Source organism: Camelimonas sp. FR25, assembly GCF_059740505.1.
Window position 1 is genome coordinate 57,672 of sequence record NZ_JCAWFG010000095.1, and the last position, 43,767, is coordinate 101,438.

The window sequence follows — 43,767 nt, forward strand, 5'->3', positions numbered from 1 at the left end:
AGCGGCGCGGCGGAGGGCGGCTCGGCGCCGGACAAGGCGGCCAGCGCCTGCTCAAGCTCGTCGAGGCCCGCCGCCGCCTCCCGGAGCCGCTTCAGGGTGCTCTGGAATTCCGCGCCGGATATGCCCCGGGTCAGCTCGGCAAAAGCGTCTTGCGTCAACACGCCAGCGTCGCGCCGCGCTTCGCGCTGTTCCGCATCGTTACAGCGCGCCAGTTCCTGGGTTTGCAGATAGGCCCAATAAGTCACGGCTTTCGCACCCCTGGCCAATGGCACATTGCGCAGCGCCGGGGCGAGCAGGCCTTCGTGATCGCCGCCCAACAGCGCCGCGAAAGCCGCCATGCGCGCGCAATATCCATCATCCTCCCGCTGCGGAAACAGCGCGTCGCCATAGCCGCGCGCCAGCCCGGCGGCCACGGCCAGCGTCGCGACAAGGCCGTCCAGACCGTGGAGGTGCAGGCTGGCCTCCATCATCCAGGCGGCCACCTCCAGATCCTTGCCGACCGAGGTGAGAATGGCGCCGCCGTCCGCCAGCACGGCGCGCCACGCCTCATCCGGGCAGCTGGCGTCATCGCCGTAAGCCTGGGCCCGGGTGCGGCCGCGCGCGGTTGCGCGGGCTTGCTTCATGGCGAAGTAAGGCGCAGCTGGCGACGTATCGCTGCGGGGGTCGCGGCCTGCCGCCGTCGCGCCAGGGATCGGCGCCAGCAGGCGGGCGAGCGCCGCGTCGGTCTTCATATCGGCGTCAGTCATGATACGGGAAGGCCAGACCGGAGCCGGCGCATGCAAGCATTATGAAAATGTCAGCAATTCCGGTCATGAACCTGATCATCGATAGTCTCTGATACATCTCAAAACACGTGCGGCTGATCAGCATTGGTTTGGCTTCTTCTGTCAATTCTGGCGGAATTCTGTGCGCTAATCCCAAGATTGTCCGGGCAGGTGAAGCCGGCGAAGGCCCCGGGCGCGAAAGGATGGGAGGATGGGGCCGCATCCAGGCGCAGCGTGGCCGTGCGGTCGCCAGCCTTGAGGTCAAACACCAGGGCGGCGTCGCCTTCCGGACGCAGGCGCCCGGCGTCCAGCATGCGAAACAGCCCCCAGGGTGACCGCCATGCCTGGCCAGTCGCCGCGCTCAGGAAGGAGCCGGCGAATTGCGCCGCAACCCCAGGCGCGGTCCCTGGCCAGCTCGCGGTCGCTGGCGGCGCCGCCGCGTCGCTGAAACGTGCGACCGTTCCGTTGACGTTGAGCAGCAATGCCGGGGTCCCGGAGGCCAGCTGGCGCCAGGAAATGGTGAAGTCGGCGGCTGGCGCGGTGGCGCCGGGGGCAAACAGCATGGCGCGGAGCTGGGCCGCCCGGTTCAGGCAGGCGCGCGCTGCCGGGGTGATGGCGAGCGCCGCGCCTTCGGGGGCAGCGCCAGTCAGGCGCTGCTCGAACGTGTCGAACACGCCGCCAGGCCCCAGCACCCGCGACAGATCATCCAGCCGGACTTCGATACGCGCCGCCCGATCAAACGGATAGCGCCCGGCGATGGCGCTGCGCCAGGCAGGCGCCACCCTGTCGCGCCACTCCTGGGCGAGGCTGCGCCTGATATCGGCTTGCTGGCGCTGGCTGGCGCCGGCGGCCAGCGTGCGGATGGAGCGGGCAAGTCTGGCGGGCGCGTTCGCCGCCGCGAGGTTCAGCTGCTCCAGCGCCTGATTGAGCGTTGGATCAGGCGCTGCCGCGGCGCCCGCCTGGCCAGCCGTCGCGCCGCCGGACCGGCTGGCCAGCACATCGCGCAGGCGGCTTGTCGCTTGCAGCAAATGCTCAAGCGGCGAGCCAGCGCCGTGGCTGAACTGCCGCACGACGTCGAAATGGCTGGCGATGGCGGCGGCGGTGCGACGCGCCATCTCGAGGCGCCACACGTCTTGCGGCGCATGCTTGCCGTCGCCTGCAACCGGCGCGGCGCCCTTGAGATCCGTATCCGGTCGGGTCTCCCGCGCCACCGCTTCGAACACCATGCGCAGTGGCGATGGCGGGCCGAGCAGCCCGTCGACCACGGCGTTCATGGCGCGCGGCCCTGGCGCGGGTGCAAGCGCCAGCTGGCCGAGAACCCCCTGCCATATAGCGATGTACTGTCGCGCATACAGGTCGCTGATCTGGTCGGCCAGCTGGCGTGCGTCGTCGTCCACGCAGGCCGGGCAGGGTTGATCCGCCAGCAACTGCAGGCGCAGCGCGAGCGTGTGGGCGACACGCGGGACCAGGGTCTGCACGACCATGGGGAAGGCCGCAGCCGTGAACAGACCAGGCGCACCCTCCGCCAGGGCGGAGGTGTGCTCCAGACCCAGCGCCTGGGCGGCGAGGTTGAGCGTCAGCGCCGCTGGCCGCCATGGCGACAGTGCTTCCGCTTCCGGCTGTTGCGCCAGCAAGGCGACGCCATGCGCGGGCTGCAGCTGTGGCGTGAGCCGGGCGCGCAGGCCGGTGATGAGATGAGGGTCGGCTGGAAGGGGCGCCGGGGCGGCGCCGATCAGCGCCGCAAGGTAAGCAGGCAGCGGGGCGCAGGCGGCGTTGGCGCGCGCCGGGTCTGTGGTTGCGGCGCATAACGTTCCGATCAGGCTCACACCGTCGGCGTCGATCCAGGGCCGTGGCGCCGCCAGCCCGCGATAGGTCTGGACGCCGCGGAAGATCTCCTGTGGCGATCTGGCCGGGTGGCTGAGCCAGATCGCAAGGGCCTGCATCAGACGCGGATACAGCACGTCGCGCAGGATCGCCTTGCGCTGGGAGCCGAGGGCGGCGTGCACCCGCCGCGACGTTGCCATGCCGCTGCGTTCATACAGGCTGAAGCGTCTCTCCCGCTGCGTGTAGGCGCTGGCTGCAGGTCGCAGCGCTTCCAGGGCCAATACCGCCTGCGCCAGACCCGGCGCCGCGGCGGGCGTGGCGAGGACCGCGCCAGCCTTCGCGACGCCGTCGGCGGTGTGGCGCGATAGCTGAACAATGTCGGCGACGGCCTTGAGCCATACCCCGACGCCGGCGAGACTGGCGACAAGCAGCCCGCCAGCCATTAGCCAGGCGAGATGGCGGCGTGGCGGCGCATGATGGAGCCCCGCCCGCGCATCTGGCAGGGCAAGCTGGCGCAGCAAGGGGCGGAGGAAGCCTCGCGCCGCCGGGCTGGACTGCGCCGTGGCCTGGCGGACGTTGGCAGCGGTGAGCGTCGTGGTGAAGCTGATGGACCGCAGGGCAAGCCGCGACGTCGGCCCGCTCTCTGACGTGTCGGTCAGCGCCTGGGCGAGGTCGAGCAGCCCCTGTCGATGTTGCGCCAGCAGAGCGGGAAACATGAAGCCGGCGACGCGCTGCTCAGGCGAAACTGCCGCGTCGAGGCAGGCGAGGCTGCGCCACGCCTGCCATTGCAGGAACACGTCGCAGCGGGCGGTGAGCACCGGCTGGGGCGCGCCGGCCAGATCAAGCGGCAGGGTGACGCCATAAATGGCGTCGTCCGAGAGAAGGTCCCCGTCGCCACTGGCGGCCAGCCAGTCGTCAAAGCCGCCCAGCCGTTCAATCCCGGTGACGACGATATGGATGGGCATGGCGCTGCGGCGCTCACCCAGCAAAGCTTCCAGCGCTGCACGCCAGCGTCCGGCGACCTTGCTGTCGGCGGTGACAGCGGCCAGATCCGCTTCGTCCAGCACGAAGAACGCGCTGGCCACAGCGCGACGCCACGTTCGGTCGCGCAGCACGCGCTTGCAGGCGCTCCAGACCCCCGGGGCCGGGCCATGCCAACCGGCGCCCGCGCCCTCGACAAACAGCGCGCTGTCGGTGACGTGGCAGCTCAGCCCCGCGCCCATCTCGACAGCGCCGCCGTGGACGGGGAGCAGCCCACTGGCTGCGGCAAAGCCGCCATCGCCAGTTATCGCTGGCCCGGTGGCCACAAACACCGGCACTGGCAAACCGGCGGCTGGCGGTCGCCAGCGCCGGTCGCGCGCCGTGGCTGCAAGCCGCCGCGCCTGGCGCATCGCCGCCGTCAGCTGGCGGCGGCTCTGTTGGTCGCTGGGTGCGGCGGCGTCTGTCGCGCGCGTCACGAAGCGCCAGATCATGGCGGCGGCGCCGCCGCCGAGGGCGAGCACGGCGGTTGCAGCGCCGAGATGCAGCAGCGCCCGGGGCGTGTCCTGGGCTGCGGCGGCATAGGCCCAGCCCGAGCCGAGCGTCGCTGCGGCGGCGGCAAACGCCGCCACCGGGCCCGCGATCCTGCCTGCCAGACCAGCAGGCTTTGCGGCTACTGTAGCAGCGTTTGTGGGGGCGGTGGTTGCGGCGGCGTCAGTCATCTTCTGTCACCGTGATCTCCACCAGCCGGTTGGCGCGCCGCCCGGCGGCGGTGGCGTTGTCAGCCACCGCCTGGGTCGCGCCAGCTCCTGTGGCCGAAACACGCCAGCTGGCGGCGCTGGCGCGCAGCACATCCGCGACCACCTCGGCGCGCTGTCTCGACAGCGCCAGATTGTCGGGGCCTTGCCGATGGCGGGGTTGCTGCGCATCGGTGTGACCGACCACGCTGACCGCGCCACGGCGCCCAACAAGGGCCGCGGCGATGTGGGTGATGGCGCGGCGATAGGCCCGGGCCAGCACGCTCGACGCCGAGGCGAATACCTCCTGGCGGGTGGTGATCCGCGTCACACGCCCCTGGGCGTTCACCTCCAGTAGCCCGGCGCCGATCTGCGGCGCCAGCGCGGCGGCGAGGGGCTGGCGCGGCGCCGTCGCTGGCGCAGCCGCAATCGCTGGGGCGGCCAGCGTTGGCCGCAGGGCGGCGACGGGGAGCGGTCGCTGCAGCTGGTGGAGCACGGGGGCGAGGTTCTGGCGCAGCGCCAGATCGATGGCGAGCGGCGCGCCACAGGCCAGGACACAGGCGATCGCTGCGACGCCTGGCAGCAGCGCCGCGCCTTTCGCCGGACGTCGCCTGCGTGGTTATGGCCAAGGCGGCGCCGCGCCGCCGGGCGCGGGCCCCCGGACCTGCATGACGATTGCGCGGGCGCGCCTCACGTAACTGGCGTGCAGCGCCGGTCCATCGGGCGCCAGCCGGCAACGCCCCCGGAAGCCTGACTGCAGGCACAGATGGTACAGCTCTATCTCACGGGCATGTCGCTCGCCTGCGAGCAGCATTTGCTCAAGTAGGGTGAAGAAGCGCTCGCCGCCCCACGCATCGCCGAACATCACCGTGACCATGCTGCGCTGGCCCCAATTGCTCTGGCGGCCCCATTTGGTGTCGAGCACGGCGTCGTCAGCGGTCGCAGCCAGACCATAGGCGGCGCACTGGATGCAGGACGCGGTCTCGCCGCTGTCAGTCAGGGTGGCGATGAAGGCATGCAGCGCCGCGCTGATCGCGCCATGGGCGTGTTCGACATCGCAATGGGGCGTCCGGCGCGCCTTATCGATCAGAATGAGCGTTGGCGCCGCCGCCGCCAGCAGCGGATTGTGGGCAAACACGCAGGCGGCGGCCTCGGCGAGGCGGAGCGGCGGCGCGGCCATGGCCGCAAGAGGCTGGCGGATCGCAAAGCCGCTGACGCCAGTACAAGCGTGAAGCATCGCGTTCATGCCGGCGTCTCCGGAAGGGGCGGCGATATGCGGCGAGCATCCGTCTGACCCGGCTGACGGAGCGCCCACAATTCCATGCACAGCTCCGGGAAGTGTCCCGACAGGTGCAGGCCAATGGCGCCGCAGGCGGCGACGCCGGCCCAGATCGGGCTGCTGGTGTCGATCTCGAAGAAGACGGCGCCGGGGCGCAATGGCGCGCGCGGCGGGGGGCCGTCGAGCAGGCGCACCCGGGCGCCGGGCAATTGCGCATTGACCAGCTGCGACAGTTGCGACGCCGGGCCTATTTTCACCAGCGCCGGAAACATCTGGGCCGTCGCCGCCTGAGGCTGGGCTGCCCGCACGGCGAGGATGAACCGCGCCGTGGACCACAGGGTGGGTTCGCCCAGGGCACCTGTGCGCATGCCATAATTTTGATCGATCAGGGCGATCTGTACGGCGCTGTCGGCTGCCGTTGCGCCGGGCGTCCGCCTGAGCGCGGCGAGCACTGGCGCGAAACAGGCGGCGAGGTCATCGTGCCGGTAGGCCGGGAAGGGCGGGGGTGGTTGATCTGGCGGGGCGAAAACCTCCAGCGCCCCGGCGAGGCGGACCAGCTCAGCGTAGAGTCGTTCCGGGTGTAGGGCGGGCAGGGCGGCGAGGTGGTCGAGCAGACGGGCGGCGGCGTTGAGGGTTTGCGCCAGCAGCAGATCAGAGGCCGTGCTGGCGTCAGCGCCCTCGACCTGCCCGGTGCGCAGGGTTTTGGCGTGGCGGCGCAGCAGGCCGCGAACCTCATCGAGCAGCCCGGCCAGGGTTCGGGACGCGGCGACGCACAGCAGCGGCGGAATGAACGCCGTGTCAAGGCGAACACCGCCATCGGGCCCGATGTCGCGAATGCGCGCCACGGCGAGGTGGACGAAACCGTGCAGGTCCGCGTCGCCAGCCCGCAAGCTCAGGCGCGGCGCGGCGATCTGGATGTCGGCGGCGGCGGCGGTCCGGCTGGTGGCGTCGCGCAGCGCCGCCGTGGCGCAGACAAAGCGGGTCTGCGCCGCCATATCTTCGGCCACGGCGAAGTCCACGCCATCCGCCTGCTGCACCGGCACGCACAGATAGATGGTTGCGTTGGCGAGGCTGGGCGCTGGTTGCAGCGGCTGCAACGGCCCGACATCCTCCGGTATCTGGATTGGGGCGCCGTCCGGAAGCACGCCGTCGGCTTCGGCCAGGGGGATCTTGCCGAGCGCCAGTAGCGCTATGTCGAGCCGCAGACGGCGCCAGCCCCAGCCCCACGGGGTGATATCCGCCACGCGCTGGCGCAGCTGACGCTCGGCGTGCCGGTCCGCCTGCTGGAAATGCTGCGAGCGCAGGAACATGCCGTCACTCCACACCACCTTGCCGTGGGCGCTCATGCGACAGTTCCCGGGTTTAAGCGCGCATCGGCGGGCGCCACGTCCTCTGGCGGCGTCGACGCAGCAGCCTGGAGGCTGGGCAACAGCAGGTCACGCACCGCCTCGATGCGCAGCGTCGCGCCTGCGGGGTCGGCAGGGTCGAGATGCGCGAGCGCCGCCCGCACCGTGTCCTGGCCGTGGGCTGGCAGGAGCGCCGCGGCGAGCTGGGTCAGAACCAGACCGGCGGCGGCGAGCGGGGCAGCAGCATCTGTGCTGGCGGCGGCGCCTGCTATCACCGCGTCAGTCCACATGGGCGTTGCCGCCGGGCCGCTCGACACAGCCGGCTCGTAAGGTCCAGACGCGTCTGGCGCCGGGTCTGGCCAGCCAGAGAAGGGCATTGCGCCTGGCGCGAACATCGGCGCCATGACGCCATGGGGCTGGGTTGAGGCGACCACCGGCGCGCAGTGCGCGGCCCGCGACGGCGCGGCGGCAAGCGGCTCACCCCATGGCGGCGCGTTGGTCGGTTGCGGCGTCACTGGCATGGCCCATTCCGGCGGCCACAACACGGCGCCGGGCTCCGCCATTGGCGGCGACCTATGGCGAGGAGCCGCCTGTCGGCCTGGCTGAGGCGCAGGTCCTGTCAGACAGGCGTGCAGGCTCCACGCGCCAAGATGCGCCACATCGCCGTCGGCGATGGCATGGGCGCAGCCTGTGGCGAGCGGCGCGTGCCGGTCATTGATCCGCACCCCGCCGGACGTGAAGCTGACCAGAATGAAGCCGCCATCGCGCGGGCAGATGACGCAATGGCACGGCGCGAGCCGCAGCCCTGGTCCTGCGGGGATCTCCCAGTCATTGCCTGGCGCGCCGCCAATCCACAATGGCGCGTCACAAATGGTCGCTGTGGCGATGACCCGGCCGCCGTAACCTTGTGCGCGGCTTTCGGCCGTCAGTCGCAACTGCGGCGCTGATCCGGACGGTTCTCCCGCCGACACCTCCGTCCATGACGCAACAGCGCCACGACCGACGTCGCCGCCTTTGTTCATCATCGCCCCTGCTCGCCGGGCGCGCGCTATAAGGCCTGGCATCAGTTGATCCGCACCAGGCCGCCGCGCAAGGTTAGCGTGGCGGCGCCAGACAGGCTGGCGGTTGGGGCGGAGACGGTGACATCCTGTGCGCCCTGAAGGGTGATGGCGTTGGCGGTGATGCTGACGCCGTCGCGGGAGATCACCAGCGCATTGCCGCCCACGCTGAGCGTGATTTCTGTTGCGGCGGTCAGCGTCACCGCGCCCTGGTCGCAGCGCATGGAGATATCGCCCTTGCCAAGGCAGATCTGGTAATCGCCCTGTTCGACGCTCAGGCGCGCGTCCTTGTCACGAACCACCGTGGCCAGGCTGGCGCCGACGCTGACCATGCGGTCACCCGCCACACGCAGGATGTCGTTGGCGCCAATATCGCGCTCGCAATCCCGTTGGGCGCGCAGCACGACTCTCTCGGCGTCACGGGTGTCATCCACATAGAAGGCGCTGTGATCTTCGGCGCCGCCGCCGGGGGTAGAGCGGCTGCGAAAGCCGGTGATGGCCTTGCCTTCTGGCGGCGGCCACGGCAAAGCGTTCTGGCCGTTGGGCGCGGTGGCGGTGACCATGGGCCGATCCGGGTCGCCGTCGACAAAGCTGACGATCGCCTCGGCGCCGACGCGCGGCAGCGCCTGGCCGCCCCACTGCCCGTGGCTCATGGTCTGGGCGACGCGCACCCAGCAGGAGCTGTGATCGTCGCCGGCGCCCAGGCGATCCCAGGGAAATTGCAGCCGCACCCGGCCATAGTGGTCGCAGAACACCTCTTCCCCTTCCGGGCCGACCACGCGGGCGGTCTGGACGCCGGCGATCACCGGCTTTGGCAGCGGCGCGGCGCGACAGGGCCGGTCGGCGGGCATGCAGGTGAATTCGTTGCGGTATTCAGCCTGCGCAGATTGCGCCTGATCGCGCTCACGGTCCTGCGCCACGTGGCGCAGATGGGTGACAACGAACGCCGGCTCATCGTCATCGGCATCGGCCAGCAGGAAGCGGCCGCCAGGAAGCAGCCCTACGCAATTCGACTGGCCATGAGCAGTCACGCCTGCGCACTCGAGCGCTTCCATGCGTCGCCGGGCCGACGCTTCACCCTCGGCCTTGTCGGGGTGGCCGCCAGGAAAGGCGTAGATCTCGAGGCTCTGGTCCGGGTTGGCGCTGGGCGCCGCCGCGCAGCTCGCCGTCAGATCGCTCTGCGGCGTCTCGAAATTGTAGTCGCCCAACGTGGCGCGGCCTGTCGACAGGCGATGGTGCAACCGCCAGTCATCGACCCCCGTGAGGCCAGATGCGCTGGCGCGCCGCTGGAGCGGACTATCGGGGCAGTCGGCATAGCCGGCCGGCGCATCGGCCAGCACCAGAGTATGGTCAGACGTTGTGTGTTCGAAATAGAAGAAAACGCCAGCGTCGAACCAGATGCGGCGCAGGAAGTCGTAATCGGTTTCATTATACTGGACGCAATAGGGACGCGCAGTGCGCGCTGCGTCGCTGACAACGCTGCGGAACGGGCCGCCGCCGCGCTGCGCCAGCAGCGCTTCGGTGATCTGGATGACGTCTTCGTTCTGAAACACCCGGCAATCAGCGGCGCGGCTGAGCAGCCACAGCGATGGGCGCAGGGTCAGCGTGTAGCCATAGCGGCCCCACCCGTCAGCTGCGCCGCGCGCCATATCGGTGACGACGCCGTGCAGGACACGCGCGCTCGTGCTCCGGCCGTTCAGCGTCACTGCAAGAGGCTGGCCGAGCATATCTGCGGCCGCCAGCCGCTGCGTCGACACCGCCTCAACCGTGAAGCTGAACAGGTCATTGATCATCTCCTCGCCGCACAGGGCGAGCGCGTGCAGCACGCCGTCGCCTAGCGGCGACGTCAGCGTCAGCAATGGCGGGTTGTTGTTTGCAGACACGACGGGGCTTCCTGCTCGGCGCCAGACAGGGGGTCCGCCATGGCGGACCGTGAGGCCCGCCGATGGCGGGGCAGCCGCCTCAGGTGGAGGTGGTGGTCGACAAATCGTAGGAGACCGTCACAGGCGTGCCCGCCTTGTTGTCGTGCCCGAGCGGGGTAAACTTGAATTCCAGCTTGGTGAAGCTGATAGACAGGGATTCGGTGGGCCGCTCACCGCCTGTCGATACGTTATAGGAGGAGATCAGCGCATCGCTCAGCGTATAGGTGCAGTAAGACACGGCTGAATCGGCATGGGTCGTGACGTCGATGGTGACCTCAACGCCCTTTTTGCCGCTGCATGCTTCGGTGAACAGCTTGGTTGAGGCGCAATCCATGGCCTTGACCAGCTGGACCTGCGAGATGTGCGTGCGGCCGGACACGGGGTTGTGCGTCGACCCGGCGAGCGCGACAACATCGCGGCCCGTGCCCCAGTTGAGCTGGATGACGTCAATCCAGTCCTTGTGCTTGTCGTGGGTAGCTTCGCCGTTGACGTCGCCATACTTCATGTAAATCGCCATCGTCGTCCCTGTCCTCGCGCTGGGTTGCTGCAGGATTGCGGACCGTAAATTCTCGGCAATTCTACGCAATCACCAAATCTGGATGGTGTATATAGACGTCGCGGCTGTATAGATGGCCGCTTGTACGTAAAAGTACAGATGGATGACGCGAAATGCCGGGCGATGGGGGCGGTGTTGCGCGACGGATCGGGGCAGATGGTCGCCGCGTCGCGCGCCAGAAGTCCGGTTTGTCGCGATCTCGTCGATCGCCCCACACCGCGGGGCGCCGGTGGCGGTCCGCCTGAACAGCCGGTGTCTGGGTCGGATTTTGCGACGCTGAGCCTTAAGGCAGGACAGCGTCCCGACGGATCTGTCCGCTAACGCAGATGTCGCGGGGCTTGCGGCGCTGGTTGCGACGGTTGAAGCTGGGTCGCCAAAGGAGACGCAGATGGCGATCGGAGACAGGGGGCGGCGTGGCGTGGCGAGAGGCCTGACGATTGTAGCGATCGCCTGTGCGGCCACGGCGTCCGCCGCCAGCGCGCGCGAGGAGCCGGTGTGGGATCTGGCCAGCCAGCGCGGCGCCAGCCGGGATTTTAACGCCGCGCCGCCCAATGCGCGCGGCCAGACGCCAGCCTTTGCTGGCCAGACCCGGGCGCCATTGATCGCAGATGACCAGCGGTTGCAGGCGAAGGTCATCGCCAGGGGACTGGCGCATCCGTGGGGCATGGCTGAACTGCCGGATGGGTCGTGGCTGGTCAGCGAGCGGGAAGGTGGTTTGCGGCGCATTATGATGAAGCCGGACCGCGCCAGCGGCATGGCGTCGCCGCCAATAAAGGGCCTGCCGCCGGTCGATGCGCGCGGCCAGGGCGGCCTGCTCGATGTCGCGGTGCGCGATGACTTCGCCGCCACGCGACGGGTGTGGTGGAGCTATGCCGAGCCGCGGGGCGACGGCATGAACGCCACCGCCGTCGCCACCGGCGTGTTGTCGCCAGACTACAGCGCCCTCCGTGAGGTGAAGGTGATCTTCCGCCAGCAGCCGGCGTGGCGCTCGACGCTGCACTTTGGCTCCCGCCTCGTGTTCGATCGTAGCGGCGCGCTGTTCGTCACCACGGGCGAGCGCTCCCACAGCGCGCCGCGTAAACTGGCGCAGGATTTGAGAACCAGCCTCGGCAAGGTGCTGCGCATCACGCCCGAGGGCGGGGCCGCGCCGGGCAATCCGGCGATCGGCGGTGGGCTGCCGGAGATATGGTCATATGGTCATCGCAATGTGCAGGCGGCGACGCTGGGACCAGATGGCCGGCTGTGGACCGTCGAGCACGGCCCGCGCGGCGGCGATGAGCTGAACCAGCCGCAGCCTGGCAAGAACTATGGCTGGCCGATCATCAGCTATGGCCAGGAATATAGCGGCGCGGCGCTAGGCGAGGGCCTGACCGCCAAAGCTGGCATGGAGCAGCCGGTATATTACTGGGACCCGGTGATCGCCCCAAGCGGCATGGCGTTTTATGACGGCGCGCTGTTTCCGCAGTGGCGCGGCAGCCTGCTGGTCGGCGCCCTGCGCGGTGAGGCGCTGGTGCGGCTGACGCTGGGCGGCGACCGCGTCACTGGCGAGGCCCGATATCTCAGCGGCATCGGTCGGGTGCGCGATGTCGCCGTGGCGCGCGATGGCGCGGTGATGCTGCTGACCGACGCTGATGATGGGGCGCTGATCCGCGTCACGCCCGCCCCCTGAGCTGTGGGTCCGCGCCGCCGCGAGGGTTCAGCGGCGGCGGCAGGCGCGCCCTGACCGTTGCAGCCGCGCCCATTCTCGCTCTATGACGCAGCAGGAGCGCGCGGAATCAGGCTTTCGCCGCGCCAGCACGCATGCAGCGCAGTTCCTCCCGCCAGGCCGGGGGGCCAGACGCGGCCCAGAGGAAACGTACAATGTCGCACTACACCGAAGAACAGAACCTGTTCCGCCAGTCCTATCGCAAATTCCTGGAAGCCGAGATCGCCCCAAATATGGAGCGCTGGCGCCAGAATGGCATCGTTGACCGCGAGGCCTTCACCAAGGCCGGCGAGCAGGGCTTCCTGATGATCTGGCCGGAAGAGAAATACGGCGGTCTGGGCGACAGCGACTTCCGCTATGAGCAGATCATCATCGAAGAGACCACGCGGGCGGGCGTCGGCGAGTGGTTCAACACCCTGCACAGCCGCCTCGTCGGCACCTATTTCGAGCGCTTCGGCACCGAGGAGCAGAAAGAGCGCTTCCTGCCGAAATGCGCGACGGGCGAAACCATCCTTGGCATCGCCATGACCGAGGCAGGCGCAGGCTCTGACCTTGCCGGCATGCGCACCACGGCGGTCGACGCTGGCGACCATTACGTGCTCAATGGTTCGAAGACCTTCATCTCCAACGGCATCAACGCCGACGTGATCATCACCGCCGCCAAGCTGGGCACGGCGACCGAGCGTCATTCGATGGTCCTGCTGATCCTCGAGCGCGGCATGGAAGGTTTCGAGCGCGGCCGCAACCTGAAGAAGATGGGCATGCCGGCCCAGGACACCGCCGAGCTGTTCTTCAATGACGTGAAGGTGCCGAAGGCCAATGTGCTCGGCGTGCCGGGCCGTGGCTTCTACCAGCTGATGGAAGGCCTCGCTGAGGAGCGCCTGATCGCCGCCGTCGGCAACGCCGCCAACGCCCGCCGCGCCTTCGATCTGACCCGCGCCTATTGCCTCGATCGCAAGATCTTCGGCAAGAGCCTCGCCGACCAGCAGAACACCCAGTTCCGCATGGCCGAGATGGACGCCGAAATCGACCTGGTGCAGGTCTATGTCAACCATTGCGTCACGGCGCTGAACGACGGCCGCCTCAACGCCAATATGGCCGCCAAGGCCAAGATGATCGCCAGCGAAGTTGAGTGGAAAATGCTCGACCTCGGCGTGCAGCTGCACGGCGGCCACGGCTATATGGATGAGTTCCCGATCAGCCGCATGTTCACCGACGCCCGCATCAACCGCATCCTCGCCGGCAGCTCGGAAGTGATGCGCCTGATCATTGGCCGCGACGTGTTCTCGGACAAGTATCAGAGCATGCTGGACTGACACTGGCTGCGGTGACGACGTGCACGCCCGGTTCATTGCGGATCGGGTCGGGCGCCCGTCTTATACCAGGATGCGAAGATGCTGACGCATCCGCATCCAGACATGCTCAGGCGCTGCAAGGGCTTAACCAGAACCCGATGAGTCATACTCATCGGGTTCTGGTATTATGCCAGATGTAGCCGACGTCGGACGCCAAATGGTGTCCGTCGGTCGCTTTGGCGATGGCGAAACCAGATAGTCGGGGCGTCGGATCAGGCCGGGAGCGGCGCCGACTCCCTGGCTTCATTCATTCTCCGTCCGTCCCTGCGGATAAGAGATGATCGACAGATAGCGGATGGGCAGGGTGACCAGTTCGATGGGGCCGTGCGGGGCGTCGGCGTCGAAGAACAGGCTGTCGCCGGGTTGCATGTGGAAGGCGTCGTCGCCGTGGCGGTAGACCACTTCGCCCTCCAGCATGTAGAGAAACTCCATGCCCCCGTGCTGGAAGGTCGGGAACACGTCTGACTCGCCGGTGAGGTTGATCAGATAAGGCTCGACGGTGACGCCGCTGGTGTTGCCGCCGATGTGGCCGAGCAGGCTGTACTGGTGGCCGGCGCGGGTGCCGCGTCGCTCAAGTTCCACGCCTTCGCCCGCCTTGACGAACACTGCGGCGCGCTTTTCCTCATAGCCCCGGAACAGGGTGGTGATCGGCACGCCCAGCGCCCGCGACAGCGCCTGCAGGGTGGTCAATGACGCGGAGATGTTGCCGTTTTCAATTTTCGACAGCATGCCGACTGACAGGCCGGTGTTGGCCGACAGTTCCGCCACAGTAATACCGAGCTTGCGCCGCAGCGCGCGCACCTCATGGCCGATGGCTGTTTCGAGATTGTTGGCCTTGGGCTCGCGCACGGCGTGCGGGTTCTGCTTCAGGCGGGCGATGGCCTCGGCGTTGCTCTCGCTCTTGTCTGGCACGGGAGGCTCCTCGGATACGGAATGCGGCGGCGCTATGCCATCGGGGCCGCATGATCCTGCACAGGTCGCCTCGACATCGCCTGGCGCCGCTTGCATGACATCTGATGGATGCCATGGGCAGAAAATGCGTTCAAGGAATAATTATTTCGTATGGAGAAATTTGCGGCGTGTCGGTCGGGTCGTCATTCCCGGGGGGAACGCACCGGGTTGATACCGTGCAGCCTTGCCGTTGCGAGGGCAGGAGCGGGCGCGCCATCGGGCCAAACCCGGAGCTGCCAGAGCGGCAGGCTATCGGCGCCTAATTTGCTGGCGAGGCCAATTCATCGGGGTGCAGCCAGATAGCTCGTGATAAAAGCTATATTACTTGTCTATCAAACTGTAGCCTTTCCTTTTCCGCAATTGAACTCCTGCGCCGCCAGACCGGCATTGTCCGACCGTCGCTCATGTTTTGCCGGTGCGGCGCCCGCATGCGCGCATCGTCTGCTGGGCGTCATGGCGCATATATTTGCGGCGCCTGCTGACTGTTCAGCAGGCGCCGCAGTTTTATTTGACGTTGTTCCATGGCGTCAGCTCCGCACTAATTCGCTCGACAGCAATCGACGCCTGGCGCGCCTTTGGCGTGCGTGTCGCGAAGCTAGCGAGGTGGGAGATGACAAGAGCGAGGATTTGGGGCGCATCGGCGCTGGGGCTATTGTGCGCCGCGCCGGCGTTCGCTGCGGAGACTGCAAAGCCGGCGATAAATGGCGCCGATACGGCTTTCGTCATCATGTGCGCCATGTTCGTCATGTTGATGATGGTTCCCGGCCTAGCGCTGTTCTATGCGGGCCTTGGCCGGGCCAAGAACGTGCTGTCGGTGATGACGCAGGTGGTCGCGACCGCTGCCGTGGTCGCCGTGGCCTGGGTGGTGCTGGGCTATTCGCTGGCCTTCGATGACGCCGGCGGCTTCCAGCCGGTCATCGGCGGTCTGTCCAAGATGTTTCTTGCCGGCGTGAGCCAGGACAGCGTGTCCGGCACCATTCCTGAATACGCTTACGCAATGTTCATGCTGATGTTCGCGGCGATTACGCCAGCGCTGATCGTCGGCGCCTTCGCCGAGCGCATCCGTTTCTCGGCCGTCCTCATCTTTATGACGCTGTGGCTGCTGCTCAACTTCGCGCCGATGGCGCACATGGGCTGGAGCGCCAATGGCTGGGCGTTCAAGCTGGGCGCGCAGGATTTTGCCGGCGGCAACGTCGTGCACCTCAACGCTGGCATCGCAGCCCTGGTCGCCGCCATCATGATTGGCCCGCGTCTGGGCTATGGCACGACGATGATGGCGCCGCACAACATGACCATGACCAGCACCGGCGCCTGCCTGCTGTGGGTGGGCTGGCTGGCGTTCTGCGGCGGTTGCGCGCTTGCGGTGAACGGCTTCTCCGCCATGGTCATGCTGAACACCGTCCTCGGCGGCGCGGCTGGCGCGCTGGGCTGGATGGCCACCGAGCGGCTACATCGTGGCCGCGCCAGCACCCTTGGCGCCATGTCGGGCATGGTTGCGGGCCTTGTCGGCATCACCCCGGCTTGCGGCTTCGTCGGCCCCGGCGGCGCGCTGGTCGTCGGCTTCGTCTCGGCTATCCCCTGCGTCTGGGCGGTGGAATCGCTGAAGCGCAAGTTTGGCTATGACGACGCCTTCGACGTCTTCGGCGTGCACGGCGTCGGCGCCGTCGCCGGCGGCGTGCTGACCTCGGTGTTCGCCCTGCCAGTGCTTGGCGGCGTGGGCTTCGCCGAAGGCCGTGACCTGTTCTCGCAGCTCGGCGTCCAGGTGTCGCTGATGGCGTTCAGCGCCGTCTATGCGGCGATCAGCACCTATATCTGCCTGAAGATCGCTGACGTTCTGGTCGGTCTGCGGGTCAATGCTGACGATGAGCAGATGGGCCTCGACCTCGCCTCCCACGGCGAGCGCGGCTACCGTCTGAGCGAAGAGCAGATGGGCGAAAGCGTTTACGCCAGCCACGCCGGCGCCGAGCCTGTGGCCGCGCTGAAGCCTGCCAGCGCAAGCTGAGAGGAGGCGCCTGGCGTCAGTCTAACGACGCACGTCAGGCGCTTGCCTCTACCCTTGGGTACAACGCTCAAAGGCCCCACGCTGCTGCGTGGGGCCTTTGTCATGCGAAGATGCGGCAGGGGGCGTTGCAGAGCAAAGCGGCGCCAGCTTCTCTCCGGCCAGTCGCCAGCGGCGCGTCATCCGCCCATACCTTTGGAGTTGTGTCCTTCCTGGCCCATTGGAGCCCCACGCGACAGCGGGGTAAGAGAAAGGGTCGGCCATTTCTGGGCGCGGCTTGACAGGGCGATGGCCTGCTGGCGCTATCGTCGCCGGACACCGCCCCCAATCCGGTATGCGCACCGCCGTCCCTGCCTCTACGGATCAGGATGATGGACGATACGGCCATTGCGGCGATCGCCTTTGGGCGCGCCGCCCCCGGTATTTGCGTGCGTGACATCAAGGCGGCGCATGATTTCTACGCGGACGTGCTTGGGTTCACCAAGGTGTTTGAGAATGGCGCGCCGGTCGGCTTCATGGTGATGACAAAGGATCAGGCGGAAATTCATCTTAACCTGAAGCCGGACCATCGCGCCTCAACCGTCAATGTCATGCATCTGTTTGTGAGCGACGTTGCGGCGCTCTACACGCTCTGCACGGCCGCCAATGTCCGGATTATCAAGGGCCTCAAGGACCAGGAGTACGGTCAGCGCGCCTTCGTGCTTGCAGATCCCGACGGTAACCGCATTGATGTTGGCGAGCGGACCAGCGCCGGCTGACCGTAGGCGTAGGCGTGGCCCCTGGCGTCAGGCGTCGCGCGCTAACGCTACAACTTTTGCGCAGTCATGGGTGAGCACTTCCGCTGACTGATAGCAGGATGCGAAGAGGCTGACGCTTCCTCATCCCGAAATGCTCAGGCGCTGCAATGGCTTAACCAGAACCCGATCCGTCATGCGCATCGGGTTCTGGTCTGACGCGCGCATCGGCGCACAAATCCAGCAAACCGTGATCCACCCGAGCGCTTGCGGCGTATTGGCGGAAAGCGCGCAAATATTGCGGCTCATCTTCGCGGAGACGCGTGATGCTGAAGGGTGGAAACGAACGGGCGGCGCAACGCGCCGCCAGCGTGTCAGGGATATTTTGGCAAAACGCTGTCGCGCCATGGCGTGCTGCGTGGGCCCTATGCACCGCTTTGGGCGCAAGCAACCAGTTGCTCATGGGGGGCTGGGTCCGGCGCTATCCAGTGTATGGGCGGGGCGCGACATCGGCATTGCAGCGCAGCCGTATCCTGGCGCGCGCCCGCATTGTCCTGGCCGATGGCGCCGTGGCCTATGAAATTCGACTGCTATGGCCGCAGCCGCCAGAGGGCGAAGCGGTCACTGCGGCAGGCTCCGCGCAAGCCAGGATGGCGCTGGTGCTGCTGGATATTCGCAATGCGCTGGCGCCTGGCGTCAGCCGGGTGGCGACCGGCTGGCTTAAGGTCGAGGGCGGCATCGCCTCGTGCCGGATCGCTGATCTCGATCCGCTGGCTCCGTTGATTGGCGTCGAGACCCTCGTGTTTGACCTGCGGCGGGGCCGCGTTGTCTGCCATGACTGGGCCGAGGGACATTTCGCCGCGCTATGGCGCACAACGGGGTCGCGTAGCGGCTGCGTTTCGCAGGTCGCGACTGCATCAGCATCCTGGCGACCTCGCGTGACGTGAAAAGGCGCGGGCATCCCGCGCCTTCCCCAGGCTCCTTTCAGTGCAGCCGGCTCATACCAGGATGCGACGATGCTGACGCATCCGCATCCTAAAATGCTCAGGCGCCGCACGGGCTTGATCCGCACCCGCTGAGACATGCCCACCGGGTGCTGATATCAGAACCCGAGAGCCGAGCCGTCCTTGCGCTGGTCGGAGCCGCCGTGCAGGAAGCCCTTGTCGTGATCGATGAAGATCGCCTGGGCGCCGCCGAGCGGGGCCGAGGCGGTCTGCACCTTGTGGCCGATGGCGGTGAGCTCCGCCGCAACCTCGGCGCTGATGGTGGTCTCCAGATCGAGCACGCCGCCGAAGGAGAAGCTGCGTGGCGCGTCGATCGCCTCCTGCACATTGAGGCCGCGGTCGAACACGCCGGAGATGAATGCGGCGTGGCCTGCCGCCTGATACTGCCCACCCATCACGCCAAACGGCATGATGGTGCGGCCCTGCTTGCGCACCATGCCCGGGATGATGGTGTGCATCGGGCGCTTGCGCGGCGCGATGGCGTTGGGATGACCGTCGATAAGGCGGAACGACGAGCCGCGGCTGTGGAACAGGATGCCGGTGGCCGGATCCAGCCGGGTCGAGCCAAAGCCGTTGAAGATCGAGTTGATGAACGACAGGGCGTTGCCGTCGCGATCAACGCAGGTGATGTACACGGTGTCCTTGTGTTCGGGCTCGTTCCACAGCGCCGGCTTGAGCACGCTGTCCATGCGGATGCGTGCGCGCAGCGCGGCGGCGGTGTCCTCGCTGAGCAGCGTCTCCACCGGATAGGGCAGGGTGGACGGGTCCGAGATCAGCGCGTCGCGGTGGTAATAGGCCAGCTTGGCCGCCTCGGCGTGCAGGTGGATACGCTGCGCCTGCGGCGTGCTGTCCGAGAGGTCGAAGCCCTTCAGGATGTTCATCATCATCAGCGCCGCGAGGCCCTGACCATTGGGCGGGCACTCATAGACGTCGACGTCGCTGTAATGGATCGAGATCGGCGTGACATAATCGGCGCCATCGACGGCGCTTTCAAAGTCTTCCATCTCGTGCAGGCCGCCGATGCTCTTCAGATAGGCGACCGAAGAAGCGGCGACATCGCCGGTGTAATAGGCCTTTGCGCCGTGCTTCGCGATCAGCTTCAGGGTTTCGGCCAGCGCCGGCTGGGCGTGGCATTCTCCCTTGGTCAACGCCACGCCCTGCGGCAGGAACAGCGCGCCGGCGTTGGGGTCGCGCGCCACATTCTGCGCTTCAACCGCCCAGTCGAGGGCGACGCGACCTGTGACCGGATAGCCGTTCTCGGCATAGCCGATGGCGCGCTGCAGCAGGCGGCCAAACGGCAGCTTGCCATAGTCGCGGTGCAGCTTCTCCCAGGCGGCGACGGCGCCAGGCACGGTGACGGCATGCGGACTGAAGCGCGAGATCTCCGTGAGGCCTTCAGCCTTGAGCCGGTCTACGGTGGCGGCGGCCGGGGCGCGACCCGAGCCATTCATGGCGATGACCTCGCCGCCGGCCGGGGCATAGAGCGCGAAGCAGTCGCCGCCAATGCCGGTCATCAACGGGTCGACGACGCACTGCACGGCGACGGCGGCGAGCACCGCGTCAACGGCGTTGCCGCCTTCAGACAGGATTTCGAGGCCGGCGGCGGTGGACAGGGGATGCGATGTCGCGATCATCGCCTCGCTGGCGAGGGCGGGATCGCGGCCGGGCCTGAAAAAGTCTCTCATGGGTCTCGTCCTTGTCGGTAGTTTGGGTCAGGCCGGTGTCAGGAAAGCGGGTTCAGACAGGCGACGCTGTGCCCCGGAGACAGGGTCTCAAGGGCTGGATCAATCTTGCGGCAGGGCGCCGTCGCCGCCGGACAGCGGGTGGCGAAGCGGCAGCCTGGCGGCAGATTGATGGGGCTGGGCGCCTCGCCGGGCAAAGGCGGCGGGATGGGGGTGAAAAACTCCGGCGCCGATACCCGCAGCGCGCGGGTGTAGGGGTGAGCGGGCGCTTCCAGAACGTGACGGGTTGGCCCCATCTCCACGATGCGACCAAGATACATCACGGCGATGCGCTCGCACAAATAGGCAGCTACCCCTAGGTCATGAGTAATAAACAGCAATGTCAGGCCCATATCGCGCTGTAATTCGCGCAACAAGGTCAACAATTGCGCCTGCGTCGATACGTCAAGACCAGAGACGGCCTCATCGGCGATCAGCACCGAGGGGTTGGAGGCGAGGCCGCGGGCGATGGCGACGCGCCGCACCTGGCCGCCGGAGAGCTGGCTGGGAAATCGCTCGGCGGCGTCGGCGGCGAGACCAACCCGGGCCAGTAGCGCAAGGATGCGGGCGTCGCATTCTTCCGGCGCGCAGATCTTGTGATGCAGCAGCGGCTCGCGGATCAGATCGGCGACGCGCAGGCGCGAGTTCAGCGAGCCGCGCGCATCCTGATAGATCATCGCCACATCGCGGGTGAAATCGTCGCGATCCTGGCCCTCGAGCTGGGTGATCGACTTGCCGCGAAACAGCGCGCGCCCGTCGGAGGCGTCGGTCAGGCCAAGCAGCACACGCAGCAGCGTCGACTTGCCCGAACCGGATTCACCCACCAGAGCGACGCTTTCGCCCGCTTCCAGCGACAGGCGCACGCCATCCAGCGCCGCCAGCCAGGCTGGCTCCGGGGCGCTCAACCACGACTTGCGCTTGCCGGCGACCTTGTACTTCTTCTCGACATCCAGAAGCTCGAAGATAGCGCTCATGGGCGGTCCTCCAGGTTCCAGCAGGCGACCTTGCGGCCATCAACCTCGGTCAGCGGCGGCTTGTCGTCGGCGCACTTCGGCAGGGCGCGTTCGCAGCGGGTGCAGAAGCGGCAGCCCTTCGGCATGGCGTCGAGCGGCGGCACGCCGCCCTGCGGCGCGACCAGCTCCTGGGTCTCAATTTCGAGCACGCAGGACTTCAGCACCTTGGTGTAGGGGTGCAGCGGCCGGCGCAGCACCGCGTCGCATGGCCCGGTCTCCATCACCTGGCCGGCGTAGAGCACGACGATGGAGTCACAGGCCTGGGAGGCCAGCGCCAGATCGTGCAACACGAAGATGCAGGCAGCGCCGCGCTTGCGGGTCTGCTCAAGGATAAGCCGGATGATCTGCGCCTGGATGGTGACGTCCAGCGCGCTTGTCGGCTCATCGGCCAGCAGCAGCTCCGGGTCGCAGGCCAGCGCAATGGCGATCATCACACGCTGCTGCATGCCGCCAGAGAGCTGGTGCGGAAAGGCGTTGAGGCGGCCCTCCGGGTCATTGATGCCGACGCTCTTCAGCAGCTCAAGCGCCCTGTCCCGCGCCGCCTGCTTCGACAGGCCATTCAGCCGCCGCAGCGGCGTCATCAGCTGGCTGCCCACGGTGTAGCAGGGGTTCAGGGCCGCGCCAGCATCCTGAAAGATCATGGAGATGCGACGACCGCGCAGCGTGCCCCAGGTCTTCTCATCGGCGCCAGCGAGATTGGCGCCGGTATCGTCATAGGTGATGACGCCGTCGGCCTTAACCTCCGGCCCGTCGATCAGCCCCATCAGCGCCATGGCGATGGTCGACTTGCCGGCGCCGGACTCGCCGACCAGCGCCACGGTTTCGCCCTTCGGCAGCGTGAAGCTGACGTCGTCGAGCACGAGGCGCTTGCCGCGCCGCAACGAGAAATGGTCGAGGGTCAGTAGGGGCGCCATCGCCGTGGCTGACGGTGAGGAAACGGCTGTGGCGGTCATCCTGCGCTCCTCAGCTTGGGGTCAAATTCTTCACGGATGCCGTCGCCGAACACGGACAGCGACACCAGCAGGATGGTCAGCGCCGCGCCAGGCGCGCCGGAGATCCAGGGCGCGAACGAGACGAAGCTGCGACCTTCGGAGATCATCAGCCCCCAGTCCGGCGTTGGCGGGGCCACGCCGATGCTGAGGAACGACAGGCTGGAGGAGACAAGGATGGCGTCGCTCATACGCAAGGTCAGCTGCACTGCGAGCGGGAAGATGACGTTGGGGATGATGTGGCGAATGACGATGCGTCCGCGCGGAATGCCCATCAGCTGCGCCGCCTCGATGTAGCCCTGGGTCTTCACCTGCATGACGTCAGCGCGGACGATGCGGGCGAAGGGGCCGATCATGGCGATGCCGACGGCGAGGATGACCTTGTCGACGCCCTGGCCGAGGATCGAGATCAGCGCGATGGCGGTGATCAGCGCCGGCAGCGCCAGGATGGAGTCGACGAGACGCATCAGCGCCCATTCGACCCGGCCGCCCATCAGGCCGGCGGTGAGGCCGACGGCGAGGCCGCCGAGCGCGCCGATCAGCACCGAGAAGAAGCCGATCGCCAGCGCCGTGCGCCCACCGTAGATGATGCGCGACAGCAGGTCCTGGCCGAAGCTGTCGGTGCCGAGCCAATGGGCGGCGGAGGGCGGCGACATGAACGCCGCCATGTCCTGGGCCGTGGGGTTATAAGGCGCGACCCATGGGGCGAAGATCGCCGAGAGCACGAAGGCCGCCGTGACGAGGAAGGACAGGGCGAAGAACGGCCGCCGACGTCCACGCGCCACGATGCGCGACAGGGCGGAGGGTTGGGCCGGGCGCAGTGGCGCGGAGGGTGCGGTGATAGCCGTCATCGGGACCTCAGGCGCGGATCAATCAGCGGGTAAAGAAGATCGATCACCAGATTGGTGATGACGAAGATGAGGGCGGCGGTCATGACGCCGGCCTGGACGATGCCATATTCACGCGCCAGCACCGCGCGGGTGATGGTCTGGCCCATGCCAGGCAGCGAGAACACGGTTTCGGTGAGCACGGCGCCCTGGACCAGTTGGCCAATCTGCAGGCCAATCACCGTTACCAGCGGCAGCAGCACGTTGCGCATGCCGTGCACCCAAATGACGCGGCGCATGGGTTCGCCACGGGCCCGGGCGGCGGCGATATAGGGCTGGCCCATCACCTCGACCATGCTGGCGCGGGTGACGCGCATGATCATGGCGATGAAATAGGCTGACAGCGTCACCGCCGGCAGAACCATGTGATAGAGCGCGCCGAGCGGGTCCTCGAGTGGCGAGACATAGCCCATCACCGGGAAGATCTGGAAATAGACGCCAAAGCCCCAGATCAGCAGGATGCCGAGATAAAAGCTCGGAAACGACGTGTTGGTCAGCACGAAGATGGCGGAAATATTGTCCCAGACGCTGCCCTGGCGCACCGCGGCGAGCACCCCGAGGGGGATGCCCAGCACGATGGCCAGAAACAGCGAGCACGACGCCAGCAAAAGCGTGACAGGAAGGGCTTCCATGACGACCATCTCAAAGATGGGCGCACGGCCAACAAACGAGTTTCCCCAGTCCCCGACAATAAAATCACCGGCCCACCGCAGATACTGTTCGTAAAGCGGACGGTCGAGGCCGAGCTGTTTCACCATGGCCGCATGGGCCTCGGGCGAATAGTCCGAGCCAAGGCTCATTTCGACCGGGTCGCCCGGCGCCATCTTCAGCAGGCTGAAGCTGGCGACCGAGACGATGAAGAGGACGACGAAGGTTTGCAGAACCTTCCTGAACGCAAATGTCAGCATGCTAGCATCAGTCCAGACTGACCGTGTGAAGGTTGAGCAGATCCACCGGCACGTATTCGAAGCCCTTCACCTTGTTGGAGAAGACCTTGAAGATCGGCATGTGGGTCAGCAGCGCGATCGGCGCGGTCTCCAGCAGGATGTCCTCGGCCTGGGTGTAGAGCTTCTTGCGCTCGGCCTGATCGAGGGTGGCCTGGGCGGCGGCGCACAGCTCGTCGAACTTCGGATTGCTCCAGCCCCAGAAGTTCCACGGACCGCCAGTCTTGAATTCCGGGAACAACGTCTCATCCGGATCGAGGTCAGCTTCCCAACCGAAATCGAGGATGTCGAAATCGCCTGAATTGCGGCGGCTGACCCAGGCGGCGCGCTCCAGCAGTTCGATCTTCGGCTTAATGCCGATCTTCTCCAGCATCGGCAGCGCCGTCTGGGCGATACGCGAGCCGAAGCTGCCCTGCTCGGAGACGATGAACACAGGCTGAATGACGCCCTGGTCGGCCACCTTGGCCCGATAGGCCTTGGCCTTCTCCAGGTCGAAACGCTGGCCGCGACCGCTCTTTGCGACATTCGGGTCGTAGAAATCGGTCATGGGCGGCGAAATCGGCGTGATCGCCGGAATGCCCTGGCCGAAATAGGCCTGGCGGATCATCACGTCGCGGTCCAGCGCATAGGCCACGGCGAGACGCAGGTTCGGATCAGCGAACGGACCCTTCTTGCAGTTCATGCCGAGGAAGAAGTAATTGCCCTCGATCTCGCCATAGACCTTGAGGTTCTTGTTGGCCTTCATCTGCTGCACGAACATGGGCGGGCAATCGCTCATGCCATGCACCTGGCCGGACAGCACCGCCGCCGCAGCGGTCGAGGCCTCGGGCATCAGGCGGATGGTGACCTTGTCGAGCTTGGGCAGACCCTCCTCGAAATAATTCGGGTTCTTCTCCAGCTCGATCGTGGCGTTCTCGCGCCAGCTGACAAACCTGAACGGGCCAGTGCCGACGGGGTTGCGGCCATAGTCCTTGCCAAACTTGGCCACGGCGGCCGGCGAGACGATGGTGCCGGCGCGGCCGGTCGAGCCCGTGAGCGCCACCGGCAGGAAGGCGTAAGGCTTGCTAAAGGTCAGCTTGATGGTCAGCGGATCAATGATCTCGATCTTTTCAAGCAGATCAAGCTTCCACGCATGCGGCGACTTGGGCTGGCCCTTCGCCACCCGCTCCAGCGAGAACTTCACCGCTTCGGCGTCAAATGGCGTTCCGTCGTGGAAGGTGACGTTGGGGCGCAGCTTGAAGGTGTGCACCTTGTCGTCGGCGATCTCCCAAGTTTCGGCGAGATCCGGCACGAAGGCGACCTTCTTGCCGTCATAGGTCACCTTCAACAGGCCGTTGTGGATGTTGTTGATGATCTTGATGGCTTCAGGGAAACCGGTGAAATGCGGGTCGAGCGTATCGACATGCTTCACCCAGGCCAGATTGATGTGCTGCGGGCTCTTCGCCGCAGCGGAAGAGGAGCCGAGGCCAAGGCCGGCGCTGGTGGTGGCGGCGGCAGCGGCGGCGAGGCCGGTGCCCTTGAGGAAGCCGCGACGGCTGAGGTCGGCGGTCACCTTCTCCATCAGAATGGACTTATGGTCGATCTTTGTCACTGCTTTACTTCCCCTCTTGCATCTGTTTCGTGGCGGTGTGCGCGTTTCTGCAATAAAAGCGGGACACGTGACCCAGTAGTTTCCGGTTTAACCTCCTGCGAAAATCGACCAGAACATCCGGAGCGCGGTGACGCCGAGGAACACGGCGAACAGGCGCTTGAGGAGCTCGGGGCGAATGGCATGCGCCATGCGTGCGCCCTGGCGGGCCATGACGACGGTGATCGGGAAAATCAGCGCTGCGGCGAGCAGATTGACGTAGCCGAGCGAGAATGCGGGGCGACCTTCGACGCCCAGCCCGCCCCAGATGAAGCCGGCGGTGGCGGGAACGGCGATGACGAGGCCGAAAGCTGCGGCGGTGCCCACCGCCTTGTGCACCGGATAGTTGAAGGCGGTGAGCAACGGCACCGACAGCGTGCCGCCGCCAATACCCATCAGCGCCGAGACAAAGCCAATGAAGCCTGGCAGGCCGGCGCGACCAGCTGCGCCCTGCGGCAGATGCTCTGCAATGACCAGCTTGCGCGGCAGCAGCATGTTGATGGCCACCAGCACGGCGATGCAGGCGAACACCAGCTTGAGCTGCGCGCCGTCGATATAACGGGCGGCGACGCCGCCGGCGCCGGCGGCGATGAACATCGCCGGGGCCCAGCGCCGCAACAGCGCGAGGTCAACGGCGCCCTTGTTGTGATGGGTGCGGATCGATGCGATCGACGTGGCGATGATGGTCGCCAGCGAGGTGCCGACCGCCACATGCATGGCGACGCCGGGCGTATAGCCGAGCATGTCGAGGACAAAGGAGAACACCGGCACAATGACGATGCCGCCGCCGACGCCGAGCAGGCCGGCCAGCAGGCCAGCGGCGACGCCGGTCGAGACAAGGGCGGCCGTGAGAACCGCAAAAGACTGGAAGGTAAGGATCATTGCCGCAGAAACTTTGCATGCCGGTGCTTGGATGTGTATTATGCTGGTGGCATATGTATACAAACGACAAGATGAAATTCTGATCAGGGTGGGCGATGCTGATTAATTCTGCGGCAGTGGCCGATGATGGAAGCGAGCGCGTCGCCGAGATGCTGTATGCGGCGCTGGTGGATCAGATCGTTGAAGGCGTGCTGGCCCCTGGCGACGTGCTGAGCGAGCTGGGGCTGGCGGCGCGCTTTGGCGTGTCACGCACGCCGGTGCGCGAGGCGTTGCAGCGGCTGATGATGGCGGGGCTGGTGGAGCGCGGCCCGCGTCGGGCCCTGCAGGTGCGGCGGCTGGTGTTCACCGAGCTGAGTGATTTGTTCGAGGCGCATGGTGAGATCGAATCGCTGTGCGCCCAGTTCGCCGCCTTGCGCATGACGGCGATGGAGCGGCGGTTGCTGGCCGAATGCGTTGAGGAGGGCGAGGACGCTGCGGCGCGCGAGGACAATGACAGCTACACCGGGCTGAACGCCCGTTTCCACAGCATATTGCTCGAAGGCGCCCACAACGCCAGCCTGTTTGAGATCAGCCATAATCTCGGCCTGCGCACGGCGCCCTATCGTCAGGCGCAGTTTCGCCAGACCGATCGCCTGCACGCCTCGCAGACCGAGCATCGCCGGGTGCTGGAGGCGGTGTTGAATGAGAATCCGCGCGACGCCCATGTCGCCATGCTCGACCACATGACCGCCGTGTCGCTGAACGTCACCCGCATGCTGAAACGCGGGTGAGTGCCCAGGTTTTGCGCAGGGCGCCGCACGAGACGGCGCTGGCGCCTGCGCGCCGCTGATATTGCCGCGCCGCCTTGTGGCGGAACGCTGTTAGGTTGGTCCCCGGCGGGGCAGCGCGTCGGTATTGCACGCGGGCTTGCCACGACTGGCCGGGCTCCTTGCCGCCAGACGACCACGTCCGGTGGTTCGCGAGGGACCAGATCCAGGAAGTTACGGAGTGAAGACCAGGGCTGACCCAGGGTCGAGGCTCCGGCGGTTTGATCGTGGGCGGCTGCGCAGAACGCATGACGCACAGGCCTGGCGCGCCCGCGCCGGCATCAGGACCACCAGATGACGACAGATGATGCATGTGGCGCCCCTGTGGCGCGCAGCGGCTTTCGCGCCCGGCTCGGCGGCGAGACCCATGTCTTTGATGATTTAAAGACCCTTATGGCCTGCGCCTCGCCACCACGGTCTGGCGATGAGCTGGCGGGTCTGGGCGCCGACAGCGACGCGCGCCGTGTGGCGGCGCGCATCGCGTTAGCCGATGTGCCGCTGGCGCGGTTCCTCACGACGGCGCTTGTGCCCTATGAGGCGGATGATGTGACGCGGCTGATTATCGATAGCCATGACGCAGCGGCATTTGCACCGGTGTCGTCAATGACCGTGGGGCAATTTCGCGAATGGCTGCTGGCCTGGGACACCGACGCCGCAGCGCTCGCGGCTGTGGCGCCAGGTCTGACGCCGGAGATGGTCGCCGCCGTCTCCAAACTGTGCCGCAATGGCGACCTGATCCAGATCGCCGCCAGGGTTGAGGTGGTCACCGGCTTCCGCACAACCATCGGGCAAAAGGGGCGGCTGGCGTCGCGGCTGCAGCCCAACCACCCCACGGACGATCCGGTGGCCATCGCCGCCGCGACCATCGACGGCCTCCTGATGGGGGTGGGCGACGCCGTCATTGGCGTCAATCCCGCGACCGACAATGTCGAGGCCTGCACGCGCCTTCTGGTGATGCTGGACGAGCTGCGCCAGCGTTTCGCCATTCCGACCCAATCCTGCATCCTTTCCCATGTCACCACCTCGATCGAGGCGATCAATCGTAGGGCGCCGCTCGATCTGGTGTTCCAGTCGATCGCCGGCACCCAGCTCGCCAACCAGAGTTTTGGCGTGACGCTGGATCTGCTGGCCGAGGCGCAGGCGGCCGCCCTGTCGTTGCAACGTGGCGAGGTGGGGCAGAACGTCATGTATTTCGAGACCGGCCAGGGCGCGGCGCTGTCAGCCGGCGCCCACCACGGCGTCGACCAGCAGACCGTGGAGGCGCGCGCCTATGCGGTGGCGCGCGCCTATAATCCGTTGCTGGTCAATACGGTCGTCGGCTTTATCGGGCCGGAATATCTCTTTGACGCCAAACAGATCATCCGGGCCGGTCTCGAGGATCATTTTTGCGCCAAGCTGCTCGGCGTGCCCATGGGCTGTGACGTCTGTTACACCAACCATGCGGAAGCTGACCAGGATGACATGGATAACCTGGCGTTATTACTGGCCAATGCTGGCGTGAGTTTCGTCATCGGCGTGCCGGGGGCGGATGATATCATGCTGAACTACCAGAGCCTGTCGCACCATGATGTGCTGCGTCTGCGCCATCTGCTCAACCTGCGACCGGCGCCAGAGTTTGAGGCGTGGCTGCAGCACATGCAGATCGCCGACGCCTCTGGCCGGACGCCGCCGACAGCGCCGGGCGCGCCGCTGCTGTCGCACCTGCTCGCCTCAGGAGGTTTGTGATGGGTGATGTTGCGCTTTACGATTTGCTGCGCCAGCGCACCCATGCCCGTGTCGGGCTGGGGCGCGCGGGCGACGGGCTGCCCACGCAGGAATTGCTGGCGTTTCAGGGCGCCCACGCCATGGCCCGCGACGCCGTGCATGGCCAGGTGGATTTTGCAGCCATCGCCGCGCGTCTGGCGCCGTGGCCCGCGCTCACCGTGCGCAGCGCCGCTCCCGATCGCAGCAGCTATTTGCGCCGTCCCGATTTGGGGCGTCAGCTCGCCGATGGCGCAGCGGCTGTGTTGCCGCATGGGCCGTGGGATCTGGTGGTGGTCATCGCCGACGGCCTGTCATCGCGGGCGGTGGAGCGCCATGGCGCCGCCACAGCCAGGGCGGGGATCGCCGCCCTGGCGGATTTCAACATCGCGCCAGTGGTCCTGGCGGCGCAGGGGCGGGTGGCGATCGGCGATGACATCGCCGCCGCCATGGGCGCCCGCATGGCGCTGGTGCTGATCGGCGAGCGGCCGGGGCTGTCGACCGCCGATTCACTGGGCGCCTACCTCACTTTTGGCGCGGCGCCTGGCGCGCGCGATCACCAGCGCAATTGCGTCTCCAACATTCACGCCCAGGGCCTCGCGCCAGAGGTCGCGGCGGCCAAAATCGCCTGGCTGGCGCGGGCCGCGCTGCGCCTCGGACTGACTGGCGTTGACCTGAAAGAGGCCGCGCCTGACGCCGCGCTGACGTCGGTGGCGTCGTCGCTGCTGGAAGGCTAACCGCCAGAATTTAGCCGGTCGGCGGGGAGCGCCCGTGCCGCCGCTCCATAACAGCGCGCCTACCGCCTGTGGTGCGCCGTTTTGCCCCCGTCATGGTCGGGCTTGACCCGACCATCCACGTCTTCGGTTGTTGGGCGTATTGCGCCGGTAAACGCGTGGATGCCCGCGACGAGCGCGGGCATGACGGCTTGGGTTGGGGCTGCTTGGGCCGCGCGTGATCGCCAGCCTCGCCGCACCGTGGCGCCAGCCACCTCTACCGCATGGCCATTTTGCCGCCGTCATGGTCGGACTTGACCCGACCATCCACATCTTCGGTTGTTGGGCGCGTATTGCGCCGGTAACGCGTGGATGCCCGCGACGAGCGCGGGTATGGCGGCTTGGGTTGGGGGCTTCTTGGGCCGCGAGTGGTCTCCAGCCTCTCCGCGCCGTGGCGCCAGCCTGCCGCCTCCGCAGCGCCATTTTGCCTGCGTCATGGTCGGGCTTGACCCGACCATCCACGTTTTTGGCTGTGGGGGGCGTGTTGCGCCGGTTACGCGTGGATGCCCGCGACGAGCGCGGGCATGAGGGCTGGGGTGGGGCTGCTTGGGCCGCAAGTGGTCGCCAGTCTCGCCGCGCACGGCCCGATCACCCATGCCTTCCGGTCTGCTCTGGCGTCTGGCCCCGTTCTTGCGAGAGGCGGCACGGGGGAGGGCGGCGTGTTTCCTCAAGGTGAGCGTTTGCGCCGCTGTGGGGGGCGGCGCGCGCCGCAGTGAAACTCAGGCGCCGATGTATTGGGCAGATGACGCTGCAAACTGCTCATGAAGCGCTCAATTGTTGCTTGCAGCCTAAGCTGTTCTGCGGAAATTTTTGCCACTCAGGAAACTTTTATTCTTTTTAGTTGAATCCGATGGCGTTCCCTGCAACCTTCACTTCAACAAGTTCACACGAAAGGCGCTAACCCATGTGCGGCATTGTTGGGCTGTTTCTGAAGGACAAGGCGCTGGAGCCGCGCCTTGGCGCATTGCTCGCAGACATGCTCGTTACTATGACTGATCGCGGCCCAGACAGCGCGGGCATCGCCATTTACGGCGGCGGCGCTGAAGGTGTGGCCCGGATTACTGTGCAGACGTCGAATCCGGCTGAGGATTACGCTGGACTCGGCGAGAAGCTTGCTTCTTTCGTTAGGGAAGCTGACGTCGACGTGCGCGACACGCACGCCATCATCACCATCGCCGCCGATCGCGTTGAAGCGACCCGCGCCGCGCTGAAGCAGGTGGCGCCGCAGCTGCGCATCATGAGCGCGGGCGAAAACATCGCCATCTTCAAGGAAGTCGGCCTTCCCGAAGACGTGGTGAAGCGTTTCGACATCGCCAGCATGTCGGGCACCCATGGCGTCGGCCATACCCGCATGGCCACCGAATCCGCCGTCACCACCCTGGGCGCTCACCCGTTCTCGACCGGGCCTGACCAGTGCCTCGTGCACAATGGCTCGCTGTCGAACCACAATAATCTGCGCCGTCGCCTCAAGGCTGCGGGCATGGCGTTCGAAACCGAAAATGACTCGGAAGTCGCCGCCGCCTTTATCTCGGCGCAGATGGCCGAGGGCCACAATCTTGGCAACGCGCTGACTTCGGCGCTCGACCAGCTCGACGGCTTCTTCACCTTCGTCGTCGGCACCAGGGATGGTTTTGGCGTGCTGCGCGACCCGATCGCCTGCAAGCCCGCCGTGATGGCCGAGACCGACCAATATGTGGCGTTTGGTTCGGAATACCGCGCGCTGGCCAATCTGCCGGGCATCGAGACCGCCCGCGTCTGGGAGCCGCGCCCGGCCACCGTCTATTTCTGGGATCGCGCCGCCGCCTGATCCCGTCTCACTGACGCGCGGCCGCCGCAGCATGGCGGCCGCCCTGATCCGCGATTGACGCAGCCGCCGCGCCGCCTTGGCGCCGCCGAACCTGCGCTGACTTCTGGAGCATTATCATGCCCGCGTTCGACCTGGCGGAAACGCCGTTGCGCAGCCTCAATGAAGCGCTGCACACCGTCGCTGACATCGCCAATGACACCGTCTTTGAGGTTCTCAATCCGCGTGGCGCCCATGCCGTCGCCGTGGGCGTCGACAAGCCGGTCGCCGTCCGCATCCATGGCTCGGTCGGCTATTATTGCGGCGGCATGAATGACGGCGGCGACATCGTCGTGCATGGCTCCGCTGGCCCGGGCGTCGCCGAAAACATGATGGCCGGCAAGGTGGTGATCGAAGGCGACGCCTCGCAATACGCTGGCGCCACTGGCCAAGGCGGCCTGCTGGTGATCCGTGGCAACGCCTCCTCCCGTTGCGGCATTTCGATGAAGGGCATCGACATCGTCGTCGAGGGCTCGGTCGGCCACATGTCCGCCTTCATGGCGCAGTCGGGCAATCTGGTGGTGCTTGGCGATGCGGGCGATGCGCTCGGCGACAGCCTCTATGAGGCGCGCCTGTTCGTGCGCGGCAAGGTCGACAGCCTTGGCTCCGATTGCATCGAGAAGGACATGCGCCCGGAGCATCTTGAAATCCTCGCAGATCTTCTTGCGAAGGCTGGGATCTCTGGGGTCAAGCCGGAAGAGTTCAGGCGCTACGGCTCGGCCCGCAAGCTCTACAACTTCAACATCGACAACGCTGACGCATACTGACGGAGGGGGCCATGTCCCAACCTTTTACCCGCACCCCGCCGCGCAAGTCCGCGACCTTCGACGATTATACGCTGGCGGAGATCCGTCGCGCCGCCGCCACCGGCATCTATGACATCCGTGGCGCTGGCGCCAAGCGCAAGCTGCCGCACTTCGACGATCTGCTTTTCCTCGGCGCCTCGATGTCGCGTTACCCGCTCGAGGGCTATCGCGAGAAGTGCGACACCACGGTCGTGCTCGGCTCGCGCTTCGCCAAGAAGCCGATCACCCTGAAGACGCCGATCACCATCGCCGGCATGAGCTTTGGCGCGCTGTCCGGCGCCGCCAAGGAGGCCCTCGGCCGTGGCGCGACCATCGCCGGCACCTCGACCACCACGGGCGATGGCGGCATGACCAATGAGGAGCGCGGCCACAGCCAGACGCTGGTCTACCAATACCTGCCGTCGCGCTACGGCATGAACCCGCGCGACCTGCGCCGCGCCGACGCCATTGAAGTGGTGGTGGGCCAGGGCGCCAAGCCCGGCGGCGGCGGCATGCTGCTCGGCCAGAAGATCTCTGACCGCGTCGCCCAGATGCGTAATCTGCCCAAGGGCATCGACCAGCGCTCGGCCTGCCGCCATCCTGACTGGACTGGTCCGGACGATCTTGAGATCAAGATCCTTGAGCTGCGCGAAATCACCAATTGGGAAAAGCCGATCTACATCAAGGTTGGCGGCGCGCGCCCTTATTACGACACCGCCCTCGCCGTGAAGGCTGGCGCTGACGTGGTGGTGGTCGACGGCATGCAGGGCGGCACCGCCGCCACCCAGGACGTGTTCATCGAGAACGTCGGCATGCCGACGCTGGCCTGCATCCGCCCGGCGGTTCAGGCCCTGCAGGACCTTGGCATGCATCGCAAGGTGCAGCTGATCGTCTCTGGCGGCATTCGCTCTGGCGCCGACGTCGCCAAGGCGCTGGCGCTGGGCGCCGACGCCGTGGCCATCGGCACCGCCGCGCTCGTCGCCATCGGTGACCAGGACCCGCGCTGGGAGGCGGAATACCAGGCTCTCGGCTCCACCGCCGGCGCCTATGACGACTGGCACGAGGGCCGCGACCCGGCCGGCATCACCACCCAGGACCCGGAGCTGGCGGCGCGCCTCGACCCGGTGGCGGCGGGCCGTCGCCTCGCCAACTACCTGAAGGTGATGACGCTGGAAGCCCAGACCATCGCCCGCGCCTGCGGCCACAACCACGTCCATAACCTTGAGCCGGAAGATCTGGTGGCGCTGACCATCGAGGCCTCGGCCATGGCGAAGGTGCCGCTGGCCGGCACCAATTGGATCCCGGGCGTCACTGGCGGCTTCTGATCGGCGAGGGCTGGCGCCAGCGTGTCGCGCCAGCCCGGCCAAATCTCTTGCTCCGGCGATGGTTCAGGCGGCGTGCGGTCGCCTGGACAACAGGACAACACCAACAACGGGTCGGCAGCCAGCGCGCCAGGGGGCGGCGCGGCGCGCACCCAGCTTCAGTCGAGGGCTGTCATGATCACTGATCTCGCCGCCTACGCCGCGGACACTGGCGTAAAGTATTTCATGGTCAGCTACACCGACCTGATGGGCGGACAGCGGGCCAAGCTGGTGCCGGCCCAGGCCATCGCCGAGATGCAGTCGGGCGGCGCTGGCTTCGCCGGTTTCGCCACCTGGCTCGACCTGACCCCGGCCCACCCGGACCTGTTCGCCGTGCCCGACGCGCCGTCGGTCATCCGCCTGCCCTGGCGCCCGGACGTCGCCTGGGTGGCGTCGGATTGCGTGATGGAAGAAAAGCCGGTGCAGCAGGCGCCGCGCGTGGTGCTGAAGCGCCTCGTCGCTGAAGCCGCCGAGCTGGGCCTGCGCGTCAAGACCGGCGTCGAGCCTGAATTCTTTCTGACCACCGCGGATGGCCAGCAGATTTCCGATCCGCTCGATAATGCGGTGAAGCCCTGCTACGACCAGCAGGCGGTGATGCGCCGCTATGACGTCATCGCCGAAATTTGCGACGCCATGCTCGATCTGGGCTGGAAGGCCTATCAGAACGACCATGAGGACGCCAACGGCCAGTTCGAGATGAACTGGGAGTATGACGACGCGCTCGCCACCGCTGACAAGCACTCCTTCTTCAAGTTCCTCGTCAAGTCGGTCGCCGAGAAGCATGGCCTGCGCGCCACCTTCATGCCCAAGCCCTTCATGGGCCTCACCGGCAATGGCTGCCACGCCCACATCTCGGTCTGGGACCTTGACGGCAAGACCAATGTCTTCGCCGACAAGTCGAAGCCTTTCGCCCTGTCCGACAATGGCCGTCACTTCCTCGGCGGCATCATGAAGCACGCCTCGGCGCTGGCGGCGATCTGCAACCCGACGGTCAATTCCTACAAGCGCATCAATGCGCCGCGCACCATTTCCGGCGCGACATGGGCGCCGAATTCGGTGACGTGGACCGGCAATAACCGCACCCACATGGTGCGCGTGCCCGGCGCTGGCCGCTTCGAGCTGCGGCTGCCCGACGGCGCCGTCAATCCCTACCTGCTGCAGGCGGTGATCATCGCCGCTGGCCTCGACGGCCTGCGCAGCAAGGCCGACCCTGGCCCGCACCACGACATCGACATGTACCGCGACGGCCATCTGGTGACGGACGCGCCGAAGCTGCCGCTCAACCTGCTCGACGCCCTGCGCGCCTATGAGGCTGACGAAGGCCTCACCCAGGCCATGGGCGCTGACTTCTCCGCCGCCTACATCAAGCTGAAGACCCAGGAATGGCAGGCCTATTGCAACCATCTCACTGCCTGGGAGCGCGACACCACGCTGGACATCTGAGGCAGGGGCGCCGCGCTGGCGGCGCCATCCGCTGACGCGGGCCTCGCCCGCCTGACGCCGCCCGCCTCACCTGGCCTTGCGCCCGCCGCGATGACGGAAGCCTACGACATGAGCCACTACATCCTCACAGTGACCTGCGCCTCGCGCCGCGGAATCGTCGCGGCGATCTCAAGCTGCCTCTCGGGCAAGGGTTGCAACATTGTCGACAGCGCGCAGTTCGACGATGGCGACACCGAGCGCTTCTTCATGCGCGTCGCCTTCCGTTCAGAAGCTGGCGCCAGCCTCGCCGAGATCCGCGAGGCGTTCGCGCCTGTCGCCGACGAGTTTGGCATGACCGCCGAATTCCATGACCCGGCCCATCCGATGAAGGTGGTGTTGATGGTGTCGCGCTTCGGCCACTGCCTCAACGACATCCTGTATCGCTGGAAGATCGGCGGCCTGCCCATCGACATTGTCGCGGTGATCTCCAACCACTTCGACTATCAGAAGCTGGTGGTGAACCACGACATCCCGTTCCACCACATTCCGGTGACGGCGGCCAACAAGCCTGTGGCCGAGGCGCGCATCATGGACATCGTGCGCTCCACCGGCGCGGAGCTGATCGTGCTGGCGCGCTACATGCAGATCCTGTCGGATGAGATGTGCCAGGCCATGTCCGGCCGCATCATCAATATCCACCACTCTTTCCTGCCGAGCTTCAAGGGGGCCAACCCCTACAAACAGGCTTATGGACGCGGCGTGAAACTGATTGGCGCCACCGCCCATTACGTCACCGCCGATCTCGACGAAGGTCCGATCATCGAGCAGGACGTCGCCCGCATCACCCATGCCCAGAACGCGTCCGATTATGTCTCCATTGGTCGTGACGTTGAGGCCCAGGTGCTGTCGCGCGCCATCCACGCCCACATCCATCACCGCGTCTTCCTCAACGGCGACCGCACGGTGATCTTCCCGGCCAGCCCCGGCGATTACGCTTCAGCCCGCATGGGCTGAGGCGCCCCTCACAACTGCTTCCGGCGCCGGAGCCGCCCTGCTGCTCCGGAACCCATCAGGAAAACGGGCTTCCCATGCGCTACTCATTCCTGTCCCTGGCCGCCAACGCCCTGACCGGTCACCGTAACTGGAAGCCAGCCTGGCGCGACGCCACGCCGAAGGGCGCCTATGACGCCATCATCATTGGCGGCGGCGGTCACGGCCTCGCCACGGCCTATTATCTGGCCAAGAACCACGGCCTCACCAATGTCGCCGTGCTGGAGAAGGGCTGGATCGGCTCCGGCAACGCCGGGCGCAACACCACCATCATCCGCTCGAATTACATGCTGCCAGGCAATACGGCGTTTTACGAGCTGTCGATGAAGCTGTGGGAGGGGCTGGAGCAGGACCTCGACTACAACGCGATGGTCTCGCAGCGCGGCGTCATCAACCTCTACCATTCCGACGCCCAGCGCGACGCCTTCATCCGGCGTGGCAACGCCATGCGCCTCGCCGGCGTCGACGCCCAGCTGCTGTCGCGCGAGGACGTGCAGAAGGAGCTGCCGTTCCTGAATTTCGACAACGCCCGCTTCCCCATTCGCGGCGGACTCACCCAGCGGCGCGCCGGCACCGCCCGCCATGATGCGGTTGTCTGGGGTTACGCGAGGGGGGCCTCGGAGCGCGGCGTCGACATCATCCAGAATTGCGAGGTCACCGGCTTCGTGCGCGACAGCCGCGGCGCCGTCACCGGCGTCGAAACCACCCGGGGCCGCATCCTGGCGCCCAAGGTCGGCGTCGCGGTCGCGGGCAATTCCTCGCGCGTCGCCGCCATGGCCGACCTGCGTCTGCCGATCGAGAGCCATGTGCTGCAGGCCTTTGTCTCCGAGGCGATCAAGCCGTTCATCGACACGGTCGTCACCTATGGCGCCGGTCACTTTTACATCTCGCAGTCCGACAAGGGCGGCCTCGTCTTCGGCGGCGATATCGACGGCTACAATTCCTATGCCCAGCGCGGCAATCTGCCGACCGTCGAGGACGTCTGCGAAGGGGCCATGGGTTTGATGCCGCGCATCGGCCGCGTGCGCATGCTGCGCTCCTGGGGCGGCATCATGGACATGTCGATGGATGGCTCGCCGATCATCGACAAGGCGCCGGTCGAGGGCCTCTATCTCAACGCCGGCTGGTGCTACGGCGGCTTCAAGGCCACCCCGGCGTCGGGCCATTGCTTCGCCCATCTGATGGCCACTGGACAGCCCGTTGACGTGGCGGCGGCCTACCGCCTCGACCGTTTCGCGCGCGGCCTGATGATCGACGAAAAATCCCAGGGCGCACAGCCAAATCTGCACTGACCGCCTGAGGCGCCGTCGCCAGCGGACGGCGCTTCGGGGATGCGGCGGGTTGCACGGACCCGCCAAGGCGAGACGCGACAGGAGCGCCACCCATGCGCATCAACTGCCCCTATTGCGGATCACGCGATCTGCGCGAATTCACCTTTCTTGGCGAGGCCTGCGAGGCCGATGCAGCCCGCGACGCCTCTGAGCCCGGCAAGGGCGGCGGCGCGGTCAGCGCGACAGGCCCGCAAGCATCTGCTTATGACGCCGTTTATCTGCGCGACAACCCCCTGGGCCGCAGCCGCGGCTGGTGGTGCCACGACCACGGCTGCCGCTCCTGGCTGCTGATCGAGCGCGATAACCGCACCCATGACATCTTCTCTGTGTCGCTTGCACGCCCGGAGGCAGGACAATGACGACCCTCGCGCAGGGCGCTTCTCAGCGCATCCCCGGTCACGGGCTGGTCAATCACCACAAGCCGGTGCGCTTCTCCTTCGACGGCCGCAGCTATGAGGGTCGCGAGGGCGACACCCTGGCGTCGGCCCTGCTGGCCAATGGGGTGAAGCTGGTCGCCCGTTCGTTCAAGTATCACCGGCCGCGCGGCGTCATGACCGCAGGTCCGGAAGAGCCCAATGCGCTGGTGGAGCTGGGGGAGGGCGCTCGCCGCGAGCCCAACTGCAAGGCCACCACGGTCGAGCTGTTCGACGGGCTGACGTCACAGAGCCAGAACCGCTGGCCGTCGCTGGATTTCGACGTCGGCGCCGTCAATGGCCTGTTCTCGCCGTTCTTCGTCGCCGGATTCTACTACAAGACCTTCATGTGGCCTGGAGCCTTCTGGGAGAAGGTCTATGAGCCGCTGATCCGCCGGGCCGCAGGGCTTGGTCGCGCCGCTGACGTCGCCGATCCCGACCACTATGAAAAGGCATATGCGTTCTGCGACGTGCTGGTCATCGGCGCAGGCCCGGCGGGCATCGCCGCGGCGCTGGCGGCTGGTCGCTCCGGCGCGCGCGTCATCCTGTGTGACGAGGATTTCCGCCTCGGCGGCCGACTGCTCGCCGAGACCGATGGCGACATCGACGGTCGCCCTGGCCACGACTGGCTGAATGCGGCGCTGAGCGAACTCGCCGCCATGCCCGAGGTGACCTTGATGCCGCGCACTGCGGTGTTCGGCGCCTATGATAGCGGCGTGTTCGGCGCCCTTGAGAAGGTCTCCGATCACCTGCCGCAGCCGGAAACCGGCAAGCCGCGCCAGCGCCTGTGGCGTATCACGGCGACGCGCAGCGTGCTGGCCGCCGGCGCCATTGAACGGCCGCTGGTGTTCCCGGGCAATGACCGGCCCGGCGTGATGCTGGCCGGCGCCGTGCGCGCTTACGCCAATCGCTTCGGCGTGCTGGCCGGGCGCAATCCCAGCTTCTTCACCAATAATGACGAGGCCTGGCGCGCCGCCTTCGACATGGCGGCGCTCGGGGCCGGCGTCGGCGTCATCGTCGATTCCCGTCAGGCCGTCGATCCCGCCTTGTTGCAGCGGGCCAATGCGCTCGGTCTCAAGGTGATGACCGGCGCCGTGGTCGTCGAGACCTCCGGCGGCAAGGCGCTGACCGGCGTCACCGTGATGGATGGCGAAGGCCGCTGCCACCATGTGCATGCGGACCTTTTGGCGGTGTCAGGCGGCTTCAACCCGCATATCGCCCTGACCACCCACCTCAATCACCGTCCGGTGTGGTCTGAGCAATACGCCGCATTCCGGCCTGGCGGGCTGCCGCCGGGCATGACGGTGGCTGGCGCGGCCGCAGGTCCCCGCGGCCTCGGCGCGGCGCTGCGTTCGGGCCATGAGGCGGGCATTTCCGCCGCCCAGGCCTGTGGTCTCGACGGCGCGGTCGGCGGCCCACCGCAAGCGGTGGACGCCCCGAGCGCCATGACCCCGCTGTGGCGGGTGCAGGGTCGCGGCGGCAAGGCGCTGAAGGGCAAGGCTTTCGTCGATTTCCAGCACGATGTCACCGCCTCCGACGTGGCGCTGGCGCACCGTGAGGGCTATCGCTCGGTCGAACTGCTCAAGCGTTACACCACGCTTGGCATGGCCACGGACCAGGGCAAGCTGTCGAATGTCAACGGTCACGCTATCATGGCCGAGTTGCAGGCCAGCCCGATGGAGAAGGTCGGCACGACCACGGCGCGGTCGCCTTCGGTGCCTGTCGCCATCGCCGCGTTCGCCGGCCACGCCCGCGAAAAGTCGTTCAAGCCGACCCGTCTCGTGTCCGACCATGAGCACGCCAGGGCCAAGGGCGCGACTTTCGTGGAGACCGGGCAGTGGATGCGCCCACAATGGTTCGCCCAGCCAGGCGAGAGCTTCTGGCGCGATACGGTGAACCGCGAGGTGACGACCACCCGCAGCAACGCCGGCATTTGCGACGTTTCCACCCTGGGCAAGATCGAGATCCAGGGGCCCGACGCCGCCGCGTTCATCAATGGCGTCTATATCAACGCCTTCGCCTTGCTGCCGGTCGGCAAGGCCCGCTATGGCGTGATGCTGCGCGAGGATGGCTTCATTCTCGACGATGGCACGGTGGCCCGTTTCGGCCCCGAACACTTCGTCATCTCGACCACCACGGCCAATGCGGCGCGGGTGATGAAGCACCTCAACTATTGCGCGCAGAAGCTGTGGCCGCACATGGACGTGCAACTGGCCTCGGTCTCCGAGACCTGGGCCGCCTATGCGGTGGCTGGCCCGAAGTCGCGCGCCTTGCTGCAGAAGCTGCTTGGCGACGCCATTGATCTGTCGAACGAAGCCTTCCCCTTCATGGCGGTGGCGGCGTTCGAATGGGCCGGCGTGCCGGTGCGGCTGTTCCGCATCTCCTTCTCGGGCGAGATGGCCTATGAGATCGCGGTTCCCGCCAATTACGGCGAGGCGCTGTCGCGGGCGCTGGACACGGTGGGCGAGGCGTTCGGCGCCTGCACCTATGGCTCGGAAGCGCTCGGCGTGATGCGTATCGAAAAGGGCCATGTCGGTGGCCCCGAAATGGTCGGGACCACGGCGCAGGACGTGGGGCTGGGCAAGATGATGTCGACGAAGAAGGACTTTGTCGGCAAGGCGCTGGCCTATCGCGATGGCCTCGTCGACGGCGATCGCCTGCAGCTGGTTGGCCTCAGGCCGCTTGATCCACGCCAGCCCATCACCGGCGGGGCCCATCTGCTGGAGCCGGGCGCGGCGCCGACCACCGCCAACGACCAGGGCTATGTCACCTCGACCTGCTGGTCGCCAACCCTGAACAGCTTCATCGCCCTGGCGCTGGTGCAGCGCGGGCCGCAACGCCTGGGCGAGCAGATGCGCGTCGTCGATCTGCTGCGCGGCTCCGACGTCGCCGTGGAGCTGTGTTCGCCAGTGTTCTTTGATCCAGATGGGAGCCGCCACCATGGCTGAGATGACCCTGCAAGCCATCACGCCGTTCGCGGAGCATCTGGCGCGGGCCGCAGGTCATGCCGCGCCAAGGGGGACGGCGGGCCTGGCTGTTTCCGAGCGGACCGACCTGGGCCTCGCCACGGTGATCGTGCGCAAGGGCCAGTTCGCCGCCCTTGCCGCCGCCGTCAACGCCAGTTTTGGCGTAACCCTGCGCAATGAGCCCGTGGTCAGCGGCGATGGTCGGCTGGCGTTCATCGGCGTCGCCCCAGGCAGCTGGCTGGCGGTGTCGCCAGGCGGCGGCTGGCGTTTCGCCCGGGATCTGGCGGCGACGCTGGAAGGCCTCGCCTCGGTGTCCGACCAGTCGTCGGGTTATGGCGTGCTGCGTCTGTCCGGTCCGAAGGTGCGGGCGGTGCTGGCCAAGGGCGCGCCGCTCGACCTGCACCCGGCGAACTTTCCGCCCGGCAAGGCTGCAGTGACGGACATTTCTCTCGTCGGCGGCATTGTCTGGCGCGTGGATGGCACGCCGCTGGCCGATGGCGCCGAACTGGCCGGCGGCTGTTTCGATGTGGCGGTTTTCCGCTCACTCGCCGGCAGCTTCTTCCACTGGCTGGAGGAAAGCGCCGCCGAGTTCGGCATGACCACGGGCTGAAGCGCGCCCGCCGGGCGCATGCCGCGCCGCGAGATCAGCACACTGGCGTGTCCGTGGCCAGCAACAGGCCGTGGAGTTGATTGCAGGGCGGGGGCCAACGCTCCCGCCAACGGGTTGGCGCGTCCCGCTCACGCGCCCGATCACACCGACCAGCAGATGGAGAGGGGAGCGCACAGGATGAGCGCCACGATCATCGACGGCAAGGCCGTCGCAGCCACTTTGCGGGCAGACGTCGCCCGGGGCGCGGCCGAACTGGCGCGTCGCATGGGTCGCAAGCCTGGTCTGGCCGTCGTGCTTGTTGGCTCCGATCCCGCCAGCCAGGTCTATGTCGCCTCAAAGGTCCGCCTGACGGTCGAAGCCGGCATGGAGAGCTTTGAACACCGGCTGCCGGAAAGCGCCACGGAGGCCGAGCTGCTGGCGCTGATCGCGCGGCTCAACGCAGATGAGGCGGTCGACGGCATTCTGGTGCAATTGCCGCTGCCGCAGCACATCAACGCTGGCCGTATTATCGAGGCGATCGCGCCGACCAAGGATGTCGACGGCCTGCACCCGGAGAACGCCGGTCGCCTCGCCAGCGGGCTGCCTGGCCTCGCGCCATGCACGCCGTTGGGCTGCATGTTGCTGATCAACACCGTCGTCCAGGACCTGCGGGGTCTCAACGCCCTGGTGATCGGCCGCTCGGTGCTGGTCGGCAAGCCCGCCGCCCAGATGCTGCTCAACGCCGACGCCACCATCATCGTCACCCATCTCGACACGGTGGACCTGCCGGGGCTGTGCCGCCAGGCAGACATTGTCGTGGTGGCGGCGGGCTGCCCGGGGCTGGTGCGCAAGGACTGGATCAAGCCAGGCGCCATCGTCATTGACGTCGGCATCAACCGCCTGCCGCCGGAGCCTGGCGCAACACGTGGACGCATCGTCGGCGACGTCGCTTTTGACGAGGTGAGCGAGATCGCCGGATACATCACCCCGGCCCCCGGCGGCGTCGGCCCCATGACCATCGCCTGCCTCCTCCGCAACACCCTGACCGCCGCCGAACGCCGTTTCGACGCCGCGCAACTGGCCAGCGCCGCTTGACGCGTCGCCATCGAACTGAATGGCCACTGGGTCGCCCCTCCCGGGCGCGGCGCTGCTGCTGCGCCCGGTGTCTCGGGGCAGGTCAGTGGCTCATGTGTGCGCGCGCCGCGAGGGCTGAACAGGACTGGCGCGCAACGACGGTTCATAGCAGAACCCGATGAGCGTGATAGATCGGATTCTGGCTAAGCCCGTGCGGCGCCTGAGCATTTCAGGATGCGGCTGCCTCAGCATCTTCGCATCCTGGTATCAGGCGGCGCCAGGCGTCACTCGGCTTCCTTGTGCTGCTTTTTCCTGTGCTGATCATCAACGTGCCAATGTCAGCCGTTCGACAGGGTGCAGCGATAGGGTTACTTTGCATCGCCCTGGTGCGACTGTTGGACGGGCGGGCGCTCGCTTATGCGTTCTGGGTGTTGGTGGCAACCGGGTTCCACAGTAGCGCCGCCATTTTTTTCCTGTTGACGCCACTGGTCGGCAGGAAGATCACGCGCGCTCGTGTGGCTACTGCAGTTTTGCTGGCGGTTCCCGGCGCATATCTGCTCGTTACAGGCGACGCGGGGGAGGAGGCCAGCGGGCGATACATCAATTCGGGCTCGGAAGCTTTCGGCGCCGTGTTCAGGATCGGCCTGATTGTGTTGAGCGGAGCGTTCTATTTTGTCTTGCTGCGCCGCTGCTGGCAGCGAGAGTCGCCTTCGGACTACAATTTCGTCACCTATGGCGCCCTGGTGATGATCGGCGCGATGGGCCTTTTGCCAATATCTACTGTAATTTCCGACCGACTTGGGTACTATCTCGTCCCGCTCCAAACTGTGATATTCGCACGAATAGGCAGTTTTCGCACCTTGGCGCATCGAGACATGCTGGTTATCGCGCCTTATATCATGTTACTGCTGTTCATGACGGTGTGAATCGCCACGTCTAGCCTGTTTGCGGCCTGCTATCTCCCATATCGAACCTGGTTGTTCGGGTTTGGTTAACCGGGCCCCGCGTCGATAGCCCTGGGCCTGAACCGGCTCCAGGCTCGCCAAGGGTTCGCAGGGGCCCGACATGGCGCGTGTTACGCTGGGGGCAGGGTAGAACCTCGCCACGCGGGACAGGCCTGAAGCGGACGCTGCGGTGGCGGACCATTGCAGGAGCCGGTGCATTCGTGACACCCGCCACTGCGCTTTGACGTCACGGTCTGGCCGCATGGAGTGATCGCGGCCAATGTGCATCGCTATCTTTGGAGCGGAAGCAGTCACCTGAAGCGTATGCTGAGTGTCTGATCAGAAATTAAGTTGAGTGGTATCAGTAGGTTGGCTTGACAGCCTGGCCTGTCGTT

37 protein-coding genes (1 of these 37 cut by a window edge) are annotated in these 43,767 nt (G+C 66.7%); 19 read left to right on the top strand and 18 right to left on the bottom strand.

Annotation, left to right across the window (positions count from 1 at the left end; genetic code table 11):
* The 8 genes from tssA to AC6A67_RS13900 all read right to left on the bottom strand — a co-directional run.
* Nucleotides 1-746, bottom strand: the 5' portion of a protein-coding gene (tssA, locus tag AC6A67_RS13865; RefSeq protein ID WP_498037145.1) for a type VI secretion system protein TssA. It extends 364 nt beyond the left edge of the window; only the first 746 of its 1,110 coding nucleotides appear in the window; its start codon is at nucleotides 744-746; the stop codon falls past the left edge of the window.
* A gap of 98 nt (nucleotides 747-844) precedes the next feature.
* Entirely contained in the window at nucleotides 845-4,198 is a 3,354-nt protein-coding gene (locus AC6A67_RS13870) for an ImcF-related family protein (RefSeq protein ID WP_498037146.1), read from the bottom strand.
* 82 nt (nucleotides 4,199-4,280) lie between these two features.
* Entirely contained in the window at nucleotides 4,281-4,799 is a 519-nt protein-coding gene (locus AC6A67_RS13875) for an OmpA family protein (protein ID WP_498037147.1), read from the bottom strand.
* A 123-nt stretch (nucleotides 4,800-4,922) separates the two neighbouring features.
* Complete coding sequence (icmH, locus tag AC6A67_RS13880; RefSeq protein WP_498037148.1) at nucleotides 4,923-5,549, bottom strand: type IVB secretion system protein IcmH/DotU; 627 nt, start codon at nucleotides 5,547-5,549, stop codon at nucleotides 4,923-4,925.
* On the bottom strand, nucleotides 5,546-6,928 hold the full coding sequence (gene tssK, locus AC6A67_RS13885) for a type VI secretion system baseplate subunit TssK (protein ID WP_498037149.1): 1,383 nt from the start codon (nucleotides 6,926-6,928) through the stop codon (nucleotides 5,546-5,548). The genes icmH and tssK overlap by 4 nt, the downstream gene beginning before the upstream one ends.
* The gene (locus tag AC6A67_RS13890; RefSeq protein WP_498037150.1) at nucleotides 6,925-7,953 is read right to left on the bottom strand and encodes a hypothetical protein; all 1,029 of its coding nucleotides are present in this window, start codon (nucleotides 7,951-7,953) and stop codon (nucleotides 6,925-6,927) included. The genes tssK and AC6A67_RS13890 overlap by 4 nt, the downstream gene beginning before the upstream one ends.
* Before the next feature lie 38 nt (nucleotides 7,954-7,991).
* Nucleotides 7,992-9,869, bottom strand: coding sequence for a type VI secretion system Vgr family protein (locus AC6A67_RS13895; RefSeq protein ID WP_498037151.1), 1,878 nt, complete (start codon nucleotides 9,867-9,869; stop codon nucleotides 7,992-7,994).
* A 79-nt stretch (nucleotides 9,870-9,948) separates the two neighbouring features.
* Complete coding sequence (locus AC6A67_RS13900) at nucleotides 9,949-10,425, bottom strand: Hcp family type VI secretion system effector (RefSeq protein ID WP_498037152.1); 477 nt, start codon at nucleotides 10,423-10,425, stop codon at nucleotides 9,949-9,951.
* Nucleotides 10,426-10,852: 427 nt separating this feature from the next.
* On the opposite strand from AC6A67_RS13900, the gene AC6A67_RS13905 reads away from it, so the two are divergent.
* Entirely contained in the window at nucleotides 10,853-12,133 is a 1,281-nt protein-coding gene (locus AC6A67_RS13905) for a PQQ-dependent sugar dehydrogenase (RefSeq protein WP_498037153.1), read from the top strand.
* Nucleotides 12,134-12,324: 191 nt separating this feature from the next.
* Nucleotides 12,325-13,485, top strand: coding sequence for an acyl-CoA dehydrogenase family protein (locus AC6A67_RS13910; protein WP_498037154.1), 1,161 nt, complete (start codon nucleotides 12,325-12,327; stop codon nucleotides 13,483-13,485).
* Nucleotides 13,486-13,767: 282 nt separating this feature from the next.
* On the opposite strand, the gene AC6A67_RS13915 is transcribed toward AC6A67_RS13910, so the two are convergent.
* Both AC6A67_RS13915 and AC6A67_RS13920 read right to left on the bottom strand, forming a co-directional pair.
* Nucleotides 13,768-14,436: a helix-turn-helix domain-containing protein gene (locus AC6A67_RS13915; protein WP_498037155.1), complete on the bottom strand. Its 669-nt coding sequence runs from the start codon at nucleotides 14,434-14,436 to the stop codon at nucleotides 13,768-13,770.
* A 543-nt stretch (nucleotides 14,437-14,979) separates the two neighbouring features.
* Entirely contained in the window at nucleotides 14,980-15,222 is a 243-nt protein-coding gene (locus AC6A67_RS13920) for a hypothetical protein (protein ID WP_498037156.1), read from the bottom strand.
* Between AC6A67_RS13920 and AC6A67_RS13925 the strand changes: the two genes are divergently transcribed.
* Both AC6A67_RS13925 and AC6A67_RS13930 read left to right on the top strand, forming a co-directional pair.
* Nucleotides 15,212-16,477: an ammonium transporter gene (locus tag AC6A67_RS13925; RefSeq protein ID WP_498037157.1), complete on the top strand. Its 1,266-nt coding sequence runs from the start codon at nucleotides 15,212-15,214 to the stop codon at nucleotides 16,475-16,477. The two genes, AC6A67_RS13920 and AC6A67_RS13925, sit on opposite strands and share 11 nt — an antisense overlap.
* A 368-nt stretch (nucleotides 16,478-16,845) precedes the next feature.
* Nucleotides 16,846-17,232: a glyoxalase superfamily protein gene (locus AC6A67_RS13930; RefSeq protein ID WP_498037158.1), complete on the top strand. Its 387-nt coding sequence runs from the start codon at nucleotides 16,846-16,848 to the stop codon at nucleotides 17,230-17,232.
* Between the two features lie 120 nt (nucleotides 17,233-17,352).
* Here AC6A67_RS13930 and AC6A67_RS13935 read toward each other — a convergent pair whose 3' ends face one another.
* The gene (locus tag AC6A67_RS13935) at nucleotides 17,353-17,616 is read right to left on the bottom strand and encodes a hypothetical protein (protein WP_498037159.1); all 264 of its coding nucleotides are present in this window, start codon (nucleotides 17,614-17,616) and stop codon (nucleotides 17,353-17,355) included.
* Nucleotides 17,617-17,723: 107 nt separating this feature from the next.
* Here AC6A67_RS13935 and AC6A67_RS13940 point away from each other — a divergent pair, with 107 nt between their 5' ends.
* Nucleotides 17,724-18,155, top strand: coding sequence for a hypothetical protein (locus AC6A67_RS13940; protein ID WP_498037160.1), 432 nt, complete (start codon nucleotides 17,724-17,726; stop codon nucleotides 18,153-18,155).
* A gap of 155 nt (nucleotides 18,156-18,310) precedes the next feature.
* Here AC6A67_RS13940 and AC6A67_RS13945 read toward each other — a convergent pair whose 3' ends face one another.
* The 7 genes from AC6A67_RS13945 to AC6A67_RS13975 form a co-directional block, all read right to left on the bottom strand.
* A complete protein-coding gene (locus AC6A67_RS13945; RefSeq protein WP_498037161.1) occupies nucleotides 18,311-19,897 on the bottom strand; it encodes a gamma-glutamyltransferase family protein in 1,587 nt (528 codons plus the stop codon).
* Between the two features lie 38 nt (nucleotides 19,898-19,935).
* Entirely contained in the window at nucleotides 19,936-20,907 is a 972-nt protein-coding gene (locus tag AC6A67_RS13950) for an oligopeptide/dipeptide ABC transporter ATP-binding protein (protein WP_498037162.1), read from the bottom strand.
* Nucleotides 20,904-21,899 (bottom strand): ABC transporter ATP-binding protein, encoded by a 996-nt coding sequence (locus AC6A67_RS13955; protein ID WP_498037163.1) that lies wholly within the window; start codon nucleotides 21,897-21,899, stop codon nucleotides 20,904-20,906. Before AC6A67_RS13955 ends, AC6A67_RS13950 begins: the two co-directional genes overlap by 4 nt.
* The gene (locus AC6A67_RS13960) at nucleotides 21,896-22,786 is read right to left on the bottom strand and encodes an ABC transporter permease (protein ID WP_498037164.1); all 891 of its coding nucleotides are present in this window, start codon (nucleotides 22,784-22,786) and stop codon (nucleotides 21,896-21,898) included. Before AC6A67_RS13960 ends, AC6A67_RS13955 begins: the two co-directional genes overlap by 4 nt.
* Nucleotides 22,783-23,730 (bottom strand): ABC transporter permease, encoded by a 948-nt coding sequence (locus tag AC6A67_RS13965; RefSeq protein WP_498037165.1) that lies wholly within the window; start codon nucleotides 23,728-23,730, stop codon nucleotides 22,783-22,785. Before AC6A67_RS13965 ends, AC6A67_RS13960 begins: the two co-directional genes overlap by 4 nt.
* 7 nt (nucleotides 23,731-23,737) lie before the next feature.
* Nucleotides 23,738-25,357 carry an ABC transporter substrate-binding protein gene (locus tag AC6A67_RS13970; RefSeq protein WP_498037166.1) on the bottom strand — a complete coding sequence of 540 codons (1,620 nt, stop codon included), beginning with the start codon at nucleotides 25,355-25,357 and terminating at the stop codon, nucleotides 23,738-23,740.
* Between the two features lie 87 nt (nucleotides 25,358-25,444).
* Nucleotides 25,445-26,275 carry a sulfite exporter TauE/SafE family protein gene (locus AC6A67_RS13975; RefSeq protein WP_498037167.1) on the bottom strand — a complete coding sequence of 277 codons (831 nt, stop codon included), beginning with the start codon at nucleotides 26,273-26,275 and terminating at the stop codon, nucleotides 25,445-25,447.
* Between the two features lie 95 nt (nucleotides 26,276-26,370).
* Between AC6A67_RS13975 and AC6A67_RS13980 the strand changes: the two genes are divergently transcribed.
* The 14 genes from AC6A67_RS13980 to AC6A67_RS14045 all read left to right on the top strand — a co-directional run bounded on the left by AC6A67_RS13980 (nucleotide 26,371) and on the right by AC6A67_RS14045 (nucleotide 43,354).
* Nucleotides 26,371-27,045 carry a GntR family transcriptional regulator gene (locus AC6A67_RS13980; protein ID WP_498037168.1) on the top strand — a complete coding sequence of 225 codons (675 nt, stop codon included), beginning with the start codon at nucleotides 26,371-26,373 and terminating at the stop codon, nucleotides 27,043-27,045.
* A 330-nt stretch (nucleotides 27,046-27,375) separates the two neighbouring features.
* Nucleotides 27,376-28,806, top strand: coding sequence for an ethanolamine ammonia-lyase subunit EutB (locus AC6A67_RS13985; protein ID WP_498037169.1), 1,431 nt, complete (start codon nucleotides 27,376-27,378; stop codon nucleotides 28,804-28,806).
* Complete coding sequence (gene eutC / locus AC6A67_RS13990) at nucleotides 28,806-29,558, top strand: ethanolamine ammonia-lyase subunit EutC (RefSeq protein WP_498037170.1); 753 nt, start codon at nucleotides 28,806-28,808, stop codon at nucleotides 29,556-29,558. Before AC6A67_RS13985 ends, eutC begins: the two co-directional genes overlap by 1 nt.
* Nucleotides 29,559-30,498: 940 nt before the next feature.
* Nucleotides 30,499-31,401, top strand: a complete 903-nt coding sequence (locus AC6A67_RS13995) for a class II glutamine amidotransferase (protein ID WP_498037171.1) — start codon at nucleotides 30,499-30,501, stop codon at nucleotides 31,399-31,401.
* 116 nt (nucleotides 31,402-31,517) lie between these two features.
* Nucleotides 31,518-32,204 carry a GltB/FmdC/FwdC-like GXGXG domain-containing protein gene (locus AC6A67_RS14000; protein ID WP_498037172.1) on the top strand — a complete coding sequence of 229 codons (687 nt, stop codon included), beginning with the start codon at nucleotides 31,518-31,520 and terminating at the stop codon, nucleotides 32,202-32,204.
* Nucleotides 32,205-32,215: 11 nt separating this feature from the next.
* Nucleotides 32,216-33,547: an FMN-binding glutamate synthase family protein gene (locus AC6A67_RS14005; RefSeq protein WP_498037173.1), complete on the top strand. Its 1,332-nt coding sequence runs from the start codon at nucleotides 32,216-32,218 to the stop codon at nucleotides 33,545-33,547.
* Nucleotides 33,548-33,718: 171 nt separating this feature from the next.
* Entirely contained in the window at nucleotides 33,719-35,026 is a 1,308-nt protein-coding gene (glnT, locus tag AC6A67_RS14010) for a type III glutamate--ammonia ligase (protein WP_498037174.1), read from the top strand.
* Nucleotides 35,027-35,134: 108 nt separating this feature from the next.
* Nucleotides 35,135-36,019, top strand: coding sequence for a formyltetrahydrofolate deformylase (gene purU, locus AC6A67_RS14015; RefSeq protein ID WP_498037175.1), 885 nt, complete (start codon nucleotides 35,135-35,137; stop codon nucleotides 36,017-36,019).
* A gap of 74 nt (nucleotides 36,020-36,093) precedes the next feature.
* Nucleotides 36,094-37,347, top strand: a complete 1,254-nt coding sequence (locus AC6A67_RS14020; protein ID WP_498037176.1) for a sarcosine oxidase subunit beta family protein — start codon at nucleotides 36,094-36,096, stop codon at nucleotides 37,345-37,347.
* A gap of 92 nt (nucleotides 37,348-37,439) precedes the next feature.
* A complete protein-coding gene (locus AC6A67_RS14025; protein ID WP_498037177.1) occupies nucleotides 37,440-37,745 on the top strand; it encodes a sarcosine oxidase subunit delta in 306 nt (101 codons plus the stop codon).
* Nucleotides 37,742-40,747, top strand: coding sequence for a sarcosine oxidase subunit alpha family protein (locus AC6A67_RS14030; protein ID WP_498037178.1), 3,006 nt, complete (start codon nucleotides 37,742-37,744; stop codon nucleotides 40,745-40,747). The genes AC6A67_RS14025 and AC6A67_RS14030 overlap by 4 nt, the downstream gene beginning before the upstream one ends.
* Nucleotides 40,740-41,375 (top strand): sarcosine oxidase subunit gamma, encoded by a 636-nt coding sequence (locus AC6A67_RS14035; RefSeq protein ID WP_498037179.1) that lies wholly within the window; start codon nucleotides 40,740-40,742, stop codon nucleotides 41,373-41,375. Before AC6A67_RS14030 ends, AC6A67_RS14035 begins: the two co-directional genes overlap by 8 nt.
* 177 nt (nucleotides 41,376-41,552) lie before the next feature.
* Entirely contained in the window at nucleotides 41,553-42,449 is an 897-nt protein-coding gene (folD, locus tag AC6A67_RS14040) for a bifunctional methylenetetrahydrofolate dehydrogenase/methenyltetrahydrofolate cyclohydrolase FolD (RefSeq protein WP_498037180.1), read from the top strand.
* Nucleotides 42,450-42,727: 278 nt separating this feature from the next.
* A complete protein-coding gene (locus AC6A67_RS14045) occupies nucleotides 42,728-43,354 on the top strand; it encodes an EpsG family protein (RefSeq protein WP_498037181.1) in 627 nt (208 codons plus the stop codon).
* Nucleotides 43,355-43,767: the final 413 nt, after the last annotated feature.

What these genes read in the sequence shown, in the direction of transcription:
- icmH (WP_498037148.1), bottom strand. Translation starts at nt 5,549, where the DNA reads ATGAACGCGATGCTTCACGCTTGTACTGGCGTCAGCGGCTTTGCGATC.
- tssK (WP_498037149.1), bottom strand. Translation starts at nt 6,928, where the DNA reads ATGAGCGCCCACGGCAAGGTGGTGTGGAGTGACGGCATGTTCCTGCGC.
- AC6A67_RS13890 (WP_498037150.1), bottom strand. Translation starts at nt 7,953, where the DNA reads ATGATGAACAAAGGCGGCGACGTCGGTCGTGGCGCTGTTGCGTCATGG.
- AC6A67_RS13900 (WP_498037152.1), bottom strand. Translation starts at nt 10,425, where the DNA reads ATGGCGATTTACATGAAGTATGGCGACGTCAACGGCGAAGCTACCCAC.
- AC6A67_RS13905 (WP_498037153.1), top strand. Translation starts at nt 10,853, where the DNA reads ATGGCGATCGGAGACAGGGGGCGGCGTGGCGTGGCGAGAGGCCTGACG.
- AC6A67_RS13910 (WP_498037154.1), top strand. Translation starts at nt 12,325, where the DNA reads ATGTCGCACTACACCGAAGAACAGAACCTGTTCCGCCAGTCCTATCGC.
- AC6A67_RS13925 (WP_498037157.1), top strand. Translation starts at nt 15,212, where the DNA reads ATGTTCGTCATGTTGATGATGGTTCCCGGCCTAGCGCTGTTCTATGCG.
- AC6A67_RS13920 (WP_498037156.1), bottom strand. Translation starts at nt 15,222, where the DNA reads ATGACGAACATGGCGCACATGATGACGAAAGCCGTATCGGCGCCATTT.
- AC6A67_RS13930 (WP_498037158.1), top strand. Translation starts at nt 16,846, where the DNA reads ATGGACGATACGGCCATTGCGGCGATCGCCTTTGGGCGCGCCGCCCCC.
- AC6A67_RS13935 (WP_498037159.1), bottom strand. Translation starts at nt 17,616, where the DNA reads ATGGCGCGACAGCGTTTTGCCAAAATATCCCTGACACGCTGGCGGCGC.
- AC6A67_RS13945 (WP_498037161.1), bottom strand. Translation starts at nt 19,897, where the DNA reads ATGAGAGACTTTTTCAGGCCCGGCCGCGATCCCGCCCTCGCCAGCGAG.
- AC6A67_RS13950 (WP_498037162.1), bottom strand. Translation starts at nt 20,907, where the DNA reads ATGAGCGCTATCTTCGAGCTTCTGGATGTCGAGAAGAAGTACAAGGTC.
- AC6A67_RS13955 (WP_498037163.1), bottom strand. Translation starts at nt 21,899, where the DNA reads ATGACCGCCACAGCCGTTTCCTCACCGTCAGCCACGGCGATGGCGCCC.
- AC6A67_RS13960 (WP_498037164.1), bottom strand. Translation starts at nt 22,786, where the DNA reads ATGACGGCTATCACCGCACCCTCCGCGCCACTGCGCCCGGCCCAACCC.
- AC6A67_RS13965 (WP_498037165.1), bottom strand. Translation starts at nt 23,730, where the DNA reads ATGCTGACATTTGCGTTCAGGAAGGTTCTGCAAACCTTCGTCGTCCTC.
- AC6A67_RS13975 (WP_498037167.1), bottom strand. Translation starts at nt 26,275, where the DNA reads ATGATCCTTACCTTCCAGTCTTTTGCGGTTCTCACGGCCGCCCTTGTC.
- AC6A67_RS13980 (WP_498037168.1), top strand. Translation starts at nt 26,371, where the DNA reads ATGCTGATTAATTCTGCGGCAGTGGCCGATGATGGAAGCGAGCGCGTC.
- AC6A67_RS13985 (WP_498037169.1), top strand. Translation starts at nt 27,376, where the DNA reads ATGACGACAGATGATGCATGTGGCGCCCCTGTGGCGCGCAGCGGCTTT.
- eutC (WP_498037170.1), top strand. Translation starts at nt 28,806, where the DNA reads ATGGGTGATGTTGCGCTTTACGATTTGCTGCGCCAGCGCACCCATGCC.
- AC6A67_RS13995 (WP_498037171.1), top strand. Translation starts at nt 30,499, where the DNA reads ATGTGCGGCATTGTTGGGCTGTTTCTGAAGGACAAGGCGCTGGAGCCG.
- AC6A67_RS14000 (WP_498037172.1), top strand. Translation starts at nt 31,518, where the DNA reads ATGCCCGCGTTCGACCTGGCGGAAACGCCGTTGCGCAGCCTCAATGAA.
- AC6A67_RS14005 (WP_498037173.1), top strand. Translation starts at nt 32,216, where the DNA reads ATGTCCCAACCTTTTACCCGCACCCCGCCGCGCAAGTCCGCGACCTTC.
- glnT (WP_498037174.1), top strand. Translation starts at nt 33,719, where the DNA reads ATGATCACTGATCTCGCCGCCTACGCCGCGGACACTGGCGTAAAGTAT.
- purU (WP_498037175.1), top strand. Translation starts at nt 35,135, where the DNA reads ATGAGCCACTACATCCTCACAGTGACCTGCGCCTCGCGCCGCGGAATC.
- AC6A67_RS14020 (WP_498037176.1), top strand. Translation starts at nt 36,094, where the DNA reads ATGCGCTACTCATTCCTGTCCCTGGCCGCCAACGCCCTGACCGGTCAC.
- AC6A67_RS14025 (WP_498037177.1), top strand. Translation starts at nt 37,440, where the DNA reads ATGCGCATCAACTGCCCCTATTGCGGATCACGCGATCTGCGCGAATTC.
- AC6A67_RS14030 (WP_498037178.1), top strand. Translation starts at nt 37,742, where the DNA reads ATGACGACCCTCGCGCAGGGCGCTTCTCAGCGCATCCCCGGTCACGGG.
- AC6A67_RS14035 (WP_498037179.1), top strand. Translation starts at nt 40,740, where the DNA reads ATGGCTGAGATGACCCTGCAAGCCATCACGCCGTTCGCGGAGCATCTG.
- folD (WP_498037180.1), top strand. Translation starts at nt 41,553, where the DNA reads ATGAGCGCCACGATCATCGACGGCAAGGCCGTCGCAGCCACTTTGCGG.